Source organism: Kamptonema formosum PCC 10802 (assembly GCF_000332335.1).
In the GTDB taxonomy this organism is placed as follows: domain Bacteria; phylum Cyanobacteriota; class Cyanobacteriia; order Cyanobacteriales; family Oscillatoriaceae; genus Oscillatoria.
Genome location: NZ_KB235949.1, coordinates 304,209 through 361,879, shown reverse-complemented (window position 1 = coordinate 361,879; position 57,671 = coordinate 304,209). Strand labels below are relative to the sequence as shown.

32 protein-coding genes and 2 pseudogenes (1 of these 34 only partly in view) are annotated in these 57,671 nt (G+C 55.1%); 18 read left to right on the top strand and 16 right to left on the bottom strand.

Going from position 1 to position 57,671, the window contains the following annotated elements:
• The first annotated feature begins 121 nt into the window (after positions 1 to 121).
• The 4 genes from OSC10802_RS51770 to OSC10802_RS51765 all read left to right on the top strand — a co-directional run bounded on the left by OSC10802_RS51770 (position 122) and on the right by OSC10802_RS51765 (position 3,504).
• The gene (locus OSC10802_RS51770) at positions 122 to 262 is read left to right on the top strand and encodes a hypothetical protein (RefSeq protein WP_155968977.1); all 141 of its coding nucleotides are present in this window, start codon (positions 122 to 124) and stop codon (positions 260 to 262) included.
• A 31-nt stretch (positions 263 to 293) separates the two neighbouring features.
• Positions 294 to 1,004, top strand: coding sequence for a response regulator transcription factor (locus OSC10802_RS0132080; protein WP_017720864.1), 711 nt, complete (start codon positions 294 to 296; stop codon positions 1,002 to 1,004).
• A 202-nt stretch (positions 1,005 to 1,206) separates the two neighbouring features.
• Positions 1,207 to 2,934, top strand: coding sequence for a putative bifunctional diguanylate cyclase/phosphodiesterase (locus tag OSC10802_RS0132070; RefSeq protein ID WP_017720862.1), 1,728 nt, complete (start codon positions 1,207 to 1,209; stop codon positions 2,932 to 2,934).
• A gap of 261 nt (positions 2,935 to 3,195) precedes the next feature.
• The gene (locus OSC10802_RS51765; protein ID WP_155968974.1) at positions 3,196 to 3,504 is read left to right on the top strand and encodes a hypothetical protein; all 309 of its coding nucleotides are present in this window, start codon (positions 3,196 to 3,198) and stop codon (positions 3,502 to 3,504) included.
• 229 nt (positions 3,505 to 3,733) lie between these two features.
• On the opposite strand, the gene OSC10802_RS55990 is transcribed toward OSC10802_RS51765, so the two are convergent.
• Positions 3,734 to 3,859 (bottom strand): hypothetical protein, encoded by a 126-nt coding sequence (locus OSC10802_RS55990; protein ID WP_017720861.1) that lies wholly within the window; start codon positions 3,857 to 3,859, stop codon positions 3,734 to 3,736.
• Positions 3,860 to 4,095: 236 nt separating this feature from the next.
• On the opposite strand from OSC10802_RS55990, the gene OSC10802_RS56225 reads away from it, so the two are divergent.
• From OSC10802_RS56225 to OSC10802_RS0131995, 11 genes are all read left to right on the top strand, one after another.
• Positions 4,096 to 8,631, top strand: a complete 4,536-nt coding sequence (locus OSC10802_RS56225) for a PAS domain S-box protein (RefSeq protein WP_304412236.1) — start codon at positions 4,096 to 4,098, stop codon at positions 8,629 to 8,631.
• Positions 8,632 to 8,642: 11 nt separating this feature from the next.
• A complete protein-coding gene (locus OSC10802_RS0132055) occupies positions 8,643 to 9,767 on the top strand; it encodes a hybrid sensor histidine kinase/response regulator (protein WP_017720859.1) in 1,125 nt (374 codons plus the stop codon).
• Positions 9,768 to 9,923: 156 nt separating this feature from the next.
• Positions 9,924 to 11,960 (top strand): PAS domain-containing sensor histidine kinase, encoded by a 2,037-nt coding sequence (locus OSC10802_RS45050; protein ID WP_155968972.1) that lies wholly within the window; start codon positions 9,924 to 9,926, stop codon positions 11,958 to 11,960.
• Positions 11,961 to 12,085: 125 nt separating this feature from the next.
• Positions 12,086 to 12,532: a response regulator gene (locus OSC10802_RS0132045; RefSeq protein WP_026098998.1), complete on the top strand. Its 447-nt coding sequence runs from the start codon at positions 12,086 to 12,088 to the stop codon at positions 12,530 to 12,532.
• Between the two features lie 300 nt (positions 12,533 to 12,832).
• Positions 12,833 to 14,530 carry a putative bifunctional diguanylate cyclase/phosphodiesterase gene (locus OSC10802_RS0132040; RefSeq protein ID WP_017720856.1) on the top strand — a complete coding sequence of 566 codons (1,698 nt, stop codon included), beginning with the start codon at positions 12,833 to 12,835 and terminating at the stop codon, positions 14,528 to 14,530.
• Between the two features lie 442 nt (positions 14,531 to 14,972).
• Positions 14,973 to 16,526, top strand: coding sequence for a hybrid sensor histidine kinase/response regulator (locus OSC10802_RS0132030; RefSeq protein WP_017720854.1), 1,554 nt, complete (start codon positions 14,973 to 14,975; stop codon positions 16,524 to 16,526).
• A 38-nt stretch (positions 16,527 to 16,564) separates the two neighbouring features.
• The gene (locus tag OSC10802_RS0132025) at positions 16,565 to 17,287 is read left to right on the top strand and encodes an ATP-binding response regulator (protein WP_017720853.1); all 723 of its coding nucleotides are present in this window, start codon (positions 16,565 to 16,567) and stop codon (positions 17,285 to 17,287) included.
• Entirely contained in the window at positions 17,265 to 19,010 is a 1,746-nt protein-coding gene (locus OSC10802_RS0132020) for a putative bifunctional diguanylate cyclase/phosphodiesterase (protein WP_017720852.1), read from the top strand. Before OSC10802_RS0132025 ends, OSC10802_RS0132020 begins: the two co-directional genes overlap by 23 nt.
• Before the next feature lie 293 nt (positions 19,011 to 19,303).
• Positions 19,304 to 20,392 carry a hybrid sensor histidine kinase/response regulator gene (locus OSC10802_RS0132015; RefSeq protein ID WP_017720851.1) on the top strand — a complete coding sequence of 363 codons (1,089 nt, stop codon included), beginning with the start codon at positions 19,304 to 19,306 and terminating at the stop codon, positions 20,390 to 20,392.
• A gap of 482 nt (positions 20,393 to 20,874) precedes the next feature.
• Positions 20,875 to 27,306, top strand: coding sequence for a PAS domain S-box protein (locus OSC10802_RS42800; RefSeq protein ID WP_017720849.1), 6,432 nt, complete (start codon positions 20,875 to 20,877; stop codon positions 27,304 to 27,306).
• Between the two features lie 289 nt (positions 27,307 to 27,595).
• Positions 27,596 to 28,720: a hybrid sensor histidine kinase/response regulator gene (locus OSC10802_RS0131995; RefSeq protein ID WP_017720848.1), complete on the top strand. Its 1,125-nt coding sequence runs from the start codon at positions 27,596 to 27,598 to the stop codon at positions 28,718 to 28,720.
• Positions 28,721 to 29,159: 439 nt separating this feature from the next.
• Here the strand turns inward: OSC10802_RS0131995 and OSC10802_RS51755 are convergent, their stop codons facing one another.
• A complete protein-coding gene (locus OSC10802_RS51755) occupies positions 29,160 to 29,447 on the bottom strand; it encodes a hypothetical protein (RefSeq protein ID WP_155968968.1) in 288 nt (95 codons plus the stop codon).
• Here OSC10802_RS51755 and OSC10802_RS45045 point away from each other — a divergent pair.
• The 3 genes from OSC10802_RS45045 to OSC10802_RS0131970 all read left to right on the top strand — a co-directional run bounded on the left by OSC10802_RS45045 (position 29,446) and on the right by OSC10802_RS0131970 (position 36,509).
• Entirely contained in the window at positions 29,446 to 34,317 is a 4,872-nt protein-coding gene (locus OSC10802_RS45045; RefSeq protein WP_017720845.1) for a PAS domain S-box protein, read from the top strand. The genes OSC10802_RS51755 and OSC10802_RS45045 overlap by 2 nt on opposite strands.
• A gap of 332 nt (positions 34,318 to 34,649) precedes the next feature.
• A complete protein-coding gene (locus tag OSC10802_RS0131975; protein ID WP_017720844.1) occupies positions 34,650 to 35,558 on the top strand; it encodes a carbohydrate ABC transporter permease in 909 nt (302 codons plus the stop codon).
• A gap of 186 nt (positions 35,559 to 35,744) precedes the next feature.
• Positions 35,745 to 36,509, top strand: a complete 765-nt coding sequence (locus tag OSC10802_RS0131970) for a glucose 1-dehydrogenase (RefSeq protein WP_026098997.1) — start codon at positions 35,745 to 35,747, stop codon at positions 36,507 to 36,509.
• A gap of 115 nt (positions 36,510 to 36,624) precedes the next feature.
• Here the strand turns inward: OSC10802_RS0131970 and OSC10802_RS42790 are convergent, their stop codons facing one another.
• The 14 genes and pseudogenes from OSC10802_RS42790 to OSC10802_RS0131885 form a co-directional block, all read right to left on the bottom strand.
• Positions 36,625 to 37,884, bottom strand: a complete 1,260-nt coding sequence (locus tag OSC10802_RS42790) for a glycoside hydrolase family 3 N-terminal domain-containing protein (RefSeq protein ID WP_232731863.1) — start codon at positions 37,882 to 37,884, stop codon at positions 36,625 to 36,627.
• Positions 37,885 to 38,131: 247 nt separating this feature from the next.
• Positions 38,132 to 38,584: a nitrate reductase associated protein gene (locus OSC10802_RS0131960; protein ID WP_017720841.1), complete on the bottom strand. Its 453-nt coding sequence runs from the start codon at positions 38,582 to 38,584 to the stop codon at positions 38,132 to 38,134.
• A gap of 265 nt (positions 38,585 to 38,849) precedes the next feature.
• A complete protein-coding gene (locus OSC10802_RS0131955; RefSeq protein WP_017720840.1) occupies positions 38,850 to 41,048 on the bottom strand; it encodes a molybdopterin oxidoreductase family protein in 2,199 nt (732 codons plus the stop codon).
• Positions 41,049 to 41,266: 218 nt separating this feature from the next.
• On the bottom strand, positions 41,267 to 42,853 hold the full coding sequence (locus tag OSC10802_RS42785; RefSeq protein ID WP_082218444.1) for a NarK family nitrate/nitrite MFS transporter: 1,587 nt from the start codon (positions 42,851 to 42,853) through the stop codon (positions 41,267 to 41,269).
• A 1,582-nt stretch (positions 42,854 to 44,435) separates the two neighbouring features.
• A pseudogene (locus OSC10802_RS55085) lies at positions 44,436 to 45,290 on the bottom strand (ABC transporter ATP-binding protein); the annotation flags it as partial.
• Between the two features lie 84 nt (positions 45,291 to 45,374).
• The gene (locus OSC10802_RS0131940; RefSeq protein ID WP_017720837.1) at positions 45,375 to 47,387 is read right to left on the bottom strand and encodes a nitrate ABC transporter ATP-binding protein; all 2,013 of its coding nucleotides are present in this window, start codon (positions 47,385 to 47,387) and stop codon (positions 45,375 to 45,377) included.
• Positions 47,388 to 47,523: 136 nt separating this feature from the next.
• Positions 47,524 to 48,360 carry a nitrate ABC transporter permease gene (ntrB, locus tag OSC10802_RS0131935; protein WP_017720836.1) on the bottom strand — a complete coding sequence of 279 codons (837 nt, stop codon included), beginning with the start codon at positions 48,358 to 48,360 and terminating at the stop codon, positions 47,524 to 47,526.
• 92 nt (positions 48,361 to 48,452) lie between these two features.
• Positions 48,453 to 49,781 carry a CmpA/NrtA family ABC transporter substrate-binding protein gene (locus OSC10802_RS0131930; RefSeq protein WP_017720835.1) on the bottom strand — a complete coding sequence of 443 codons (1,329 nt, stop codon included), beginning with the start codon at positions 49,779 to 49,781 and terminating at the stop codon, positions 48,453 to 48,455.
• A 293-nt stretch (positions 49,782 to 50,074) separates the two neighbouring features.
• On the bottom strand, positions 50,075 to 51,964 hold the full coding sequence (locus OSC10802_RS0131925) for a ferredoxin--nitrite reductase (RefSeq protein ID WP_017720834.1): 1,890 nt from the start codon (positions 51,962 to 51,964) through the stop codon (positions 50,075 to 50,077).
• Positions 51,965 to 52,725: 761 nt separating this feature from the next.
• Positions 52,726 to 52,881 (bottom strand): annotated as a pseudogene (locus tag OSC10802_RS53500) (RNA-guided endonuclease TnpB family protein); the annotation flags it as partial.
• Positions 52,882 to 53,509: 628 nt separating this feature from the next.
• On the bottom strand, positions 53,510 to 54,028 hold the full coding sequence (locus tag OSC10802_RS0131905) for a hypothetical protein (protein ID WP_017720830.1): 519 nt from the start codon (positions 54,026 to 54,028) through the stop codon (positions 53,510 to 53,512).
• Between the two features lie 410 nt (positions 54,029 to 54,438).
• The gene (locus tag OSC10802_RS0131895) at positions 54,439 to 55,968 is read right to left on the bottom strand and encodes an ABC transporter ATP-binding protein (RefSeq protein WP_017720828.1); all 1,530 of its coding nucleotides are present in this window, start codon (positions 55,966 to 55,968) and stop codon (positions 54,439 to 54,441) included.
• Positions 55,969 to 56,017: 49 nt separating this feature from the next.
• A complete protein-coding gene (locus OSC10802_RS0131890) occupies positions 56,018 to 56,947 on the bottom strand; it encodes an ABC transporter permease (protein ID WP_017720827.1) in 930 nt (309 codons plus the stop codon).
• 63 nt (positions 56,948 to 57,010) lie between these two features.
• Positions 57,011 to 57,671: the 3' portion of an ABC transporter permease gene (locus OSC10802_RS0131885; protein ID WP_017720826.1), read on the bottom strand. 518 nt of this gene lie beyond the right edge of the window; 661 of the gene's 1,179 nt are visible here — the last part of the coding sequence; its start codon lies off the right edge, out of view; the stop codon is at positions 57,011 to 57,013.

Sequence of the window (57,671 nt, the reverse complement as noted above, 5' to 3'; positions counted from 1 at the left end):
GGACATGGGCATTGCGGCGGGCCAGGGGCAGTGGGCGATGGGGCAAAAGCTGTGAGTCTTCCCCATGCGCTATGCCCCATGCGCTATGCCCCATGCGCATGCTATTAATGTCCTCATCTAAGTGAATACTGCTAGATGTGTTCAGACGCGCTTGCGCAGGCGGGACAGCTTGGCCCCAACGCCCGATGCCGGATGCCCGGTGCCTCACACCAGCGCAGAACGGTTGCCCGCCGATCCAGAAGGCACCTATCCTGAGATATAGTAGGGGCATTCTGGGGGATTTGACAAAAGTAATGATGCACAAGATTCTGGTGATTGAGGACGAGAAACCAGTTTTAACCAATATCCTAGAAATTCTCACCTCTGGTGGGTTCAGCGCCATTGGCGCTGAAAACGGCACGAGCGGGGTGCAGCTGGCCTTGGAACACCTCCCCGACTTGATTGTCTGCGACGTGATGATGCCAGAACTTGACGGTTACGGGGTGCTGACTCAGCTGAGAAGTGAGCCGGCGACCGCTACGATTCCGTTCATTTTTCTGACGGCCAAGGCGGACAAGAACGATCTGCGGCAAGGGATGACCTTGGGGGCAGACGACTACCTCACCAAACCCTTTCGGCGCAAAGAGTTGCTGGAAGCGATTAGCGCCCGACTCGCCAAACATCAAGCGGTGATCCAGCAATACATGGCTGAGCGCCAGCGGGCTGAAGCCCTGCAACAAAAAATGCAGGAACTCCAGCACATAAACGAAACCCAGAAAGGGCTGCTGAAAAAGCTGATTTCAGATTTGTCCAATCCCCTGTCCAATATCAATATGGCGATCCGGCTGCTGAAAAATCCGCCGCCGGGAGGCAACAGCGAGCGCTATTTGGAGATTTTGCAGCAAGAGTTTGACCGGGAAATAGCCCTGCTCAATCAAGTGTCTGAGTTGCAAAATCTGCTGACGCCGGATAACATCCGGCTGCTGCGGCAATTTAACCTGCTGAACTCAAAAATCGAGCGCTGACCGCTGCGGGGGAATCCGTTTGATTGCTGCCGCCCGGGCTCGCCCGCCCCGAAAAGGGATGGAACTGTGCCACGAGAGGGATTTTCCATAAGAGCTATTATTTAAAATTTCAAAGCGCCTGTGCTGCTGCACCTACTAATATTGGGAAAAAGCTTTTATGCAGTTTTCAAATTTACCGCAATCTCCGCACTCTCAAAGTCTAATGCCAAAGATTCTAGTTATCGAAGATGAGGCTCTTGTGCGAGCCAACATTCTGGAAATCCTTGACTCTAGTGGGGATTTCGACGCCCTGGGCGCAGAAAACGGTTTGGTCGGGGTGCGGCTGGCTCGGGAACACCGGCCCGATTTGATTGTGTGCGACATTATGATGCCGGAACTCGACGGGTACGGCGTCCTGGAGGCCCTGAGAGCTGACCCCGCTACCGCCGCGATTCCTTTCATTTTTCTCACCGCTAAGGCGGACCAAGGCGACCTGCGCTTTGGCATGAACTTGGGTGCTGACGATTATCTTACCAAACCCTTTCGGCGCACTGAGCTGCTGGTGGCGATCTCCACTCGTCTGCAAAAACAAACCGCCGTGGCGAACCGGTACAGTATCGAACTCAAGCAGGCAGAAGAACGGCTCAATTACCTGCTGCACTACGACAGCCTCACCCATCTCCCCAACCTGCAGCTGCTGCGAAACCGCCTGCGAGAGCTGATGGCCAAAGCAACCCGCCACCAGCAAAGCCTGCCGGTGCTGTCTCTGGATCTGGACCGCTTCAACCGGCTCAACCAGACCCTAGGCTATGAGGTGGGCGACGGGCTGCTCAAAGCTGTGGCTCACCGGCTCGGGGTTTGTGTCGCTCTTGGGGATACGGTGGCTCGCCTGAGAGCCGACCAGTTTGCCATTGTCCTGGCGGGTGGCGAACACAGCCGGGATGCTGCCGAGACTTGCGCCACTATCCTCAATGCCTTCTGCGAACCCTTCCTCCTCAACGGTCATGAAGTCTTTGTCACGGCAAGCATCGGCATCTCCCTTTACCCGCACGATGGCTCCGACACAGACACCCTGCTCCAGAATGCTGACTTGGCCCTGTCCCACGCCCGGCAGCTTGGCGGCAATCAGTACCAGTTCTACACCCCCCAGATGAATGGCATCGTCTCCCGGATGCTCGCGCTGGAGGCCAGCCTGCGCTACGCTTTGGAGCTAGGCCAATTTCAGGTCTACTACCAGCCCCAAGTTCACCTCCAGTCTGGGGAAATTGTCGGTGCGGAAGCTCTGTTGCGCTGGCAGCATCCGGAATGGGGGTTCGTCTCGCCGGCAGAATTTATCCCCCTCGCCGAACAGACCGGCCTGATTTTGCTCATCGATCACTGGGTCTTGGAAACCGCCTGCGCCCAGATCGTCGCCTGGAATCGCGCTGGTCTGCCGCCTGTCAGAATCGCCGTGAACCTGTCGGGCCGCCAGTTCCAGCAGCCCAATTTTAGCGAAAGAGTCCTCGAAATCTTGCTGGGTGCCGGCGCTGACTCTCACTATCTAGAACTAGAGCTTACAGAAAGAATCATCATCCAAACCGTTCAAAAAAATGTCGAAATTTTAAAAGCTTTAAAAGGCCACGGTATTCAAATAGCTGTTGACGATTTTGGCACAGGATACTCTTCTTTAAATTATCTCAAAACATTTCCCTTTGATATCATAAAAATAGACGGTTGCTTTGTCCGGCATATCGACCGCGATTCCAAAAACGCCGCCATTACTAGCGCTATTATTCAAATGGCCCACAGCCTGAATCTCAAAGTGATTGCAGAGGGCGTGGAAACGGAAGCGGAACTCGCTGTCTTGCGCCAATACGGGTGTGATGCCATGCAGGGCTATCTGTTCAGCCGGCCCGTCCCAGCCGCAGAGTTTGAGCGGATGCTGCAGTCTGGCAAACGCTTGCCGGTTTAGGGAAGATTTTGGATTTGGGATTTGGGATTTTGGATGGGGCATGGGGCATGGGGCATGGGGCATGGGGCATGGGGCCAATTATCGCTGCTCTCCTGAAACCTATTTTTTTCCGCATGACTAAACCCCCTTGATGCGCGGGTTTTTAATCCAAAATTCACAATCTATAGCAGTATGCACTTAGGGCGCGGACATTAGATCAAGAGGGCAGGCGAGACGCCTGCCCTACGCCTTTTTCCCTAGGTCACTGATGTCCTAACCAATATGACTGCTGCTATAAAATCCAAAATTGGTATAAGTTCGGCATCTTTACGAACCCCTCACCGGCTCGCCATCCGCAATATTACAGATGGCCGGTGCGCCGGAATCGGGAAGCGGGGAGCGGGGAGGCTCTCGGAGAGAGTCGCCGGTGCCTTCGCCTGCTCTCTGGAGCCTTTTTCTCCGCCACAGCTCCTCCCCCGCCTCCGCAATTTCGGGCAAGATGTCGGGCGGCTTCTTGTGGAAAATACGGAGAACCCGCCCGCTGCCATTTACTTATCAATACAGATGTCAGTGGGGAGGTGCCTCGATTAATCTTAAGAAAAGCAGCAAAGCAAGGCTTCTTCAATCAGCAAAAAAACGCTGTGACGCGGCTGAGGGAGGCCCCATCTAGCTGTGCGTTGCAATTAGAAGTAAACCTTTGGAAGGCAACTGTAACTTTAAAAGAGGAGTGAAAAATTTATGCCGGTGGGGCGCACATCCTGATTGCTGACCCTGATATCACAGCGGTCCCCAAGCTTCAAAAGCGCCCGCACGCAAGGGGCTACAGTATGGTGCGCCCCGCATCTTCTGGAGAGGGGCCATTCAACCGGCAGCGCCCGCCCAGCCAGTTTTGCTGCTGCTGGATATCAGGAAAACCGGCTTTTTTGACGGCACCGGCATCGCTCAACAGATCCGCCCCCGGTTTAATCTTCCAGCGGTGTGCGCTCTTGGGGTGTGCCGGTGGGCAAACTTTACGGGGGGCAAACCTTAGGGCAACTTTCCATTGCTCTTCTCATCCAAAGTGAGGTACCCAGAAACCCGGTTTCTTAAAGAAACCGGGTTTCTGAAGCGCAGTTCATCCAACTGAGAAACGCTCTAGAAATGGATCTCTGCCGGCACAGGAGGGAGCAAAGAAAGGCAGGAATGGCTAGCGACGTTCAGGGAGGTGTGCCGGCGATGCGGCGATGGCCACGCATAAAAATGGGGCCATTTATGAATCCGGTTAACGACCGGGACGCTGCTAGCATCACCGGCTTGCTTGACAAAAATAGAATTATGCGATATAAAAAATTGTCAGCTGAAAGAATGTTGAAATGTAAGCCAAAAAACAAAACCGGCAAAAGAGCGCTGGAGTTGGTTCACCCAGAAGAGGGGGCCAGGATTGTGAGTGCCTTGAATGACTTCATGGAAAATTCAGGTGGGACAGCACCGGCAGAGTGCCGGTTCCGGCATCACGACGGCTCGTGGCGCTCTCTTGGGCCCACCGGCAGCAATCTTGTGGCTGAACCGTGTTTTGCGCAGAGCGCCGCCAGATCCTCGGAGCCGGCAGCAGGCAAGCCCTGGCAAGAAACACGCTTGTCTTGCCAGAGAAAATTCCGCGCGGTTTTCAACAGCACATTCCAGCTGACTTGGCTGCTGGCACCGGATGGCGCTGTGCTGGAAGCCAACCAAACGGCGCTGGAGTTTGCTGGACTTGAGGCGGGGGATGTGACTGGGCGTTTGTTTTGGGAGACGGGGTGGTGGAGTGTGTCGCCAGAGACTGAGCAGGAGTTGAGAGAGGCGATCTCCCGGGCAAAAGCCGGTGAGGCAGTCCGTTATGCGGTGGGGGTGTTCGGGAAGGGGGATGAGGCGCTGACGCTGGACTTTTCCCTCAAGCCGGTGCTCGACCCCATCGGCAGTGTGGCGCTGCTGGTGGCAGAAGGCCGGGACATCACCGAACTCAAGCGGGCTCACAAGGAGCGCCAGCGCTTTTTCAAAAATTCCCTCGATTTGATAGCGGTTGCCGATTTCAGGGGCTATCTCACCTCAGTCAACCCAGCGTGGGAAAAAACCCTGGGCTACCGCCAAGAGGAATTAGAAGGCAAACACTACACCGAATTCCTTCACCCTGACGACTGGGAAGCCACAAACGCTGCATTTGAGAGGGAAATTGAAAGCAAACAGCCTGCGATCGCCTGCGAGACTCGCTGGCGCTGCAAGGATGGTTCCTACAGGTGGCTGTCTTGGAACCGCGCTCCGTTTCCGGAAGAAGGCTTGAGCTATGGGTTCGCCCGCGACATCACCCAGCGGGTAAAGGCAGAAAAAACGCTGCAAAAGCTTAACCAAGAGCTAGAAGTGAGAGTGGAGGAGCGCACAAATACCTTGAGGGCGCTAAACCGGCACCTGCTGTCCGAAATTGTGGGGCGCAAACGCGCCGAGCGAGCCCTGGGCGAAAGTGAGGAGCGGTTCCGCAACTTGGTGGAAACGAGCAGCGACTGGGTGTGGGAAACAGATGAAAATGCCGCCTGCACTTATGCCAGCCCCAAAGCGCGCGACATCCTGGGCTGCGAGCCAGAAGAAGTGCTGGGCAAGACTCCTTTTGACTTCATGCCGGTGCTAGAGGCGCAGCGCGCTGCCGGCATTTTTACTCCCATCGGTCGGGCGCAACAGCCATTCAGCTGTCTGGAGAGCACAAGCACTCACGCTGACGGGCATCTGGTTGTTCTGGAAACCAGTGGGACTCCCATCTTCGACTTAGAGGGCAAATTTCTCGGCTATCGCGGGATGACTCGCGACATTACGGAGCGCAAACGGGCGGAAGCGGCGCTGCGAGAGAGCGAGGAGCGCTATCGGCTGATGGCAGAAACCGCCACCGACATGATCAGCCGGCACACCCCGGAGGGAGTTTACCTGTACGCCTCGCCGGCCAGCCGCACTCTGCTGGGATACGACCCGGAAGAACTGGTGGGTCGCTCAGCTTATGCGTTTTTTCACCCAGAAGATTTGGCCCCCATTGAAAAATCTCACGCAACCATCCTAGAGGTGCTGGACATTTCCACCGTATCCTACCGCATCCGCCGCAAAGATGGCAGGTATATTTGGTTTGAAACAACGAGCCGGAGTTTGCGCGACCCAGACTCGGGGAAGGTGGTGGAGCTGATGGCCGTTTCCCGGGACATCACAGAGCGCAAGCGGGTGGAAGAAGCCTTGCGGGAGAGCGAGGAAAAATTCCGCCGAGTTTTTCAGGACGCGCCGATTGGGATGACCCTCAACGACCTGAGCGGCAAAGGGCTGCAAGTGAATCCGGTCTTCTGCGAGATATTGGGATATACTGAGTCGGAACTGAAGGAGCTGACGTTTTATGAGTACACGCCTCCGGAAGATATTGACAGAGAAACGCCCTATATTGAGGGGTGTTTCCGAGGGGAATTCTCCCGGTATCAAATCGAGAAGCGTTACCTCAAGAAGAGCGGCGAAACGGTCTGGGTGAACCTGACTGCCGGCATAATTCGGGACAGGTACGGGAACCCGCGCTACGGACTGGGCATGGTGGAGGACATCACCGAGCGCGTAGAGGTGGAAGAGAGATTGAGATTGCGAGACAGGGCGATGGCGGCCAGCAGCAATGGGATAATTATCTCTGATGCCAGACAGCCCGATCTGCCCCTGATTTATGTGAATTCTGCCTTTGAGCGGATTACGGGGTACTCGGCAGCGGAAGTGATTGGACAAAACAGCCGGTTTCTGCAAGGAGATGAGAGAAATCAGCCGGACTTGGACAAACTGCGGGCTGCTATTCGAGAGGGGAGAGACTGCACGGTTGTGCTGCGCAACTACAGAAAGGATGGCAGCCTGTTTTGGAACGAGTTGAGCGTTTCGCCGATTTACGATGCCAGCGGGAATCTCACTCATTTTATAGGCATTATAACAGATATTACGGAGCGCAAGCGAGCGGAAGAGGCGCTGCAGCAGGCAAAGGCTCAGTTGCAGGCGGTTTTGGATGCTGTGCCCGGACTGGTTTCTTGGATTGGTTCCGATTTGCGCTACATTGGGGTGAACCGGCATCTGGGCGCAACGTTCAACCTCCCCCCAGAGGCGTTTGTCGGTCAAGATATTGGCTTTCTGGAGCGCCGCCCCTATTTTGTGGAATTAATGCGCCAGTTTTTTGCCGGTGCGGACAGTCAAATCTCCCGAGAAGTGACTGTAGAGGTGGGGGGCGAGTCTCGCAGCTATTTGATCGTGGCGCAAAAGTACGATGGGGGACGCGCGGCGGCGTCGGTGGGGATTGACATTACCGACCGCAAACGGATGGAAGAAGAATTGCGAGCCACAACATCGAGGCTGACGGCACTGATTCAAAATCTGCAAGCCGGCGTGCTGGTTGAAAATGAGTGCCGGCACATTGCGGTGGTCAATCAAGAATTTTGCGGGATTTTCGGCATTCCGGCACCGCCGGAAGCTCTCGTTGGGATGGATTGCGCCGGTGCGGCTGAAGGGTCTAAGACTCTGTTTGCTGAGCCGGAACAATTTGTGCGGCGCATCTCGGAAATATTGCAGGACCAGCAAATTGTTACCAAGGAAGAGCTGGTGCTGGCAGACGGGCGGACATTTGAGCGGGATTACGTGCCGATTTTTGTGGAAAACAATTACAGCGGGCACTTGTGGATGTATCGCGACATCAGCCAGCGCAAGCAGGCGGAAGCCGCCCTGCAGCTGGCAAAAGACCAACTGCAAGCTGTCTTGGATGCGGTGCCGGGGTTTGTTTCCTGGATCGGTGCGGACCTGCGCTACCTTGGCGTTAACCGGCATCTGGCTAATGCCTCTGAACTCACCCCAGAAGAGTTTGCCGGTCAGCAACTCGGCTTTCGCAAGAACAGCCCGCAGTTTACGGAATTTATGCGCCAGTTTATGGCGAGTCCGGAAGAGTCGGCCAGCCAGGTTATTGACATCCAAATCAGCGGCTCTACCCGCAATTACTTGATGGTGATTCAGAAGTACCAGCAAGGCACTGCAGCGGTTTCCGTGGGGATTGACATCACAGAGCGCAAACAAACCGAGGTGCAGCTGCGCTCCTCGCTCAAAGAAAAAGAGGTGCTGCTCAAGGAAATTCACCACCGGGTGAAAAATAACTTGCAGGTGATTTCCAGCTTGCTCAAGCTCCAGTCGGGATATATCAAGGACTCCGAAGCGCTGGCGCTGTTCACCGACAGCTACAACCGCGTCCGCTCGATGGCCCTCATCCATGAGAAGCTCTACCAATCCCAAAACCTGGCCCAAATTGATGCGGCTGACTATATCCCCAACCTGGTTTCTAATTTGTTCCGCTCTTATAGCGTCTCGTCTCAGGATATAAACTTGAAAATAGAGGTGGAAAGTATCTGGCTGGATGTTGACACGGCCATTCCTTGTGGGCTGATGATGAATGAGCTGGTGTCCAACGCGCTCAAATACGCTTTTCCCTGTGGCGGAGCTGGGGAAATTTTGGTAAAATTTTTTAGAACCGGGGAGGGTCAGTGCTGTATGATAGTCAGGGATGATGGGGCCGGCATGCCGGCGGACTTTGACCTTGAGGAGGCGGAATCACTGGGATTGCAGCTGGTCTGGAATTTAACCGGACAGCTGGGGGGTGAAATCGAAGTGTCCTCACCGGCGGACGGCGGCACATTTTTTAAAATTACGTTTCCGGCGAAAATAAATTAGGTAGCGCGTCAATGAATGTAAAAATTTTGGTAGTCGAAGATGAAGTCATCATCGGCATGGATATCAGGAAAACTTTAAAAAAATTAGGGTATGAGGTTCCTTCGGTTGTTTCCGCCGGCGACAAGGCCATTGAGGGAGCGGCAGAAATGCAGCCCGATTTAGTGCTGATGGATATTATGTTGAGAGGCAAGATCGACGGGATAGAAGCTGCGGAGCAAATCCGCCGCCGGTTTAATATCCCGGTCGTGTTTCTGACGGCTCATACAGATTTAAGTACCTTGGAGCGAGCCAAGAAAGCGGAGCCTTTTGGCTATATTGTCAAACCTTTTGAAGAGAGAGAGCTGCACACAACGGTTGAGATCGCAATGGCGCGGCACAGATCCGAATCAGAAGTCCGCAAAGCGTTGCAAAAAGAAAAAGAACTCAACGAGCTAAAATCCCGGTTTGTCTCGATGGTCTCTCACGAGTTCCGCACGCCGCTGTCCACGATCTTATTTTCTGCCGGCTTGCTGGAAACTTATGGCCCCAAATGGCCAGAAGAAAAAAAAGTCACTCACTTGCACCGCATTCAAACCGCTGTCAGACAAATGACGGGGCTGCTAGAGGATATCCTGGTGATCGGGAAAGCCGAAGCGGGAAAGCTGGAGTTTAACCCGGCTCCCCTCGATTTGGAACAGTTCTGCCGCGAAATCGCGGAAGAAATCCAAATCACAGATGTCAACAAGCACTGCATCAACTTTGTCAGTCAAGGGAGGCTAAACGATGCTATAATGGATGATAAAATGCTGCGGCATATCCTCAGCAATTTGCTCTCGAATGCCATCAAGTATTCTCCGGAAGGCAGCACGGTTGACTTTGAACTGACTGCTCTCGAACATAGGGGAGAAGAGCAATCGCCGGCGGTGGTGTTCCGCATCCAAGATCGGGGAATCGGAATTCCCCCAGAAGACGTGGACCGGCTCTTTGAAACCTTCTACCGCGCCACTAACGTCGGCACAATTCAAGGGACTGGACTGGGGCTGGCCATTGTCAAAAGAGCTGTGGACTTGCACGGGGGTGAGATTGACGTAAAGTCGGAAGTGGGTGCCGGCACTAGGTTTACTGTGACTTTGCCCTATACGAATTTTGGATTTTAGATTTTGGATTTTGGATTGACCCCCCGGATATCAAGGATTTTTCGTCCGGCGACAAAAATACTATCTATCTCAAGTGGGTGCTGCAGCCGGTGGGGGCGGGTTAGAGAAATTAGTTAGGGCAATTTAGGGGTGACTCAGTTTTTTTCGGGTTTGATTATGCTATACTTATTCAATAACCTTTTGGTTTCGGGTAAGTTTATCCGGCCAAGTAGCTCCTACTTGGATCTAGCCTTTATCCCTGACGGGACATGCAGCCGGTGGAAGTCAGATATAGCAGTGATGCAGGCTGTTTCCGACTTTTTGACTGTTGTTGTTTCCTACACAATTGCGCTCTGGGTGTTTGACTTGGCCCGCCGGCGAAAAAATTTGCCATTTCGCGGGATGTTCTGGCTGTTAGGAGGTTTCATAATCGCCTGCGGCACTACCCACTTAATAGAGGTTTGGACGCTCTGGAATCGAAGCAATGTGGCCGGAGTTATGAACTTTATTTCTGTGGCCATTGCCGTTGTCATCGCCAGGCGGTTGATGCCCTTAATTCCGCAAGCGTTGGCGGTTGCAAACCTAGCTCAAATAGAAGCGGCTAACCGAGATTTGCAAAAGGAAATAGCCATTCGGCGGGAGGCGGAAGCGGAACTGAACCGCATCTTTAACCTCTCGGCTGACATGCTGTGCGTAGCGGGGGCAGACGGCTATTTAAAGCGCGTGAATCCAGCCGTAGAAACGCTTCTCGGCTACACTCCAGAGGAATTTACAGCCCTACCGTTTCTCAATTTTGTCCATCCCGAAGACAGGGACGCCACCCTTAATGTTGCGCAGAAACAGATAGAGCGCGGCGAGACTGTTTTCTATTTCCGGAACCGCTATCGCTGCAAAGATGGGTCTTATAAATGGCTGTCGTGGTCATCTGTGCCGGTGGTGGCAGAGGGGCTGATATATGCCGCAGCCCGCGACATCACTCCCCTCAAACAAGCCGAAGAGGCGCTGCACCGGCGCTCAGCAGCGATAGAAGCCGCTACAGACGGGATCGCCATTCTCAATAAAAACGGGGAGTACACCTACATGAATCAGGCTCACGCTCGCGTCTATGGCTACGACAGCCCAGCGGAACTTATCGGCAAAACCTGGAAACTTCTCTACAGCAGCAGCGAACTAAAAAGGTTTGAAGAAGAAATTATGCCAGAGTTCTTTATCAAAGGTTCGTGGCGGGGCGAAGGGTTCGGCAAAAAGCGCGATGGCAGCACCTACGCCCAGGAAGTCTCGCTGACAGCGCTGGAAGACGGGGGCTTGATTTGTATTGTGCGAGATATCACCGAGCGCAAGCAAGCCGAAGCGGAAATTAAACAGCTCAATGAGAGTCTCGAACGCAAAGTGCGAGAGCGCACGGCTCAGCTGTCAGCTTCCAACGCCCAGCTGCTGAGTGAAGTTGTCGAGCGCAAAGAGGCACAGCGGCAATTGCAAGAACTGACAGAAAATCTCAAGCGCTCCAACTTGGAACTGGAGCAGTTTGCCTATGTGGCATCCCACGACTTGCAAGAGCCCCTGCGAGCGGTTACGAGCTACACTCAACTGCTGTCCCAGCGCTATCAAGGCCAGCTGGATGCCAAGGCGGACAAGTGGGTCGCCTACATTGTGGATGGCGCGACTCGCATGCAGCAGCTGATTCATGACTTGCTGGCTTATTCGCGAGTGGGGACAAAAGGCAAGGAGTTTCAGCTCACAGACTGCAACGCTGTGTTCAAGCAAACGCTCACAAATCTGCAAGTGGCAATTGCCGAAAAAAATGCCGCAGTGACTTGCGACCCCCTGCCAACTATAATGGCAGATGGGGGGCAGCTCGTGCAGCTGCTGCAAAATCTCATCGGCAACGCTATCAAATTCAGCAGCTCAGATGTGCCGGAAGTTCACATTTCTGCCGTCTTGAAAAACGCTGAGTGGGTGTTTGCCGTCCGCGATAGCGGCATTGGCATCGCTCCCGAGTACGCTGAGCGAATTTTCCTCATTTTCCAGCGCCTGCACTCGCGCCGGGAATATGCCGGCACCGGCATTGGACTGGCAATCTGCAAGCGGATTGTCGAGCGCCACGGCGGGCGCATCTGGGTTGAGTCCCAGGTGGGAGAAGGAGCGACGTTTTATTTTACAATCCCCGCAATCGGACAGTCCACTAAGATCGTGTCCGGTGGATTAACCCCATAAATGCCCCCTCTTCCCCCCCATCCCCATAGGGGGCCCCGAGCCCCCCAACCCCCTCTCCCCTTGTGGGAGAAGGGGAGTAAGAAAACTACTAGATTTTTTGCGATCTCAATTGAACGGACAGTCCTGTGAGTGATATAAGAATGGTCAAGCCCATCGAAATTCTGCTCGTCGAAGATTCCCCCAGCGATGCTGACCTGGCGGTGGAAACCCTGGGCGAGAGCAAGGTTCTCAACAACCTCCACGTCGTAGAGGATGGGGTGGAAGCGCTGGCGTTTCTCAGGCGGGAGGGTGCCCACGCGAAGGCACCCCGTCCGGACGTGATTTTGCTCGACCTCAACCTGCCCAAAAAAAGCGGTCTGGAAGTCCTGACAGAAATTAAGTCTGACCCGCAATTCATGAGGATTCCGGTGGTGATTCTCACCACTTCAGCCGCCGAGGAGGATATTCTCAAGTCTTACTCGCTGCACGCGAATTGCTATATCACTAAGCCGGTGGATTTCGATCAGTTCACCAAGGTGGTAAAGTTAATTGAGGATTTCTGGCTGGCTGTGGTAAAACTGCCGGTGGAGTGAGCGGGCATTTTGGATTGGGCATGGGGCATGGGGCATGGGGCATGGGGCACCGGCTTTTCCCCTAACTCCTAACCCCTAACCCCTAACAGCTAAATAGGGCAGAATATAAGAAGCGAGTAAGCTGTTAGGCTTTTAACCTGCTTTTCCGTTGAAAGGAGGCAGAGCCTCCAGATTGCGTTCCCAAAGGAGGCAGAGCCTCCAGATTGCGTTCCCAAAGGAGGCAGAGCCTCCAGATTGCGTTCCCAGCCTGAGGCTGGGAACGAGAGATAGCTTAAAAATTAAGAAGGAGAAAAAAGGCTGATGACTCAAATCCTGGTAATCGAAGATACCGCAGATATTCGGAACAGCATACTGGATTTGCTGGAAGCAGAAGATTTCGAGGCGATGGGAGCGAAAAATGGCCGTGAGGGCGTCAGGCTAGCCCGGAGCCACGACTTTGACCTGATTGTTTGCGATGTGATGATGCCCGAACTGGACGGTTATGGCGTCTTGGAAGAATTGCGCCAAGACCCAGCAACAGCGAAGATTCCCTTCATTTTCTTGACGGCAAAAGGTGAGCGAACTGACTTGCGTCAGGGGATGAATCTGGGAGCGGATGACTATCTTGTCAAGCCTTGCACCAACGCTGAGCTGCTGGAGGCAATCCGGGCGAGACTGAACAGAGTGGCACAGCAGAATCAAACACTCAGACAAATGTCTGACCGGCTGGAGCGCCTAGAAAATTTTGACCCGCTCACCGGCTTGCCCAACCCGTCGGCTCTCGCAGGAGAGGCGGGGTATTTGCAGCAGGCAATTGCCAAAACTGACAGGAACAGCCGCCTGGTTCCTTTCCTGCTTGTGGGCGCAGACCGGCTGGGGCGAATTAATGATGCTATTGGCTATTCTAATGGCAACCTGATTTTGCAAAAACTCGCTGAGCGGCTAGCTGATTTTACTGGTAAAATTGAGGGGGCCGGTGTTGCCAGACTTGGCGGCGACGAGTTCGCCATCGTCCTGCCGCCGGCGAGCGACCAGGAGCTGGCTGTAGCAACGGCCAGAGAGCTACTCAAGGCTATCGCTCAGCCTTTTGCGATTGCCGGCAAATCGATTCCGCTGACGGCAACTATTGGCATCGCGTTTCACCCGCTCGCCCCCAGTCTCGAAGAACTGCGCCGGCAAGCCGGTGTGGCGATGGGGGAAGCCAAGCGAGAGGGAGGCAATCGCTGCAAAATCTACAGCCGGCCCATGTTTGGACTGGAGACTTCTCAAGATTTACAGCTCGCCGCCGACTTGTACGCCGGCTGGCAGAGAAAATCCCTGCAGGTATTTTACCAGCCACGAGTCGATCTTCGCAAAAATCAAATTGCCGGTGTGGGAGCTGCTGTCCGCTGGAACCATCCTGTGATAGGCTGGATATCATCCGCTAAAGTCCAGTCCCTGGCTGAAGAGTCTGGCTTCAGGCCAGAACTGGACGAGTGGGCGCTGCGGACGGCTTGCCAGCAAGCAAAAATCTGGCAAGCTTCTGGGATATACTTGCGGGTGTCTTGCCAAATGTCTGCCAAAATGTTTGAGTCCGAGAATCTTTACAGGACTGTCGCGGAGATATTAAAGCTGGTCGGGCTTGAGAGCCAGTTTTTAGAGCTAGAGATAGCGGCTGATACGGTAGCGACAGCGAAAAATGCCAATGTGACCGCCTCAAAGTTTCTGGCCTTGAAGCGCTTGGGAGTTAAAACCACAATCAGCCAGTTTGGTTTGGGGCACACAACCTTGAGCTATCTGGATCAGCTGGGGCTTGACAGTTTAAAGATTGAGGGCAGCCTGGTGGCGAATATCTCGCAAAATGCGCCGGCCATCAGTGCCATCATTCAAATGGCCCACGGCCTGAAACTCAGGGCGGTAGCGGACGGGATTTCTGGGGAAGCGCAGGTAGATGTTTTGAGAAAACTGAACTGCGACGAATTCCAGAAGGAAGCGTTTTGGTCTGAGGGGCAAATTAAAAGTATGATGGGAAAAAAGTAGGGCATGAGCGCTCGCAGTCAGGGGCCTTTTTTTAGCCAGGTCGTTCAGGGAATTGGCTCGGTTATTGAGGTCAAGTCTTCTTCTGAAGCGGTAAGAAACCGGGGGCATTCCGTTTTTGCAAAGACTGTCACCCTCACCCCCCTAACCCCCCTCTCCCGCCCTGGGAGAGGGGGGGAAATCAAGAATTCTCCCCTCTCCCCTTGTGGGAGAGGGGTTGGGGGTGAGGGGGATTACAAAAATGGGATGCTCCCTAAGAAACCGGGGGCAGGCACGGGGGCCTGTCCCTACCCTCCTAAGAAACCCGGTTTATGGTATGAAGGCTATTGCTGGGCTAAAGCCCAACTACAAACGTGGGCTAAAGCCCAACTACAAACGTGGGCTAAAGCCCAACTACAAACGGGTGCCAATCTAAAATATAAAATCTACGGTCTAAAATCAAACCATGCCGATTAAAATACTGCTGGTAGAAGATAACCCCGCCGACGCTGATTTCCTGCAAGAACTCCTGGAAGCATCTGCGGGTGTGGAGTGGGAGGTGGTGCCGGTGGAACTGCGGCGGGAAGCGCAAGATCAGCTGAGAGCCGGCAGCTTTGACATCGTTTTGCTAGACCTCTCCCTCCCCGACAGTCACGGATTGGAAACTCTGACGCGCCTGCGGGAAGTCGCACCCGACACGCCGATGGTGGTGATGACGGGTTTGAATGATGAGGCGGCGGCGCTGGAGGCGGTGCGGATGGGGGCGCAGGACTATCTCGTCAAGGGTCAGATCACCGCTCAATTGCTAGTGCGAGCCATTCGCTATGCCATCGAGCGCTCGCAAACCTTGCAGATGCTGCAGGAAAGCGAGCGGCGCTTTCGCGCTATTTTTGACCAAACCTTTCAATTAACTGCACTGCTGGCTCCTGATGGCACTGTGCTGGAAATGAACCAGACGGCGCTCAAGGAAGCCGGTGTCCGCGAAGAAGACGTGATGGGGCGTCCTTTTTGGGAAACGCAAAGTTGGCAGCTCTCACCGGCGCGCGAGCAGCTGCAACAAGCGATTTTGGCAGCGGCGAAAGGCGAGTTTGTCCGCTACGAGGTCGAGCTGCGCGGTGCCGGAGATGCCGTGGCGACTGTTGACTTTTCCCTCAAGCCGGTGTTTGACGAGACGGGGAAAGTGCTGCTGCTGATTGCGGAAGGGCGGGACATTAGCGAGCGCAAGCAAGCCGAGTCAAAAATTATCGAGGCGCTGGAAAAAGAAAAGGAGCTCTCCGCCCTCAGGGCCAGATTTGTCTCGATGGTCTCCCACGAGTTTCGCACCCCGCTCAGCACCATCCTGCTGTCGGCGGGATTGCTGGAAAGTTACAGCTACAAATGGGCGGAAGACAAAAAACAAACCCATTTCCAGCGGATTCAAGCTGCTGTCAAGCGGATGACCGAGTTGCTAGAAGACATCCTGGTCATCGGGAAAGTAGATGCCGGCAAACTGGAGTTTAACCCCACCCCTCTCGATTTAGAAAAGTTCTGTTACGACCTGGTCGAAGAGTTGCGCCGGTCGGACTCCAACCAGCACCCCCTCACCTTTTCTTGTCAGGGCAACTGCGCCGGTGCTAACATGGATGACAAACTGCTGCGGTACATTCTCACTCACCTGCTCTCCAATGCGATTAAGTATTCCCCTCAAGACAGCCCCATTCGTATAGAATTGACCTGTCACCCCGCAGGCGCTGAGTGGGAGAATGGTAGAGATCCCACTCCCGCAATCCCAGAGCCAAACGGCCAAATGCGGGTGGCCGTCTTCCGGATTCAAGACCGGGGGATTGGCATCCCCCCAGAAGACCTCCATCAAATATTTGACGCTTTCCAGCGGGCCACAAACGCCGGCACGATTTCCGGGACGGGACTGGGGCTCGCCATTGTCAAACGGTCTGTCGAATTGCACGGGGGCCAAATTTCCGTGGAGTCGGAAGTGGGTGCCGGCACGACTTTTACCGTAACCCTGCCAATGTCAGTTTAAGGAGCCAGGACTCACTCGGGCTAGGAAAAATTGTTGTGATGACCAAGATTTTAGTGATTGAAGACGAAGCGCCGATCCGCTATAACATTCTCGAACTCCTCAAAGCTGAGAATTTCGATTGCCTAGAGGCGAGCTGCGGTCAAGCCGGCATCCTGCTGGCCAAACAGGAGCTGCCGGATTTGATTGTTTGCGACATTATGATGCCCGACCTCGACGGCTATAGCGTCCTGACAGAATTGCGCTCCGAGCCGAAGACGGCGACCATACCATTTATCTTTCTCACTGCCAAGACCGAAAGGGATGATTTCCGCCTGGGAATGGAACTGGGAGCGGACGACTATCTCACCAAACCTTGCACCCCAGCGGAACTGCTGGCGGCGATCTCCGCCCGACTGAAAAAACATGCCGCCTACACCCAGCAGTCCAGGGCGGAGCGCGAGCGGGCCAAAGGGCTGCAAAAAAGAGTGCGAGAGCTACAGCAGCTGAGCGACACCAAAGAAGACCTGCTGCAAAGACTGTCTCGAGATTTGCGAGATCCCCTGTCGAATATTACGATGGCGATTCAGCTGCTGAAGATGGCCCCTTCCGAGGCAGCCCGCCAGCGCTATCTGGAAATTTTGCAAGAAGAGTGCGCCCGGGAAATTGCCCTGCTCAATCAACTGTCAAACTTGCAAGAGTTGCTGAGTCCAGAAAATGCCAAGATCCTCCAGCGATTTAATCTATTTAGAGAGCAAACCGATGAAAAAGATTCTAGTCATTGAAGACGAAGATACTATTCGAGAAAATATTTTAGATCTGCTAGAGGCAGAAAATTTTGAAGGCTTTGGGGCGGACAATGGCTTGGCCGGCGTCAAGCTAGCCAGAGAGCGCCAGCCGGATTTAATCCTGTGCGACTTAATGATGCCTGTCATCGATGGTTACAGAGTCCTCACCCTGCTGCGCGCCGAGCCGGCCACGGCGAGCATCCCCTTCATTTTCCTCACCGCCTTAGGGGACAGAGCCCACATGCGCACCGGCATGGAACTGGGGGCAGACGACTATCTTACCAAACCGTGCAGGCCCGACGAACTGCTGCGGGCGATCCAGACTCGCCTGGAAAAACAGGAAGCAATGCAGCAGCACTACATGGCTGAAATCCAGCGGGCGTCAGACAAACTCAATGACTTGCTTTACTGTGACAGCTTGACGCAGCTGCCAAACCGGCTCTCACTCGCAGAGCGGTTCAGCCAGATTCTCAACAGCTGCGCCCCCACAGACACAGGCAAACTCATACCCGTCCTGTGCGTTGGTTTAGACCGGTTCAACCGCATCAACGACACCTTCGGACACGAGAGAGGCGACTTGTTGCTCAAAGACTTTGCCCAGCGCTTAACAGCGTCCCTGGACACCGGAGCAACCGCCGCTCGCCTGAACGGCGACCAATTTGCCATCCTTCTCCCACCCGCAGACAAAAAACAAGATGCTGCCAGTGTCGCCCAAACCATCCAAGACAGCCTGTCTCAACCCTTTCTTTCAGACAGTCAAGAAGTTTTCCTCACCGCCAGCACCGGCATCGCACTCCACCCTCGCGACGGCACCTCCCTGGAAAAATTGCTCCAGCACGCCAGCCAAGGGATGCACCTTGCCAAACAGCACGGCGGCAACCAGTATCAATTTTACACCGCTGCTTTCCTGAGCGCCACCCCTGACGATCTGACCCTGGAAACCGATCTGCGCTATGCCTTGGAGCGGGATGAATTCCAGGTGTATTACCAGCCCCAAGTCAGCCTGGAAACCGGTGAGATCGCCGGTGCCGAAGCCCTCTTGCGCTGGCATCACCCAAAGCGGGGGTTAATTTCCCCCGCCAGATTTATTCCCCTCGCTGAGGCCACCGGCTTGATTGTGCCTCTCGGAGAGCGGGTTTTGAGCGCCGCGTGCCGGCAGGCGCAAGGCTGGCACCAAGCCGGTTTTTCCGGTTTGCGAGTCGCCGTCAACCTCTCTAGCCGCCAGTTCAGCCAACTCAACATGCGCCAGCGCTTAACCGATATATTAATAGAAACCGGTTTCAGCCCCACCTATCTGGACTTAGAGCTTACCGAAAGCGTCCTCCTGGAAAATTCCCAAGCCGCCATCCGGCGCTTGAGTGCCTTAAAAGCCCTGGGACTGCAAATTGCCATTGATGATTTTGGCACCGGCTACTCTTCCTTACGCTATTTGCAACAATTCCCCTTTGATATTTTAAAAATTGACCGCACCTTTGTCAGCAATCTCAGCGCCGACCTGAAAAACACGGCCATCACAGCGGCTGCGATCGACCTGGCCCACCACCTGAATCTCAAAGTGACTGCTGAGGGAGTGGAGACAGAAGCAGAGCTGGCCTTTTTGCGGCTGCAACAGTGCGATAAAATACAGGGCTATTTATTTAGCCGCCCCCTGCCGGCAGCCGAGTTTGAAAAGTTACTCCTGGCCGGAAAAACGTTGCCATTTCAGCCGGGCTCGAAATAAAAGAGTCTTGGAAAATAAAACCTGAAAGATATAGAAAACAGGTTGAGGGGAACCGGAAATCATTACATATCAGCTTCCCCAGCAAAACTAACCCTCTGTCTTGCAAAAAGTTTGCCAAACCAGACGGGAGTGAGTTAATCTGTGGGAAGAATTTCAACACCCGCCTGTCACCTCGCCCTTCCCCCTCCTGGGGAAGGCGACGGTAGCTCAGGTCATCAGTCACCAACAGATGAGCGCGGGACGGATTCGCTACTATCGAAACAAAACCCAAACCTAAAACTGACAGGAAATAGATGACAAAGATTTTGGTAATTGAGGACGAGCAAGCCATCCGAGAAAACATTTTAGAACTGCTGGATGCCGAGGAATTTGAAGCCGTTGGGGCAGAAAATGGCAAAATCGGCATCCAACTGGCTGCCCAAACCTTACCGGATTTGATCCTGTGCGACGTGATGATGCCCGAAATAGACGGTCACGGAGTCCTGACGCAGTTGCGCCAGAATCCCGCGACAGAGACGATTCCGTTCATTTTCCTCACCGCCCTCGCCGACAAGACGGACACCCGCAAGGGCATGGAACTGGGAGCGGATGACTATCTCACCAAACCCTGCACCCCTGGCGAACTGCTCACAGCGATCCAGACTCGGCTGGAAAAACAAGCCGCTGTTGACCGGCAGGCGAAGCAAAAGCTCGAGGATCTGCGCAGCAACATCACCTGGTCACTCCCCCACGAACTGCGGACACCCCTGAATGGAATTCTGGGTTTTTCACAACTTCTCCTCCAGGAACCCGAGTCGCTCGAGCCATCCGAAATCCGGGAGATGGCAGAACAAATCCACCGTTCTGGCCAGCGCCTGTACCACCTGATCCAGAACTTCTTGCTCTATGCCGAGCTGGAACTGATCGCCACCGATCCTCAGCGAGTCGGGGCGCTGCGGAGCGCCCAGATTAACACGGTCCAGAGCCTCATTGAAGCCACAGCCAGCGAACAGGCCAAACAAGCCGACCGGCTTGGCGATTTGCAATTAAAACTGGAAGAGAGCCGCGTCAAGATATCAGAAAACCATATGGCAAAACTCCTCAAAGAACTGATCGAGAACGCCTTCAAATTTTCCACTGCCGGCACGCCAGTCACCGTCACCGGCAAAGCTGACGGCAATCGCTATATCCTGTCTGTGACCGACAGGGGACGGGGGATGACGGCGGAGCAGATTGCGGACGTTGGCGCTTACCGGCAATTTGAGCGCAAACTCTACGAACAGCAAGGCTCGGGATTGGGGCTGGCCATTGCCAAACGCCTTGCTGAACTGTACGGCGGTCAATTAAAAATCCAGAGCGCACCCCAGCAAGAAACAGCAGTGGGAGTCACCCTGCCCTGCTGATTTACACTCCCTCCCGGGCTCACTTGAGCCAGCCTAAAAATCAGCACTTTCATTAAGAAAACATCAAGAAACCAGGTTTCTTAAAGCAACCTGGTTTCTGGCAGATCGCACCCGCATGGGGCATGGCGCGCCGGATATGGCCCACCCAGGAAAAAAAATAAATCCAAAATCCAAAATCCAAAATCCAAAATCCAAAATCCAAAATCCAAAATCCAAAATCCAAAATCCAAAATCCACAGTTCCCTATTGCCCCTTGCCCCACCCTCAGAGCTATGATAGGGAGCGAGCGAATTTGCTATAAAACTCCTCCCCCCTCCTTTTCCCGGCATCCGCAAACTCACGGAAATAACGATCCGGTAAATTGCCCATGACAGCCGGGATAGTTTTAAGCTTTCCTTAAGACAGCAGCCGGCACGCTGCCACTGACCGGCCAAACGGGCCCCCAGGCCGCGCCGGCCTGAACTCTCCACCCCAGCACAGCCATGCAGCCTCACGACTTCCCTCTCAGCCCGCCATCCCTAGAGCTTGCCACTGACCGGCACCCGCTCACCGTCGCCCCTGAGACCCCGGTCACAGAGGTATTGGCCCTGCTGAGCCAAAGGCGCGGCTACATCTGCCCCCTGAGAGACAGGACTCTCCCGCCCCCGGATGGCAAAGCCGGCCCGCCTTCGTCGGCTAGCTGTGTCTTGGTTGTGGGGGGGCGGCAACCCGTCGGAATATTCACCCAGCGGGATATTGTCAAACTAGCAGCGAAGGGTGGCAACCTGGAGGGCATTGCGGTGGCTGATGTGATGGCATCGCCGGTGATTGCCCTCAGACAAGCTCCTGACCAGAATATTTTCGCCGCCCTCTCCCTGTTGCGCCAGCACCGCATCCGCCACTTGCCGGTGGTGGGCGACGGTGGCGCGCTGGTGGGGCTGGTGACCTCGGAAACGATTTGCGCCAGCCTCGAGCCGGTGAATCTCCTGAAGCTGCGGCAGGTGGCAGAGGTCATGGCAACCGTTGTCGTCACCGCACCGCCCACCGCTTCCCTGCAGCAGGTCGCCGGGCTGATTGCTGAGCGACAAGTCAGCTGCGTGGCGATCGTACAGAGAAGCTCAGGTGAGAGCCCGGACTTGACCCTGCCCTTAGGGATTGTCACCGAAGGGGACATCGTGCAGTTTCAGGCGCTGCAGCTGCCTTTGGCCGAGATTCAGGCGCAGCAGGTGATGAGTGCGCCGGTGTTTTGCATCAGCCCCTTTGATTCCCTGTGGAAGGCGCAGCAGGAGATGCAGCGCCGCGATGTGGGGAGGCTGGCAGTCACCGGCTCGCGGGGGGAACTGCTGGGCGTCATCACCCGCACCCGCTTGCTGGCCCTAGGCGAGCCGGTGCAAATGTACAGCATCGCCCACACCTTGCAGCAGCAGGTTTCCCAGCTGAAAGCAGAAAAATTTCAATTGCTGCGCAACCGCAATGCTGAGTTGGAGCTACAGGTGCGAGCCCGCACCGCCGAGCTGCAGCAGCAGGCGGAGCGAGAGCGCCTGTTGGCCCAAGTCGCCTCTCGGATTCGCCAATCGCTCAACTTGCAGGAGATTCTCAACGCCACCGTCACCGAAGTGCGGCAGCTATTGCAGTGCGATCGGGTGGTAGTTTACCAGCTCGATGGCAGCAGCGACGGCACCATCGTTGCCGAATCGGTCGCCCCGGGCTGGCCGGTGGCGCTGGACAGCCACATCCAAGAAACCTGTTTCCGTCTGGGGACAGTCGCAGAAGAATACCGCAAAGGACGCAAGCGAGCGATTGCCGATGTCCGCACAGCCGGCTTAACCGACTGCCACTTGCAGATGTTAGAGCGCTTTCAGGTGCGAGCGAAGCTGGTTGCGCCCATTTTGATAGAAGAAGCCCGGCAGCAGCCAGATCCCTCCCCCACCCAACAGGCGGCACCCAACAGGGAAAATTCTCTGTGGGGGTTGCTGATTGCCCACCAGTGCGGCGATCCCCGCCAGTGGCAAGCGCCAGAGCTGGAGTTGCTAGACCGGCTGAGCGTGCAGATCGCCATCGCCATCCAGCAAGCGCAGCTTTTTGAGCGCATTCGCTCGGAACAAGAAGCGCTGCAAAACCTGGTCGCCGGAACAGCCGGCGTCACCGGAGAGGACTTCTTCCCCGCCCTGGCCCGCCATCTGGCCCTCGCCCTAGGGGTCCGCCACGCCACAGTCGCAGAAAAAGCCGGCGCGCAATTGCAGGGCAAGGCGTTCTGGTCGAATAACCAAATGCAGCCCGCCCTCACATATCAGATCGCCGGCACGCCCTGCGAACTTGCCCTCGCCCGGGGAATCTACGCCTGTCGGGAGCGGGTGCAGCAGCACTTCCCCAACGCCCCAGCCTTGGCCGTCATTAACGCCGAGAGCTACCTGGGGGTGGCGCTGACCGACAGTGCCGGCCTGCCTATTGGCCTGATTTGCATTCTCGACAGCCAGCCGCTCCCCGACCGGTCGCGAGCGGAGGCCATCCTCAGGGTGTTTGCGGCGCGGGCGGCGGCGGAACTGGAACGGCAGCGCTCGACGCGAGCCCTGCAGCAGCTCAATCAAGAGCTAGAAATCCGAGTTCAAGAGCGGACGGCTGAATTAGCCCGAGTCATAGACCAATTGCAGCAGGAAATTGCCGAGCGCGAACAGGCGCAAAAAGAAGCCCTAGCAGTTAAAGAGCGATTGCAATATTTGCTCTCCACCAGCCCCACCGCCATTTATAGCTGCAAGCCAGGAGAGGATTTCGCGGCCTCGTTCATCAGCTCCAACATTCGCGCCCTGCTGGGATACGACGCCCAAGACTTCCTGGAAGATAGCAGTTTCTGGAGCAACCGCGTCCACCCCGAAGACCTGCCGGGACTCTTTGCCGGACTGCCCTCCCTGTTCCAAAATGGGACTCACACAAATGAATCCCGCTTTTCGCACGCCGACGGCACCTATCGCTGGCTGCAGAATGACATGAAGCTAGTGCTCGACAGCGCCGGCACCCCTCTGGAGATTGTGGGCAGCTTAACAGACATCACCCACCGCGTACAGGCAGAAGAGCAGCTGCAAAAGGCCCTCAAAGAGCTGGAATTTCAAACAGTTGCTCTCGATCGGGCGGCGATTGTCGCCATCACCGACAGACAGGGCGTCATTACTTATGTCAACGACAAATTCTGCAAAATTTCCCAGTATTCCCGAGAGGAACTGCTCGGGAACACTCACCGATGCCTGAGATCTGGCTATCACTCAAAAGAGTTTTTCCGGGAGATGTGGGCGACGATTTCCAGCGGTCAAGTCTGGAAGGGAGAAATTAGAAATCGGGCAAAAGATGGCAGCTTTTATTGGATGGACAGCACAATCGTACCCTTTCTGGACAGCCAAGGAAACCCTTACCAGTATCTCGCGCTCCGCTTTGATATCACGCAGCGAAAGCAGGCGGAAGCTCAACTCCTGGAAGTCAGCCAATTGCAGCACGCTATCCTGGACGGGGCCAGCTATATGATTACTTCCACCCGCGCGGATACCACCATCCAAACCTTCAATGCTGCCGCCGCGCGGCTGTTAGGATACGCTCCAGAAGAAGTGATAGGCAAAGCCACTCTCGCACTCTTTCACGATCCAGAAGAATTGGAGCGGCGGGCAGCGATTTTCGCCGACTTGGGCCGGGGAATCCCCAATGAGAGCGAGTGGACGTATATCCGCAAAGATGGTTCGCGCTTCCCCGTGCTGCTGTCGCTGGGCGCTTTGCGAGACGAGAAGGGCAATATCACCGGCTTTTTTGGCATGGCCAGCGACATCACAGAGCGGGTCGAAGCAGCCAAAAGGGAAGCCCAGGCGCAGGAAGCGCTGCGGGAGAGCGAAGAGCGGCTGAGGTTGGCGCTGCAAGCTGCCGGCACGGTTTCCTGGGAGTGGAATATTTTAACCGGCCAGCTGATCTATTCCGAACAAGTGGAGCCCGCTTTTGGCTTTGCTGCCGGCACTTATCCAGGAACCCTGCCAGCTTTTCTCGAAATTGTTCATCCGGAAGATCGCGAGAAGTTCCTTCGGTCGGGGTTGCGCAGCATGCAGCAGAAAAGGGATTGCGAGCAGGAATTTCGCATCGCCGCACCAGACGGCACCGTGCGGTGGGTGGAGAATAAAGGCAAAGTCTACTTGGACGCCACCGGCAGGCCGGTGCGGATGCTGGGCGTAGCCATGAACATCACCAACCGCAAACGCTCCGAAGAGCAATTGTTGCAGAAAACCTCCGAGCTGGAAGCAATTTTTGCCGCCTCTCCGGATCTGTATTTCCGTCTGAGCGGCGAGGCCACGATTCTCGATTGCAAAGGCGGGAATATCCCGGACTTGTGCGCGGTGCCGGCAGCTCTCCCTGGCCAGCCGGTGCGGGCGGCTTTGCCCGCCGGTGCCGGGGAGATCCTGCACAGCGCCACCGAGCGGGTGCTGCTGGAGAAGAAGCCGGTCAGCACAGAGTTCTCCCTCACCTTTTCCGGGGGAGAGCAGCACTATGAAGCCAGACTGATGCCATTCCTCCAGGGTCAGGCGATTGCCATTGTTCGCAACATTACAGATCGCAAACAAGCTGAAGCCGTGCTGCGCTCCACCCAAGATCGCCTGCAATCCTTGCTCGCCTCCAGCCCAACTTCCATCTATAGCTGCAGCGCGGAGGGAGACTTCGGCGCTACCTTTATGAGCGACAATTCTGCCGGCATCACCGGCTACACACCGGAGGAATTTCTCAGCTATTCAGGATTCTGGGCTGACCGCATCCATCCAGAAGATAAAGCTCGCGTTTTTGCTGAATTGCCCCAGTTATTTGAGCGCGGGCATCACACCCACGAATACCGCTTCCTGCACAAAAACGGCACCTATCTCTGGATGCGGGACGAGCTGAGGTTGGTGTGCGATGCGGCAGGCAAGCCGGTGGAGATTGTTGGCTCCTGGACAGACATTACGGAGCGCAAGCAGGCAGACGAGGCACTCCAGCGGAGCAACCAACTGTTGCGGGTGATTAGCGCCGCTCAATCTCAATTCATCGCCAGCGCCGACCCCCGGATTTTATTTGATGGGCTGCTTGACAGTCTCCTCTCCCTGACCGGCAGCGAATATGGCTTTATCGGCGAGATCCTCTACGCCGCTGATGGCACGCCCTATGTAGAGTCAGCCCACATGAAGATGCGCGGCAGGCCCTACCTGAAGATCCATGCCATTACCAATATTGCCTGGAATGAGGAAATCCAAAAATTGTATGAGGGGAATGCCGGTGGGGGGATGGAATTCCACAACCTGAAAACTCTGTTTGGGGCTGTGATCGCCACCGGCGCACCCGTGATCGCCAACACCCCTGACACCGACCCCCGCCGGGGAGGGCTGCCAGAGGGCCACCCTCCCATCAGGACATTTTTGGGCTTGCCGCTCTATATGGATAAGCAATTGATCGGTATGGTGGGCGTCGCGAACCGGCCAAGCGGCTACGACTGGCACCTGGTTGAGTACCTCCAGCCATTTCTGTCAACCTGCGCCAATATCAGAGAAGCCCACCGCAACGACCAACGACGCCAGATCGCAGAGCAGGGGCTGAAGCAGCAGCTGGCCGCAATGGAAGCCGCCAGCGACGGCATTGCCATCCTCAATCAGGACAGTGAATTTATCTACCTGAACACGGCTCACCTGCACCTGTTTGGCTACCAGCATCTCGGCGGGCTGGTGGGCAAGACGTGGCGCGAGCTGTATTGCCCGGACGAAATCGAGCGCATTGAGCGGGACATCTTTCCCCTGATCCAACAAAATGGCCACTGGCGGGGAGAAGCGACGGCCAAGAGATGCGATGGCAGCACCTTTGCTGAGGAACTTTCCCTCACCTTTATTGAAGGCGTGGGGCTGGTGTGTGTCTGCCAGGACATCACGGAGCGCAAGCTGGCCGAGGCCCAGCTCAAAGCGGCCAAAGAGCAGCTGGAAGCAGTTTTGGATGCGGTGCCCGGATTTGTGTCTTGGGTGAGCTCCGACTTGCGATACCTCGGCGCGAACCGCCACCTGGCGGCCACCTTTAACCTCTCCCCAGAGGACTTTGCCGGCAAAAAACTCGGCTTCCTGGAAAACAGCCCGGATTTTGCTGACTCGATGCGCCAGTTTTTTGCCGGTGACTCCACCGCCACCAGCCAAGTCTTTGACGTGGAAATCGGGGGAGCCACCCGAAATTACCTGATTGTGGCCCAGAAGTACCAGAAAGGCACTGCCGCTGTTTCCGTCGGCATTGACATTACTGAGCGCCAGCAAGCCGAGGAGCAGCTGAAAGCCTCTTTGCAGGAAAAAGAACTCCTCCTCAAAGAAGTTCACCACCGGGTGAAAAACAACTTGCAGGTAATTTGCAGTATTTTTTCACTACAATCGCAGTACATTAAAGACACACAAATCCTCTCTGTGCTGGAAGACAGCCAGAATCGCATTCGCTCGATGGCCCTGATACATGAAAAACTTTACCAGTCCGACACGCTGGCAAAAATTGACTTTGGCGAGTATGTCAGAAGTCTTGCCAACAGCCTTTTGTCATCTTATAATGTGAGCACTCACCTAATTCGCACCAGGGTGCGCGTTGACAGTGTGTCCCTGACTCTGGATACGGCCATTCCCTGCGGCTTAATCATCAATGAACTGGTGTCAAACTCCCTCAAGCACGCTTTTCCCAACGGCATGGCCGGTGAAATCAGCATTGATTTATCTGTAGAGTCTGAGGGGGAAATGGGCCTGACAGTGCGAGATAATGGAGTGGGGCTGCCAGAAGGCTTTGATTTCAAGAAAAACAATTCTCTGGGCCTGCGGCTTGTCCGGGCCCTGACCCGCCAAATCCAGGGAAACTTAAACGCAACCAGTGCCGGGGGAGCCTGTTTTGAAATCACTTTCCCCATCTGGAATAAGGCAGTCTGTTAAAAGTTGGTGAGGTGCGTTCCGCCAGAGTGCGATTTTCGCACTCCCAGTCAGGTTATCTGGCGCGGAACCCACCCTACAGTCGGTGCGGTGCGTTCCGCAAGTTGGCAGGGTGCGTTCCGCCAAGCGCGATTTCTGCACTCGCCATCAGGTTATCTCACGCAGAACGCACCCTACAGTTGGTACGGTGCGTTCTGCCCGAGTGCGATTTTAGCACTCCCAGTCAGATTATCTGGCACGGAACCCACCCTACAGTCCTCTAAACTGTCAATTTTTACTCTACAGTTCTGTAATGTCAACTGTAAAAATTCTCGTTGTTGAAGACGAAGCTATTATTGCCGAAGACATCGCCAGCCGCCTGGAAAAAATGGGCTATTCCGTAGTGGATATCGTCGCTACAGGATCTGACGCCATTAGCGCAGCGACCGCCAATCAACCCAACTTGGTGCTGATGGATATCATGCTGCAAGGCAAGATGGACGGCATAGAAGCCGCCGATCGCATTCGCACCCTCCTTGGGATTCCGGTGGTTTACCTGACGGCAAATGCGGACGAAACGACACTGCAACGGGCTAAAATTACCGGCCCATTTGGCTACATCCTCAAACCTTTTAAAGAGAAAGAGCTGCGGGCGACGATTGAAATCGCCCTCTCGCGGCACCAGGTAGAGCTGGAGATGCAGGAAGCGCTCGCTAGCGCCGAAGCGATCCGCAAAGAAGCCCAGCAACTCAGCCAGCGGAAATCTCAATATGTCTCGATGGCGTCTCACGAGTTCCGCACTCCTCTCTCGGTGATAAAATTTTCTGCAGCGCTGCTGCGAGATTACGGTTCCAAGTGGAGTGAGGAAAAAAAAGAAAAGCATCTCCTGCGCATCCAAGCGGCTGCGGACAGCATGAACCAGTTGCTAGAAGAGGTGTTAACTCTGGGGCGGGCTGAGTCTGGGAGACTCGAATTTAACCCCGCGCCTCTGGATGCTGTCAGTTTTTGCCAGGAGTTGGTAGAAGCGCTGCAAATAACTGCCGGCGATCAGCACACCCTGACTTTTACCGCTGAGGGGAATTGCACTCCCGCCTGCCTGGATGATAAGCTGCTGTGGCATATTTTCAACAACCTTCTTTCCAATGCAATTAAGTATTCTCCCCAAGGCAGCACGGTATTTTTTACTCTCTCCTGTGAGGAAAGCCGGCTTTGTTTCCAAGTGAGAGACGAGGGAATTGGCATTTCAAAAGAAGACCAGCAACGCCTGTTTGAACCGTTTAATCGCGCCTCCAATGTGGGGGATATTCCGGGCACCGGCCTGGGTTTGGCTATTGTTAAAAAGGCGGTGGAATTGCATGGCGGCCAGATTGAAGTTGAGAGTGAAATCGGCAGGGGAACCGCGTTTACTGTCACCCTGCCTCTGGCAGCGAGCGCTTAATTTCTCTAGTGTTTAGGAAAACTGTCAGGTGGCGGGACCCATTTCCCAGAATTGTGTCTCCCCCTAACACCTCTCGAACGAAGCGAAGCATCTGCGATCCTGAAGACCACCGTATTATTACCGGCAAAATCGCCGGACTCGATCTCTGGGAATGGCTGTAGCGGTTCTAAATGATTTGTGTTACCTGTCAGTGGCCAGAAACCCGGTTTCTTTGAGAAACCGGGTTTCTAGTGTATATACCGGCACAGCATAAAATGGTCGCGCCGGTGGCGCGGCGCGCGCCGCTTGATGTGCCTCTTCCCCAGAAACTGGCACCCTCTCCCCCCCCACTGTTTCTTGGGGGAAATCAACCCAACGGGAGCTAACCAGCTTTCTAGCACCCCGCCCAATTGTGCCCATTCAACCCCACTTGATAGAGTGCCAGTCTTCATGAAAAATTTTACATGACTGTGGCGTTGCCAGGAGGGGAAATATGTATATAATCATAAATATTTCCATAGCAAAACGCTACAGATCCTGCTCTGTGAGAAACAAGGAGAGTTTTAGGCCCGAAATGGCCCACATATCGGTAAATTCCCGGATATGATATTCCAGTAAATATCCCATGACCGGCTCTTAATTTGTAAGTTTTGCTAAAAATAGCACCGGCACGATCGTACAGCCACCGGCAGTCTACAACCGCCGCGCTGATCGGGCCGGCAATTACGCCTCGATCCAGCAGCGCCATGCAACCTTACGATTGTCTCACCAGCCCGCCATCCCTGGATCTCGCCACTGACCGGCACCCGCTCACCGTCACCCCAGACACGCCAGTAACAGAAGTCGTGGCGCTGCTCAGCCACAGGCGGGGCCAAAGCTGCCCCCTGTCCGGCACTCATCCCTCGCCAAATGGCCAAACCGGCCAGCCCTGCGCCAGCTGCGTGCTGGTGATGCGGGGCTCCCACCTCACCGGTATTTTCACGGAGCGGGATCTGGTCAAGCTGGCGGCGCAGGGTGGCAACCTGAGGGGAATTGCGGTAGGGGAGGTGATGGCATCGCCCGTGATTTCCCTGAAACAAAGGCCTGACGGGGATATTTTCGCCGCCCTGTCCCTGTTGCGCCAGCACCGCATCCGCCACCTGCCGGTGGTGGGCGAGGGGGGCAGGCTTGTAGGGCTGGTCACCTCAGAAACCATTCGCACCTGCCTCCAGCCGGTGAATCTCCTGAGGGTGCGGCAGGTGGCGGAGGTGATGGCCACCCAGGTCGTCACCGCACCGCCCACTGCTTCCCTGCAGTGGGTCGCCTCCCTGATGGCCCAACATCAGGTCAGCTGCGTGGCAATCGTAGAGGGGTGGGGCGAAAAGAGCCTGAGCCTGCCCTCGGGCATGATCACCGAAGGCGATATCGTGCAGTTTCAGGGGCTGCAGATCCCTTTGGCGGAGATTCAGGCGCAACAGGTGATGAGCGCGCCGGTGTTTTGCGTCAGCCCGGAGGACTCCCTGTGGGTGGCGCAACAGCAGATGCAGCGCCGGTATGTGGGCCGGTTGGCCGTCACCGGCAGCCAGGGAGAGCTGCTGGGCATCGTCACCCGCACCAGCTTGCTGCGCTCCCTCGAGCCGGTGGAAATCTACGGCATCGCCCACGCCTTGCAGCAACAAGTCTCCCAGCTGCAAGCGGAAAAAGTGGAGCTGCTCGCCAATCGCAATGCGGATCTGGAGCAGCGCGTCAGAGAGCGCACCAGCGAGCTGCAGCAGCAGGCTGAGCGAGAGCGGATTTTGGCAGCGGTTGCGTCTCGCATTCGCCAGTCCCTCAACCTGCAAGACACGCTCAACACCACCGTCACCGAAGTACGGCTGCTGTTACAGTGCGACCGAGTGCTCGTGTACCAGCTAAATGAGAGAACCGAGGGCACGATCGTTGCGGAATCGGTCGCCCCGGGCTGGATAGTGGCCCTGGGCAGCCAGATCCAAGAAACCTGTTTGAGTATAGGGGAAATAGCAGAAGAGTACCGCAAGGGACGCAAGCGAGCGATTTCCGATATCTACACCGCAGGAATCTCTGAGTGCCACTTGCAGCTACTAGAGCACTTTCAGGTGCGAGCCAATCTGATTGCGCCCATTTTAATACAAGAAGCCCGGCAGGAGCAATCTCTCTCCCCCGAAAAGCCCCTCGCGCCGGGAGCGGACAGTGTTCTGTGGGGATTGCTGATTGCCCACCAGTGCGACCGGCCCCGGCAGTGGCAAGCCTCAGAGCTGGATTTGCTCGACCGGCTGAGCGTGCAGATCGCCATCGCCATCCAGCAGGGGCAGCTGTTTGAGCGAACCCGAGCGGAACTCGCCAGCCGGCTGAGGGCAGAAGCGGCATTGCGGAAATCCGAAGAGCAGTACCGGCTGCTGTTTGAGAGCAACCCCCATCCTATGTGGGTCTATGAGATCGAAACGCTGGCGTTTCTAGCCGTGAATCAAGCCGCCATCTCTCATTACGGCTATTCGCGAGAAGAGTTTCTGGCGATGAGCGTTGCTGAGATCCGCCCTGCCGAAGAGGTTGCTAAATTTCGGGAGGCGGTCTCAAAACCGCCAAACAACCTGTACAAGCCCGGTGTCTGGAAGCACAAAAAGAAAGATGGGACGATTATTGAGGTTGAGATTACTCGCCATCCCATCACCTGGTCAGGAAGGCCAGCCAGACTGATTTTGGCCAACGATATTACCGAGCGCCAGCGGGCAGAAGAGGCGCTGCGCCAGAGCGAGCGCCGGTATGCCACCCTGGCAGAAGCAGCGCCGGTGGGGATTTTCCGCACCAACGCCCGGGGCAAGTGCGTCTACGTCAACGAGCGCTGGTACGAAATTGCCGGCATCACTGCACAGGAGTCCTTGGGAACCGGCTGGTTGAGGAGTTTGCACCCCGAGGACAAAAAGCGCGTCTGGAGCGAATGGTATCAAGCGGTGCGCGAACTAAGGCCCTTTCGTTCCGAGTACCGGTTCGTAGGTCCGGATGGGTCCGTGGTCTGGGTATTTGGCCAAGCCATCCCCGAAAAAGGCAGCAGCTCAGAAATAACCGGCTACATCGGCACCGTCACCGACATTACTCAGCGCAAGCTGGGAGAAGAAGCGCTGCACAATCTGGTGGCGGGAACCGCAGCCGTCACGGGAGAAGACTTCTTCCCGGCGCTGGCGCGCCATCTCGCCCTAGCCCTGGGCGTGCGTCACGCCCATGTGACAGAAAAGGCCGGCGAGCGATTGCAAACCCTTGCCTTCTGGTCGAATGGCCAGTTGCAGTCCGGTTACACCTTTGCGATCAGCGGCACTCCCTGCGAAGTTACCCTGGCGCAGGGAATCTACAGCTGTCCGGAGGGGGTGCGGCAGCAGTTCCCCGACGCGCGAGTTTTGGCCCTTCTTGCGGCGGAGAGCTACTTGGGAGTGGCCCTCACCGACAGTGCCGGCCTGCCCATTGGAGTTCTTTGCATTCTGGACAGCCACAAACTCCCCGATCTGCAGCGAGCTTCTGCAATTGTCAGGGTTTTTGGGGCGCGGGCGGCGGCGGAGCTGGAGCGGAAGCGAGCCTCCCGGGCGCTGCAACAGCTGGCGGATCACCTGGAACTCCGAGTCACAGAGCGGACAGCTGAATTAGCGGATGCCATCAGGCGGCTGCAGCAGGAGATTGCCGAGCGCGAACAGGCGCAAAGGGAGAGCCTTGCAGTCAAGGAGCGATTGCAATATTTGCTCTCCACCGGCTCCACCGTGATTTACAGCTGCAACCCTGAGGGGGATTTCGGGGCCACTTTCATCAGCGACAGCTGTGCGGCGCTGCTGGGATACGAAGCCAGAGAATTTTTAGAAGAATCCAGTTTTTGGCTCAATCACGTCCATCCCGAAGACGCGGCCAGGTTGCAGGCCGAAATGCCATCCCTGTTTGAGCGCGGGCACCACACTTACGAATACCGGTTCGCACACGGGGACGGAGCCTATCGCTGGATACGGGATGAATTCCAGCAGGTCCGGGATGCGGCTGGCAATATCCTGGAGATAGTCGGTTCGATGACAGACATCACCGACCGCGTGCTGGCCGAGCAGGCCGTGCGGCAGCAATTGGAGCGGGAGCGGCTGGTGGTGGGGATTGCCCAGCGCATCCGGGAGTCTCTCGATTTGGACGAGATTCTCAACACCACTGTCGCCGAAGTGCGGCAGGTGCTGGCAGCAGACCGGGTTTTGGTCTACCGGGTTTGGCCCAATGGCACCGGCAGCGCCATCGCCGAAGCCGTCGCTCCGGGCCCGGCTCCAGTTTTAAACATTATTTTCCCGGAAGAAGTTTTTCCGGCGGAAAGCCAGGAGCAATATGTTTCCGGACGGGTTTGCGCCTTCGCCGACCGGAACAGCGCCGAACTGTTGCCCTGTATGGTGGAGCTGATGGAACAGCTGCAAGTAAAGGCTAAGCTGGTTGTGCCCATCCTCCAGCAGGGCGTTCTTTGGGGATTGCTGATTGCCCACCAGTGCTCTCATGCCAGGGAGTGGCAGCCCTGGGAAATTGAGCTGCTCCAGCAGCTGGCCACCCAACTGGCAATCGCTATCGGGCAATCGGAACTCTACAACCAGTTACAAGCAGAGCTCGGCGAGCGCAAGCTGGCAGAGGCGCAGCTCAAAACGGCCAAGGAGCAACTGCAAGCGGTTCTGGATGCCGTGCCTGGGTTTGTGTCTTGGGTGAGCTCCGACTTGCGATACCTTGGGGTTAACCAGCACATGGCGGCTACCCTGAACCTCACCCCAGAAGACTTTGCCGGCCAGCAGGTGGGCTTCCTGGAAACCCGCCCCAATTTGGCTGAGTGGATGCGCCAGTTTTTTGCCGGTCAGGCGAGCGCCACCAGCCAGGTCTTTGACGTGCAAATCCAGGACAGCACCCAAAATTACCTGATTGTGGCGCAGAAGTACCGCCCGGGCACCGCCGCTGTTTTTGTCGGAATTGACATTACTGAGCGCACACAAGCCGAGGAGCAGCTGAAAGGCTCGTTGCGGGAAAAAGAGCTCCTGCTCAAGGAAGTTCACCACCGGGTGAAAAACAACTTGCAGGTGATCTCCAGCATTTTCTCGCTGCAGTCCCAGTATATTGAAGCCCCGCAGATTCTCTCCATCTTGGAAGACAGCCAGAACCGCATTGCCTCCATGGCCCTGATCCATGAAAAACTTTACCAGTCGGACACTCTGGCACAAATTGACTTTGCGGATTACATCCAGCATCTTGCCAGCAACCTGTTTTTGTCGTATAATGTAAATCCGGAAAAAATTCGCACTCAAGTTCGGGTTGAGCATCTGTGCCTGTCGCTGGATACTGCTATTCCCTGCGGCTTGCTGCTCAACGAACTGGTGACCAACTCGCTGAAACACGCCTTTCCTGGGAGCAGATCGGGAGAAATCGCCATTGAACTCTCTGCCGTTTCGGGCGACCAACTGCGTTTGGTTGTGCGGGATAGTGGCATCGGATTCCCTGAAAGCTTTGACTTGCAGAAAACGAACACTCTGGGTCTGCGCCTGATCCGCGTCCTGACTCGCCAGTTGCGCGGTAAAATAGAAATCTACAGCAGGGATGGGGCGGTTTGCGAGCTGACTTTTCCCCTGCCAAAGTAGCGGCGCTGCACAATTGCGGAATGAACCCGGCACCCCAACCTATGCCCCTTATCCCCATGAGAGGCGGTTTTCCATGATTAGGGTGTAGGGTGCGTTCCCTAAGAGGGAACGCACCCTACGAGTTACTTCCCCTGTCTATTGCTATATAGCAGCAGTCATATTGATTAGGACGTAGGACAGGCGTCTCGCCTGTCCCAGAGACCTTGAGGGCAGGCGAGACGCCTGCCCTACGTCTATACTTCGTATCCCAATGTCCTAAACTGACTGTCTACTGCTATACTGTACAACGCCAAAGTAGTGCCTTGAATTGTTCACTGTGAAGCCGACCGGCAATGAATCCAAACTCGAAACTCCCAATTCCACGATTGCAGCAACTCACTCCGTACTTGTTTTTGCTCCCCGCCGGCGCTGTTTTGGCGCTGACGGTTTTTTGGCCGGCACTGCAAGCGTTTTTCCTCAGCTTTACGCGCTACGAGTACGATCTCACCCAAGCGCCGCAGTGGGTGGGTTTGGAGAACTTCCGCAAACTGTTTGCCGATCCGGTGTTTTGGCAAACGCTGCGCAATACTTTGCTCTATCTTGCCGGTGTGGTGCCGGTTTTGGTCGTCGCACCCCTGGGGCTGGCTATTTTAGTTAATCAGAAATTGCGCGGAATTAGCTGGTTTCGGGCAGCTTACTACACGCCGGTGGTGATTTCAATGGTGGTTGCCGGTATTGCCTGGAAGTGGCTTTATGCAGAAACCGGCTTTTTCAACCAGGTTTTGATGATGTTCGGCACTGTTCCCAAAGGCGAGGGAATTCCCTGGCTCACCAGCCCGCAGATGGCCATTTTTAGCGTCATGGCGGTGACGGTGTGGAAGGGGCTGGGCTACTATATGGTAATATACTTGGCAGGCTTGCAAGCCATTCCCGCTGATTTGTATGAAGCAGCTGCTATTGATGGCTCCGATGGCATCCGCAAACACTGGGACATAACAGTACCGCTGATGAAACCGTATCTATTTCTAGTAGCAGTGATTTCCTCGATTTCCGCCACTAAGGTGTTTGAAGAAGTGTACATTATGACCCAAGGGGGGCCGAGAAATAGTTCTAAAACTATTGTATACTATCTGTATGAGAAAGCCTTTCGCGAATTGGAGATGAGCTACGCTTGCACCATCGGACTGGTGCTGTTTTTGCTGATTTTTGGGCTGTCGGTTTTGAACCTGAAGCTGTCGGATATGCGGGGGCGCATCAGCTAGCAGCTTTTGGGCATCATCGCATCCCCTCGTTCCCAGGCAGAGCCTGGGAACGCCACTTTGGAGGCTCTGCCTCCTTTCTAAGGAAAAGCCGATTAAAAGCGTAACAGCTTAGCTGTAGCGTTCCTACGGAACGCTACTAATTTTTCAATCCAAAATTCAATACAAAATACAAAATACAAAATAAGTATGGGACGTGTTGAAGGAAAAGTTGCCCTAGTAACGGGTGGGGCTTCGGGAATTGGCAAGGCGACAGCTAGAATGCTAGCGCGTGAGGGAGCTCGCGCTGTTATTACAGATATCAGTGAGAGTGCCGGCACAGCTGCGGCGTCGGAAATTGCCGGTGCGATTTTTCTCAAGCACGATGTCAGCAGCGAACAGCAGTGGCAAGAGGTTATTGCGCAAACCATTGCAGAATTTGGCAAGCTGGATATTCTCGTAAACTGCGCCGGCATCACTGGTAGCAATGCCCCACAAAATCCAGAAACTGTCACACTAGACGCATGGCGTCAGGTGATGAGCGTCAACATGGAAGGTGTCGTACTCGGATGCAAATACGCCATTCCCGCGATGAGAGACAGCGGCGGTGCGATTGTGAACATTTCCTCTCTTGCCGGTGAGATTGGCACCGCTATGGCGGTTGCCTATGGCGCGAGCAAAGCGAGTCTCACCCAGTTTTCCAAATCGGTTGCGCTATATTGCGCCCAGAAAGGCTATAAAATTCGCTGCAATTCCATCTTGCCTGGGGCGATTCTGACGCCTTTATGGGATGCCTTGCTGGGAAGTGGCACAGAACGAGAGCAGCGCCTGAATGAATTTCGTGAGACAATTCCTTTGAAAGTGTGGGGTGAGCCTGATGATGTCGCATTTGCGGTTGTTTATCTCGCCTCAGATGAATCGAAATTTGTCACCGGCACTGAAATTGTCATCGATGGCGGACAGTCTGCCGGTTAACGGCTAAGAAACCTGGTTTCTGAATAAATCTTTCGCTCAGGAGGCAAAGTTTGTCGCAGAAACCCGGTTTCTGGCGGAGGGGGTAAGAAACCGGGTTTCTGAATCAATCTTTCGCTCAGGAGGCAAAGTTTGTCGCAGAAACCCGGTTTCTGAGGAGGCGAAGGGATCTTTTATCCAGTCTTTTCCCGCTCTTTTCTAGCATTTCGCCATCCAACTTGCCCTGTTCTTCAGCCTTTAGCAAGGCGCGCATGGCTTTGTAATACAAATCCTTGTCGTATGAAATCAGAATCAAATCCACACCGGCATTCACCGCCAGAACAGCAGCATTCTCCACCCCATCCTCACTTCCATAGACCGCGTGCATGCTAAAATCGTCTGTAATCAGAATACCATCTTGCTGCCAGCTGTTTCTAATAATTCCTGTGACTGCCGGTTTGGAAAACGAGACTGGACGCTTGGCATCAACCGCCGTCAGTTTAGCGTGTCCCAGCATAGTAAACGCCTGAGAGTTGCGCATCACCTCCCGAAATGGCACCCAGTCCTCCCGCATTAATTCCTCTACTGGCGCGCGCAATTCGGCGCTGTCGATATGCGTATCTGTCTCCACCCTTCCCAGTCCGGGAAAATGTTTAATGGTACACCTAACCCCAGATTCTTCCAAAGTTTGGCAGTACCACAGCGCCACCTTTGCCACCACGTCCTTATCCGCAGATATTGCTCGCCGGTAAATCTGAGAAAATTTGTCACTGGGATTGACAATTCCCTTGTTTAAGTCTACCACCGGCGCAAAATTCAGATTCACTCCCAGCTCAGCCAACTCCCTCCCCTGCTGTCTGGCATACTGAATGACCTCCTTCTTTTTGCGCTCTACTTGCGTCTCTCCCTCAACAATCTTTGATAGGGGAGGCAATTGACTCAGCGGTGGGGAGAGTCGGGAGACGATGCCGCCTTCTTGGTCCGTGGCAACCCACAAAGGGGGCAAACCCTGACTGCGGCGAATATCTTGCAGCGCTTTGATTTCTTGCTGGATTTCTTGCCGGCTTTTATTGCTGACATTTTTGGCGGTGACAAACACCCCACCAACGGCTTTCTTGGAAACCAATTGTTTGATTTCGTCGAAATTGCTGTAACCGGCAACAAAGTGCCGGCCTAACTTTTCCAGCCGGTAGGGATTTGCATTTAAAACGCTCTGTTTCGCCAGCGCAAAATTGATTTCTCCCGCCACAGCGGCGAACAGTCCCAAACAAGCGACCGCCACAACCGCCTTACTGAGAGCGGCTTTCTGGTTGGGTTTCTCTTTTGTTAGCCCTAGGAGTTCAGAAAAGATTAATCCCAAACAGAAGACGGCAATCGCCCCCAAGAGCTCAAATCTCACACTCGCCAAAAGAGGCGACCTCACATAGAAAGCGACCGGCAAAATTGCTGCCGCTATAAAGAGTTTAAGGAGAGAAATTAGCACAGGATTTATAAAGCAATTGTTAAGTACCTCGTAGCGTTCCCTATCCCACCGGCACAGATGGAGGTGCATTCCCGCGCGAGGGAATGCACCCTACCCCTGAGAAACCCGGTTTCTTTAAGAAACCGGGTTTCTGGGGCCTACTTCACAGGGTTTGCCTAGCCGCTCAAACCACACCAAATTCCTTGAGCGCCGGCAAGAAATTGCTGTTTTCGTGTTCCGACCGGCTGAGTTTAATCAAAGCGAAGCGGCGCAGGGGAGCGAGAGTTGCCCACTGTGCCGGTGTCAGCGCCACCCCAACTTCCTCCGCCTTTTTCCGCACGCTGTCGGGGACAGTTGCTTCATCCATCCAAGCGGGATGAGCATCGGCAGGCAAATCAGCAGGAAGCTTGCCGGTGTGTTCCAAAACGAGCCGGTGCAGCAACTCCCGGTAAGCTTTTGCCTCCTCAGAGGTACTTGCCGGCATATCCACCAGCGCCTGCTTTTCTTCCTGGCTGAACCGGTTCCACTCAGCCAATTTCAGCTTAACCCCACAAGTATCTAAATTCAAGCGCACCTGCATGGGAATGCAGCGCAGGGAATCCACAAAATCAGCTTCAAACTGAAATAACTCACTCATATCAATTTTAGATTTATCCCTCTAGGCCCCCTGCGGTAAGACTGCGGCTACCGCGTGGGAACGAGTATAACATTAGAGACAAGGTCATGCCCTTATCTCTCCCGAAGCCAAGGTTCCTGATCAGTGCGTTCCCAGGTAGAACCTGGGAAACAAAATAACGAGTAAATAATTCTTGGCGCTCTACTCTGCGGGAAGCCGAGAAAGCGCGTCTATGGTGTCTTGGCGGTAAAAAAAAAACAACCCCCACAAACAGCCCAACTCAATTCTACACCGGCACACCCGCCTCAAAAACCCCCAGTTCAGAAACCGCAACCCCACCAACACCAACCGGCACCAACTGCACCGCACAAGCTTTTAACTCCGGCTGTTTGGAATCCGGACAGCATTCTGGGTGAGTCAGGGCGTTCGCCTCAGCGTTTTCAGCCCACAGCGCGCCCCAGTGCATCGGCACAAAAACCGCCCCCGGAGAAATTGCCTTCGTCACCTTAGCCGGAAATCGAGCTTTGCCGCGCCTAGAGAGCACCTCAACGCAGTCGCCCTCAGCAATCCCCAGTTTTTCCGCATCGCGGGGGTGAATCTCAATAAACGGATTCGGGTGCATCTGGCGGATTTTCTCAATCCGACCGGTGCGACTTTGCGTGTGCCAGTGACCGTAGAGCCTGCCGGTAGTCAGCACAAAAGGATAGTTCAAATCGGGAGGTTCCGCCAACCCATTAGAGTGATACGCGCCAAACCGCGCCCGCCCATCCGGCGTATGGAAGCGCAAATCCGTGTACAGGCGGGATGAGTCGCGTTTTTCGCCACTCGTCATGTCGGGAAAAGGCCACTGAATAGGGCCTAATTGCTTCAACTTCTCGTGGCTCAAACCCGTCATATCGCAAGGACGCCCCCCTGTCAGCCGCACGAATTCGGCATACACCTCAGCTGAGTTTTGGAAAGAAAACTTGTCAGCAAAACCCAATCTTCGACCCACTTCCGCAAAGATTTCCCAGTCGGGGCGGGCAATGCCCTTGGGGGAGCGAAACGCCTCGCACAGCGTCACGCGGCGTTCCGAATTCGTCATCACGCCGGTTTTCTCGCCCCACTGCGCTGCTGGCAGCAAAACGTGGGCGTAAGCTGCAGTTTCCGTCGGGTAATAGGCATCTTGATAAACCGTAAACGGAGACTTGAGCAGGGCAGCTTTGGTGCGTTCCAGATCCGGCATGCTCACCACCGGATTTGTCGCCGCCACCCACAGGAAACCAACCTCGCCGGTTTCCAAACCCGTTATCATCTCCCAGGCGGTGCGGCCAATATTCGGCGAGATTTGACCGGCTTTCAGCCCCCAGAATTGCTCAACTTCCGCACGGTGTTGGGGGTTTTTCACCAAACGGTAGCCCGGCAGCAGGTTCGCCAAACCGCCCGCTTCCCGCCCGCCCATCGCATTGGGCTGGCCGGTGAGGGAAAATGGGCCAGCACCAGGCTTGCCAATTTGGCCGGTCATCAGGTGCAGGTTGATGATGCTGCGCACCTTAGCGGTTCCTTCGGAAGACTGGTTGACGCCCATCGACCACAAGGACAGGACGCGCTTGGACTCGCCCCAGTAGCGGGCGGCAGTTTCCAGCTCATCGAGGCGGATGCCGCAGGTTCTCGCCACCAGTTCCGGCGGATAGGAGCGAATCACTTCAGCGAAGTCGGGGAAGTTCGCCGTGCATTCGTCAATGAATGCCGTATCGAGATAGCCCCTGCGCATCAGCAGGTGAGCGATGCCGTTGAGCAAGTCAATATCCGTGCCCGGTCGAATGGCTAGGTGCAAATCGGCGTCTTCAGCGGTGGTTGTGCGGCGCGGATCTACCACAATCATTTTAACATGTTTGTTCTTTTTGTGGTATTTCCGCAGCCGGTTGTAGATAATCGGGTGGCACTCAGCGGTGTTGGTGCCAATCAAAAAGGCGCAGTCGGTAAGCTCTAAATCGTCGTAGCAGCAGGGAGGTCCGTCGGAACCGAAGCTTTGAATATAGCCGGCCACTGCGCTCGACATGCACAAGCGGGAGTTGGCGTCAAAATTATTCGTGCCCAAACAGCCTTTCATCAGTTTTTGGGCGATATAGTAGTCCTCAGTTTGAAGTTGCCCGGAACCGTACATGCAAATAGCGTCCGGTCCTTGCGTAAAGCGAACGGTTTGGATGCGATTGACGATTGCGTCTAAAGCGTCATCCCAGCTGACTCGCCGGAACTCTTCATCCAGGGAATTGCGCATCATGGGATGCAGGAGCCGGCTTTTGTCAATCGCCTCGGCAATCGTCGCGCCTTTGACGCAAACCAATCCCTGCGAGGAGGGATGCTCGCGATCTCCTCTTACTTTCCAAATCGGAGTTCCTTCAGCGTCTCGGTTGGTTGGCTTGCCCAGTTGGGCGGGGGGCGACACTTCTAAACCGCAGCCGACGCCACAGTATGGACAAAGGGTTTTCGTTGAGTCAGCCATAATTTCCGTCCTCAGTTCTCTGCGGTCGATATCCTTGTATAAAGTCCGGTTTATTACTCGCCATTAACTCTGATAATAGTCTCTGTTATCCCTGCCTACCATACCAATTGCTTATCTTCAGTTAAGTAAAATTTATCTCCCAGCTGTCCCGATTGGGGTGCTATCCCCCTCACCTATTTCTCGAAACCAGTGAGGTGGGATAGCAGGCACGCGGAACGCTACACTTGGCTGCGTTTGTCTCTGAGCACCGGCAGGGTTTCGGGTGCCGGCTCGCCTGCCGGTGCGGGTGCCGGTGCGGGTGCCGGTGCGGGTGCCGGTGCGGGTGCCGGTGCGCCGGCTCCCTCTTCATATTTAGCGGCAAAGGAGCCTTTCGGTTCTTTCAGGAAGAAGGCGCACAAACTGGCGCAGATGAGAGCGGCGACGCCCATTGTGGCAAATAGGGTTTGGGGAGCTGTGTCAGCCGGCGCTAAGCTGTAAATCGTCAGGTAAACCACGCCGCCAAAGTTACCGTAAGCCCCTACAATGCCGGCAATTTGTCCGGTACTTTCTTTTTTAATCAGCGGTGCCATTGCAAAGGTTGCGCCGCAACCGGCTTGCGCGAAGTAGGCGCAGAACATAGTGACGCCAACTGCCAGCCAAATCGGCCAGCTAGAGTTGATGCCGCTGGCGAGCAGGTAACCAATGCCGATGCCGGCGCTGACGACAGTCATCGTCCACTTGCGACTGCCCAGCTTATCAGAAATTAAGCCGCCGCTGGGACGGGAAACAAGGTTGAGGAAGGGATAGGTGGCAGCTATCATCCCCGCCATCACATGTTCGAGAGAGAAGGTGTGCTCGAAAAATGCCGGCAGCATGGAAACGGCGGCTAATTCGCTGCCAAAGTTGGTCACATAAGTGAACCCGAGCAAGGCAACTTGGCGAAACTGGTAGCGCTCAGCTGGGGAGTAAATTTTTGTGCCTTCCAGCAGTTCCCGGTTCACTTTCCACGCTTTGTAGGTTTGGTAGCCAAACAGCCACCCCAACAGCAGCCAGACGACAAGCATTTGGTCTGTCGTCAGGAAGTGAATCTTCGGCTGAGCCAGACGCCACGCCAGCAATCCCAGGGCAAAAATTAAGCCAAAATTCATCGCCAGCATCGCATAATAGCTGGGCGCACTGGTCACTTCCATTGCCCCACTGCGCTTGGGGCGCTGGTAAGTTTTGCCGGGAGGGGTGTCTGTGACGCTGCGGAAATAAATCGTGCCATAGACGGCTGAAATAATGCCGGTGAGCGCTATTGCTAAGCGCCAGTTGGTGGCTCCTCCCGCCAGAAATGCTGTGGCGACAGCAACCGAGGGCAGGGCAAATTCCGCCCCAAACGCACCGAAGTTCCCCCAGCCGCCATAAATCCCTTGCGCGATGCCAATTTCTTTCGGGGGGAACCACTCGGCTACCATGCGGATTCCCACTACAAACCCGGCTCCTACAACGCCCATCAGCAATCGGGCTAGAACCAGGTGGTGAAAGTTCTGGGAAGCAGCTGTGGCAAAACAGGGAACTATCGCAAACACCAGCAGCGATGAGAAGGTGATTCGCGGTCCGAAGCGGTCCAGCAGCATGCCAATGATGATGCGTGCCGGGATCGTCAGCGCTAGGTTGCAAATTCCTAAGGTCTTGATTTGCTCTGGTGCTAGATGGAATTCTTTCCCAATCGTTGTGGCGAATGGCGCAAAGTTAAACCAGTCCACAAAGGTGAGAAAAAACGCCAGCCAACTCAGGTGGAGGATGCGATAGCGTCCCCGTAATGACCACATCTCTTGTAGCATGCAAAACCTTCCTAAATGAATTGGGTTTAAGGACTAAAAGCCAGTTGAAGTCTGAAGTCTAAACCCTGAACTGTAAACCCTCACCCTTCCCACTCACGCTCGTACAGCTAAGTGCCCTAGCCCCACATCCGGGTAAACTTGTATAAAATATACTTATATTGTCTGGGGCAATTTTTCCAGATTTAGCCTCGTTTCATTTTGCATCTGGCGTGAAGGCACCCCCACCTGAGGAGCCGTTGTTTCCGGACTATACAGCTAATGCTTTCGGTTTGACTTCATGGCTTTATCCCTCAGTCTTGGTGAATTGCTTCTTCTAAGTTAAAGGTAGGCGGGTTGCCAGGGGAGATTCGTATCTTTCATTACAAAATCTCACCCGCCATGACTTTCCCGCATGATATGAATGCCGTTTTTACATGGCACCCGCTTGAGCGCGATTGACGGGTTCAACCGGCAAGCTGAAGCCGGCCCTCCAACCTGTCCCGATTTCTAACGCTCCCTACTTCCGCTTAAATAGTTTAATTACCACCGAGCGCCTCTTTGATGCCAACCTTTGCTTATAGCAGCAGTCATATTGGTTAGGACGTAGGACAGGCGTCTCGCCTGTCCCGGATATAAAGCGCAGGACAGGCGTTCTCTCCAACGAGCCTGTCCTAATCTAAGTGGCTACAGCTATCCCCCCAAAATGTATAAATAACTAATCAAAAGTAAAAAATTGAAAATTACGGGCTGTGCGGACAGCGCAGCCCGTCAGGCCAGAGAAATTCGTTGCGGTTATTAACCGACGTTGCTATAAATATAAAATTTTTATTATTTTTACGGACAGCCAAAAATATTCCTTATCTAAGCGCCGGCGTGCGGCAGTGGACAGGCGAGACGCCTGTCCTACGTCTTATTGAGGGGGACCGGCGGGATATGTCCCATACCCTTCCTAGGGGTTGACCTCTAGCACGCCGGTGGGGGCAAACACCACCTGGAATTGGGCCACCGGCTGCTCAGCCGCATCACCGGCATTATTGCCGGCTCGCTCGCTCAGCACCGGCAAAGGCGTTTCCCCAACGTAATCCTTAGCAGCTGGACTGACCGGCTCGTAACCAACAATCGCCCCATCTGCCTTAACCCTAACCCGGTACACCAAATCCTCCCCAAAAGTCGGGACAGTTCGCCAACTGGCGTCAATTTCGTCGAAAAGCTTCCATTTCAGCTGTTCTAGCACAGCAGGGTCAGTAATTGCCGGCGCTGCAGTTGCGCTGGAATCGGATAACTTGCCGGTTGAGTCAGACACCGTGGCGGTTGCGCCGGAAGAGGGAAGGGCGGAGTTGGACACCGGTGCGGTTGCGCCGGAAGAGGGAAGGGCGGAGTTGGACACAGGTGCGGTTGCGCCGGAAGAGGTGCCGGTTGATTCGGACACAGGTGCGCTCGACTGGATAACCGCAGTTTGTGCCGGCGTCTGGGAAGCAATCTTAACCGAACGACTCAAACCAATCCCCGCCGCCGCAACCGCCGCCAGCGCCAGCGCCGCACCGGCTTTAAGGGCCAAACCCCGCCCTCTCGGTGAGGGAGCCGCATCCTCTGCCGAACTCAGATCTTCACTGTGGGCGAACCGGTGGAACAAGAAGTCCAAAGCATAGTTGCGCAATTCCCGGTATCGCGGATCTTCCATCACCTGCGAGCGCACCCGAGGTCTTTTGAAAGGAATTTCCAGCACCTCACCAATCTTAGCGGAAGGGCCATTAGTCATCATCACCAGCCGGTCGGCCAAAAACAGCGCCTCATCAATATCGTGAGTGATCATCAGCACCGTCACCCGGTGCTCCCTCCAGATTTGCAGCAATTCTTCTTGCAGCTCTTCCTTAGTGATCGCGTCGAGCGCCCCGAAAGGCTCATCCAGAATCAACACTTGGGGGCGAATCGCCAAAGCGCGGGCAATTGCCACCCGCTGCTTCATCCCGCCCGACAGTTGACCGGGACGCTTGTTTGCCGCTTCCGCCAGTCCCACCATTGCCAGGTGTTCCTCAACAATTGCCACTTTTTCAGCGTGGGATTTTTCGGGATAAGCGGATTTAACCGCCAGGTAGACATTCTCAAACGCCGTTTTCCAAGGCAAAAGGCAATAGTTCTGGAACACCATCATCCGGTCTGGTCCGGGTTTGCTGATGCGCCGGTTTTGCAGGCGCACCTCGCCGCCGGTGGGCGTGCTGAAACCGGCAACCATATTGAGCAATGTAGATTTGCCGCAGCCAGAGTGACCGATAATGCAAATAAACTCGCCCTCAGCGACATTCAGGCTGACATCGTTAAGTACGGTATAGGGGCCGGTGGGAGTGGGATAGACCTTGGAAACGCTCTCGATCTCCAAAAACGGTTCGCGCCGGGAGTTCGATGCTTCCAGTTTTGAGTTTTTAGTTTTTTGAGTTAAAGAGGCGCTTGTTAATTGCATCTTCAGGCACTAGGGGATAAGGGATTGGGAATTGGGGTCAGAAACCCGGTTTCTTTAAGAAACCGGGTTTCTCAGCTTTCACTATCAAGCAGCTTGTTTGGTTGGGGAATCGATGAGGATTTCTTCGATGCGGAGTTCGCGCCGGATGGTGAACCGCTGGAGATAGCCGGTGGGATCGTCTGGGTTGAAAACCACGCCGTCAAACAGTTCAAAAGGCTTGCGATCGGGCTCGGCATCTGGCCATCCCAGCTGTCGGGCGGCTTCGCCGTACAGGTCCACGCGGCGGACTCGTTCGAGGATTTCGATCCAGTTTTTGGGGAAGGGGGTTAAGCCCCAGCGAGCCATCTGGGTCAAAATCCACAGCCCCTCGGCTCGTCCGGGACAGTTGGTATTTTCGATGTGGAACTGGTGGTAGCGCCGCAGCAGCAAAGGCGGTTCGCCGGTGCCGCAGTCGTAGGGAGCGATGAAACCCGGGCGGGTGTGTTCTGGGGCGGAACCGACATACTCGGGCCGGCACAGCAATGGCAGGATTTCTTGCCGGTGCTGCGGATTGTCGCAATATTCGCACGCTTCCAGGAGAGCTTTGAGCAGGGCGATGTGGGTTTCGGGATATGTGTTGGCCCAGTCTTCGCGGACGCCGAGGACTTTTTCAGGATTTCCGGGCCAAATATCGAGGTCGGTAGCGATGACAAAGCCCAACCCTTCCCTGACGGCTTGAGCGTTCCAGGGTGCGCCGGCGCAGTAGCCGTCAATTTTCCCCGCTTTGAGGCTGGCAGCCATTTGGGATGGGGGGAGCACGACTAAATTGATATCTCGGTCGGGATCGATGCCCCCACTGGCCAGCCAGTAACGCAGCATCAGGTTGTGCATTGAGGAGGGATGCACGACGCCGAGGTTGAAAACTCTATCTGGGCTTTGGGCGATTGCGGCTTTCAGGTCATTGAGGGTGCGCACCCCTTGCTGGTAAAACTGCTGGCTCAAGGTAATGGCGTTGCCATTGCGGCTGAGGACCAGGGCGGTGACCGCCGGCACCGGCGCAAAGCCACCCATGCCCAGTGTCAGCCCCAGGGGCATGCCGGCCACCATCTGGGCGGCGTCCAGGCGTCCGGCGCTGACGCCTTCTGCGATTGCTTTCCAGCTGGTTTCGCGGCAGAGGGTGACGTTTTCCAAACCGTGCTTCTGGAAAAAGCCTTGTTCTTTTGCCACCACCAGCGGCGCGCAGTCTGTCAGGGGGAGGAAGCCAATTTGCAAATTGACTTTTTCCACACCGGCACTCTTGCGCCCGGCGGCAGCCGGCTGTTTGGCCTTGCGTTTCTTGTCCCGCTTCTGCTGGTTGAGGAAGTTAATCATCTGATTCCGCAAGTCGTAGTAGCTGGGGTGGTTGACCACTTCCATGCGGTGGCGGGGGCGGGGGATGGGAACCTCCAGAATCTGGCCAATGTGAGATTCTGGGCCATTGGTGAGCATGACGATGCGGTCAGACAGCAGCAGCGCCTCATCGACATCGTGAGTCACCATGATGGCGGTGACGTGGCTTTCTTCGCAGATTTCCATCAATTTTTCTTGCAAACCACCCCTGGTGAGGGCGTCCAGCGCGCCAAAGGGTTCGTCCAGCAGCAGCACCTTGGGGCGGATGGCCAGGGCGCGGGCGATGGCGACGCGCTGTTTCATCCCGCCGGACAGTTCGCCCGGTCGCTTATTGGCGGCGTGTCGCAGCCCCACCATCTCAATGTGGTGTTCGATGATGCTGCGGCGCTCTCCGCTGGGTTTGTCTTTGAGGACTCGGTTGACGGCGAGGGCGATGTTCTGGCGCACGGTGAGCCAGGGCAAGAGGGAATAGTTCTGGAAAACGACCATGCGGTCTGGGCCAGGGCCTTTGATTTGCCGGCCTTCTAGAATCGCGCCCCCGTGCGTCGGTTTGTCCAAACCGGCCACCATATTCAGCAAGGTGGATTTGCCGCAGCCCGAGTGCCCGATTAAGGAGATGAATTCTCCTCTGTTGATTTTCAGTTCGATATTTTTGAGGGCGACGTAGCTGTTGCCGTTGGGCAGGGGGAAGACTTTATCAATATGATCGATTTCTAGGAAGGCTGACATGGATTTGGGGAATTTATGAGGAGTTAGTGGGGCCGGGATTGGGGGATTTGGGGATTTTTTTTCGGTGTTCTCTCGTTCCCAGGCTCTGCCTGGGAACGCCTATCCAGAGGCTCTGCCTCCTTTCTCGTGAGGGGGGTTATTTCTGTTCTTTGGGGACAGCGATTGAGGCGATGTAGGCGACGAGCCGGTCTAGCAGGAGTCCCACAATTCCGACGTAAATTAGGGCGATGATAATCTGGCTGAGGAGGGAGTTGTTGTAGGCGTCCCAGATAAAGAAGCCGATCCCCACACCGCCCACGAGCATTTCTGCGGCGACAATGGCCAGCCAAGACAGCCCTATGCCGATTCTCAAGCCGGTGAATATATAGGGAACTGTGGCGGGAAATAAGATACTTACAAAGTATTCAGCCCCAGAAAGCTGCAAAACTTTGGCCACGTTCCTGTAATCTTGTGGCAGCTGCTGCACCCCTACGGTGGTGTTAATAATTATAGGCCAAATTGAGGTGATGAATATGACGAATATCGCTGAGGGGTTGCTTTGCTGAAATGCCGCCAGGGAAATGGGCAGCCAAGCCAGGGGGGGAATGGTGCGCAGGACCTGGAAGATCGGGTCTAGGGCTTCATAGAGGGATTTGTTGACGCCAATCAGGATGCCCAGCGCTATGCCAACTATGGCTGACAGGGAGAAGCCAATGGCCACTCGCTGCAAGCTGGCAAAAATTTGCAAGGCCAAGCCTTTATCTGTGCCGCCGTTGTCAAAAAATGGATTGATGATATAGGGGTCCCAGGTGTCCGCCAGCACTTGCATTGGTCCAGGCAACCCTTTTGAGCCGGGCGGGCACAATATTTGCCATATTACCATAATAATGGCGAGGGCAATCAGGGGCTTGATTATTTTTTGGGAGTTTTTTTGCAGGTATGAAAGCATTAAATTCGGCTGGACGTTAGCGGTTCTGGTCAGATTGGCGGTCATTCTGTTTCCTGTGCTGGGTTCTGGGGGTTGGGCCAGGATTTGGGGATTTGGGGATTTGGCTGTTCGCTTTTTCCCCTCAACTCCCTTGTCTGCTACGCTTTCTTGATGGCTAGGCTTTTTAAGTATTCTTCTGGTTTCTCTGGATCGAATTTTATCCCATCAAAGAAGGTCTCTACGCCGCGAGAGGTGCTGGCGGGAATTTGGGCGGCTGGTACGCCTAGGGTTTTGGCGGCTTCTCTCCACAGGTCTTCCCGGTTCACTCTGTCAACGATTTCCTTGGTTTTGGTGTCAGCGGGAAGGTAGCCCCAGCGAATGTTTTCGGTGAGGAACCACAGGTCGTGGCTTTTGTAAGGATAGGAGGCGCTATCTGACCAGAATTTCATCAGCAGTGGGCTGTTCTGAACGGGGGGGCGACCGTCGCCGTAGTCAATGTTGCCTTTGGCGCGTTCGATGATGTCTTTCGCCGGCACTTTGAACCACTTCGCCTGGGAGACGATTTGGCACATTTCTTCTTTGTTTTCCAGTTTGTCGCACCACTGCTGGGCTTCCAGCACTGCCATTAATATAGCTTTGGCGGCTTTGGGGTGTTTGTCAACCCAGTCAGCCCGCATGGCAAAGGCTTTTTCGGGATGGTCTTTCCAGAGTTCGCCGGTGAGTAGGGCGGTGTAGCCCTGTCCTTGGTTGACGAGTTGCGCGTTCCAGGGTTCGCCGACGCAGAAGGCTTCCATGTTGCCGGTTTTCATGTTGGCAACCATCTGGGGCGGCGGGATGGGGACGACGGAAATATCTTGGTCGGGAATTATCCCGCCGGCGGCTAGCCAGTAGCGCATCCACATGTCGTGGGTTCCGCCAGGAAAGGTAATGGCGGCTTTGAGTTCGGTTTTGCCGGCACTTTTGGCTTGGGCGAAGGCGTCTTTGAGTCCTTTGCTCTCTAAGCCTACTTTGAACTCTTTGTAGGAATTGGCTATGGAAATAGCCTGACCGTTGGTGTTCAGCCGCGCCAGGAGGTACATGGGCACCGGCTGCTTGTTTTTGGTTTGACCCAAGGACATCAGGTAAGGCATGGGGCTCAAGATGTGGGCCCCGTCAATCCCGCCGCCGGCTGAGCCGATTTCTAAGTTGTCCCGCGTTACCGGCCAAGAGGCTTGTTTGACAACTTCGACATCTTTCATGCCGTATTTGTCAAACAAGCCTTTTTCTTTGGCCACAATCAGGGGGGCGGAATCGGTGAGGGCGATGAATCCCAGTTTGGCAGCGGTGACTTCGGGTGCGTCGGCGGGGTTGATGTTGGCTGCCGGTGCGGCGCTGGAGGTCTGCTTCGCTGTGTTTGTGGGGCCTGAACTGCAGCCGTGAGCCAGCAGGGTGCCGGCGGTGGCAGCCCCTGCAGTTAAGATGAATTTGCGTCGGGAAAAATTCGTCATCAAAGTAGTGTGTTGATTTGCAAGTTGTGGCTTATCTTTACCCACAGAATGTAGTTGAACTGCCTCCAGAACGAGGCCCCACACTACAGGATATCTCGAAATCGGCGATCGAACAGTATTGTATTTAGCAAAAACAGGCGGTTTTGGCAATTTGTTCTGGCTGCTCGGTGGCGGTTAGGGGTGAGGGGTTAGGGGTTAGGGATTAGGGAAATGGTTTTAGGAAAAAAGTTGATACTTAACCCCATGCCCCATGCCCCATGCCCCATGCCCCATGCCCCATGCCCCATGCCTGATTAAGCGTCAATCACGACTCGTCCCACAGGTTGGGCGCTGCAGGCCAAGATATACCCTCCCTCGCGGTCGCTGTCGTCGAGCGCTTGCGGATCTTGGGTGTAGTTGACTTCTCCTTTGAGGAGTTTTTGCTTGCAGGTGCCGCAGTTTCCTGACCGGCAGCTGGAAGGAAGCTCAATGCCTTCTCGTTCTGCCGCCTCCAGGATGGTTTCATCTCCCTCACAGGCGATTTTTTTCTTGGATTTAGACAGGACGACGACAGCCGGCTGGGAAGAGGGCTTGGATTCGGCGGGCACTTCTATAACGGGGGCAGCTGCGGCGCTATGTCCGTTGCCGTTCAGTGCCGGTTCGAGGGCAAATTCGACCTTGGGTTGAGCGCCGAACTGCTCGATCAGCAAACTGCGCAGCACCGGCTTGAGGTCTTCGCAAGGAATGCCCTTGGTGACACAGGTGCCGAGATGGGCGTCTTTGCCCACTTTGCCGCCCATATAGATGTCAGCACCTTCCACAGTTTTGCCATTTTTGCGGGTTTTTGTCCCCATCAAACCGATATCGGCGACTTGGGGCTGGCCGCAGGAATTGGGGCAGCCTGTCCAGTGAATCCGCACCGGCTTGGTCAGGGACAGTTCGGCTTCCAGTTCTTTAATCATCGCCAGGGCGCGATTTTTGGTTTCAATGAGGGCGAAGTTGCAGAACTGCGCGCCGGTGCAGGAAACCAGCGCCCGCGTCAGGGGGTCTGGATTGATGGAGAAGCGCTCTAGGAGCGGTTCTTTCAAGAAGGTTTCCAGGCGGGAGTCGGGGATGTTGGGGAGGATGGCGTTTTGCTCGACGGTGAGGCGGATTTCACCACTGCCGTAAACGTCCGCCATGCGAGCCAAATCAAACATGTCCGGAGCGTACAGGCGACCAATGGGGATGTGCAATCCTGCATAGTTCAAGCCCGGTTGCTTTTGCCGGTAAACGCCGATGTGGTCGCGCTTTTCCCAGTCGATTTCATCTTTGGGTGCGGCGGTTGCCAGCTCTCGCCCCAACTGCTTTTCGACTTGCGCCCGGAATTTTTCTACGCCCCACTCGTCTATCAGCCACATCAGCCGAGCTTTTTGCCGGTTGGCTCGCAGACCGCTGTCGCGATATACTGTCAGAATGGCAAGGCTCAAGTCAACGACCTCGCTGTTGGGTTTCACCCAGACATTCAGAGGAATGGCTGCTTCGCAGCGCTTGGCGGAGAAAAAGCCGCCGACGATAACGTTGAAGCCCAACTCGCCATTTTTATACGCCGGCACGAAGGCAATGTCGTTGATTTCTGCGTGGACTGAGTTATCGCGACCGCCTTCAATGGCAATGTTGAATTTTCTGGGCAAGTTGGTAAATTCTGGGTTGCCCTCACCGTTGTTGGTGATCGCGTCTTGAAGTTGGCGCACCAGCCCTCGGGTGTCAATCAATTCGCCGGCGTCGAGATCGGCCACCGGCGAGCCGGTGATGTTGCGCACGTTGTCCATGCCAGACTGGACGCTGGTCAGACCGACGGCTTTCAGGCGTCTGAAGATATCTGGAATGTCCTGAATTCGGATTCCCCGCAGCTGGAGATTTTGCCGGGTGGTGATGTCGGCATTGCCGTCGTCGCCGTAGCGCTGGACAATCTCGGCGAGCACTCGCATTTGAGTGCTGGTGAGAATGCCGTTGGGGATGCGCATCCGCATCATAAATTTGCCGGGAGTGACGGGGCGGAAGAAGACGCCTAGCCACTTTAGCCGGTAGTCCCGGTCGGTTTCGTCCATCGCTTCCCAGCCAATCTCGGCAAAGCGATCCAGTTCAGCCTTTACGGCAAGCCCGTCTTTTTCGGCTTTGATTTTTTCAAATTTGTTGAGGCTGCTGGTGGCTGCCACTGTCATCGGTTTACTCTCCTTGAATCTTTAATATGTGAGTTGTGCTGTTTCTGAAGTTGCTCTGCTGTTGCGCGCGCCCGCCTAAACTCTGTTTGTCTCAGCTTATGTATGAGATTTGAAAAACTTATTTGTATTTTTGGCAACAGAATGATAAGCGGTTCTGTCACGATGCCCTGTCAGGGATTGTGCGGACCGGCGCGTTCCCGGCATGGCGTTCAATTCAATAGTGGGCGTACTTCTCAAAAAGCCGGTTGCTTCATCCGTTAGCTGTTGGTTAAGGGTGGTTTGTAGATACCTTAAATCCAGCAAACAGGGGTAAATCGTATACTTTGTTACAGAATATTACAGGAAATGCGATTAATGCAATTATATGATGCAGTTTTTACATCATTGACATCGAGTCGAGCGGATTCACCGCAACTAGCAGTTTGGGACACTGGGCACTGGGTGCGAGCCACTGGGTGCGGGCCACTGGGCACTGGGCATTTTGGATTTTGGATTGATTGTTTTCCTCAATGCCCCACGCCCCATGCCCCATGCCCCCCAAGCCGCTGCCCCCATGCCCTATGCCCAGATATCAGACAGGACTGGCCACGACGCACGGCCATCAGACGGCTGCCCAAGGCAACCTATAGAAATAGGATTTCCCACCGTCACTGTTTCCGGCTGTGGGGAGGGGAGGTCTTCTATTGCTAGATGCAAATCTTGGATGGTGAACTTATCTGTTTTCATGGCTAGCTGAGGGTAAGATGCCATCCCTGATACATTTACGCGACATCGTTCCGGACATTACCGGACATGCAACGATAGCACTATCGCCGTCAAAGACGATAGAGGCGGTATCCCGCAAAGCTTTTAGGAAAATCCCACGCATCGCTATTCCAGTCCCGTGGGAGCATAAACCCGCAATTGGGACAGTGGAAAGTGAGCCTCATCTATTAAGTCTCGAATTTTAGTCCGCATCCTTTGAGCAGCGAGCCTCATGCTGTGCCGCCGCTTCTTTGGGTTTGACATATTTTGTCAATAGGACTGTCCTCGAACTCTGCGTCTATTATATCACGCTATTCGGCTTTGCCCAGAACCTTTGCGATTAAATTTTACTCTCCAACGCAGCCACAATCTGCAGCCTGCGGTTGCCAAAATGCCCTAACGTTTTGTGCCCCCAGACAAAAAGACCCGCCTCAAACGAGCTGGCGGGATTGAAAACCATATTGGTACCGGCTTTGAAAGAAGTATTTATACCAGTCTAAGATACTGGATTCCCGGCGGCTGCGCATCTACCCAGAGGAAGATGTGAGCCCCGCTGAAATCAGCCTTCTGGAAGAAAAGACTCCGTTCCGGAAAATAATCGACCGTGCCGGCACTCAAGTGGGCCACAGGACAGACCCTGGAAATGGCGCATGGGGCATAAGGCATAGCGTATAGGGCATAGGGCATAGGGCATAGGGCATAGGGCATAGGGCATAGGGCATTTAGAAAAACAATCAATCCCCAATCCAAAATCCGGGCATCCAAAATCCGGGCATCCAAAATCCGGGCATCCAAAATTCCCTAGAGCCTCAGCCAAGCTGTCGCGATGATTTGGGCCACTTCCCGAGTGGGCCCTGCTAAGCTATCGACCCCTCTCAAGCCTTTTTCTAGAGATTCAAGAGCCAGATCAATCAGGTCTTTATCCGGCTTGTCCTTTTTGAGTTCTTCCAGGACAACTTCCAGGGTTGATTCCAGATTTTTCTTTTGGTTGTTTTTCAAAATAGAAGTTCGGACTATTCCTTTTTTTATCAGGCGCAACAAGTCGAGAGCCTCTTGAATCTCTGTGGTGCGAGCTTCAGCGCTACTTCCCTCTAAGTTTGTCGCTGCTTCTGCTGAAACTTGACCGCCGGCAAAAGCATTCCCCTCTCTCACCCTAATGCTGCCGGTGAATGGAGACGGCTGGGTTTTTTTCTGGAAGCGGGAAGCCGGTGCGCCGGCTCCATCCAAAACCGCCGGCAGCTGCTCTTGCAGCTGGGCTTTTTCTTCTGGAGTGAGATTTTTTAGGATGTCCAGAATTTCGTCTAAACTGTATTTGGGCATTAGGGTTTACCAGAGGTGCGGTTTCCTGACAGGAGCAGTAGGGTGAGTTCCGCGAGCTTAACACCCTACCACATCAAGAAACCAGATTTATTGCCGCCGCCCTGTTAGGGTTAATTATGCCGGCTTTTTCAGACATTCCAACTCAAGTCGCTGCTGTCCGGATTCTTTGGCCGGCAGTTTGGCAAAAACGAAATTAGGGCGCTCAGCAGTGGGCGGGGGTGCATTGGGCATGGCTATAGCGGGTTCCAGTTGAGTGAAGTGCGCATGAGAACCCCGGTTTCTTAAAGAAACCGGGGTTCTCACCACCTCACTAATATGAAAACCGCTCTATAGAGCTTTTCTCTTGCGTAAAAGGCTTGACTGGCGGGTTTTCAATCCCCAATCCAAAATCCAAAATCCAAAATTGTTAGTCAGTGCCCTGCCATGCGGTGACCAATCTCAACTAAATCGGCTGTGGCAACTTCGCTCTCCAACACAAATGCCCCACCGGCCATCACCACAAGCCGGTCCGCCAGCGCTAGCAATTCATCTAAATCCTCACTTACCAGCAGCACGGCGACTCCCCGATTCCTCGCCGCAACCAGCTGGGAGTGTATCCACTCAACCGCCGCCACATCTAACCCAAAACAGGGATTCGCTGCGATTAGCAATCTAGCACTTTCTGATGACAGCTCTCGCGCCAGAACAGTGCGCTGCTGGTTCCCGCCAGAAAGCAGGCTCACCGGCATATCCACAGAGGTCGCTCTCACAGAAAACCGCTCAACCAAAGCCTGCGCGACGCGGCGCATCGCTTGCCGGTCGAGAAACCCACCCTTCTTGGCGATGGGAGGCCGGTCGAAGCTGCGCAGAGCGATATTTTCCGCAACACTCATGTGAGGGACACACGCATTTCGCAGCGGTTCTTCTGGCAAGCAAAAAATCTGGTGCCTCACCATTTCTGCCCGCGTTGCTGTGTAGACTTCCCCATTTACCAAAATTTTCCCTGCCGTGGCGCGGCGCTGTCCTGCTAGCACTTCTACCAGCTCCCGCTGACCGTTTCCAGAAACACCGGCAATCCCGACAATCTCGCCGGCACGCACGCTTAAATTCACTCCCGCGACAGCCTCCAAACCATTATCCCTATCAGCGCGAATCCCCTGAAGAACCAGCACCGGCTCTCCAGGCGACTGGCTTGTTTTCGACCGGGGAACAAAGGAGCGCTCCTCACCCAGCATCATCTCAGCCAAGTCTGCGGTTGAGAAATCCTCAACAGCGCCGCCCCCCGCAACCTGACCGCGCCGCAGCACCGTAACTTCACCAGCAAACGCCATCACTTCCCGAAATTTGTGAGTGATGAGCAAAACGCTTAACTTTCCCGCCTTTACGGCGTCGCGGAGCAACCCCAAAACCTCATTCGCCTCATCAGGAGTCAGCGCAGAAGTCGGCTCATCGAGAATCAAGACCCGATTTTTAAGGTACAGCTGTTTGAGGATTTCTACTTTTTGCTTTTCCCCAGCCGCCAGTTGCTCGACCGGCGCGTGAAGGCTGACTTGAAAAGGAGCAGTTTCCAGAAACGCATTTAACCGCTGGTATTCCGACTTCCAGTCGATAAACTTAGGAGTGTCAGGGCGAGCCAGCACGAGATTTTCTGCCACAGTCATTGCGGGGATGAGGGTGAAGTGCTGGTAAACCATGCCAATGCCATACTTGCAGGCGTCGTAGGGGCTGGCGACGGTTCTGGGAATCCCGTTAATGAGGATTGTACCGGCATCCGCAGTGTGGTAGCCGGTGACGCATTTTACCAGCGTACTTTTCCCCGCGCCATTTTCTCCCAGCAGGGCGTGAAACGTAGCCGGTTTGAGTTTCAGGGAAACGCCACCCACTGCTGTCATGGAGCCGAATCGCTTGACGATATTCACCAGTTCGATTTCGGGGGGGCTGTCTGGCAATTTTGGATGCATGGATTGTAGATTTTGGATTTATTGCGCACCGGCTTTTTAAGGCTTGGAATTAATCATTGTTTTTCCCTAGCGCTCCTGGGGAGCCGGCGGATGTGCGAGCCGGCGAACAGGTAAAAATCATCACCGCGAGTGTCAAAATATAGGGAGCGGCATTAAACAGGTGGTAGTAGGAACCGACGCCGGCGGACTGCAAGGCTGGGCCAAGCGCCTGCGCCCCGCCGAACAGCAAGGCGGCGTACAGGCACCGCAGGGGATTCCAGCGGGCGAAGATGACTAATGCCACCGCCACCAGCCCCTGTCCGCTGGAGATGCGCTCATTCCAACTCCCTGGATAGTACAGGGATAAGTAAGCGCCCCCAATGCCGGCAAGAAAACTCCCCGCTACGATGCACAGTGTGCGGACTCGCTTGACGGGGACGCCCATCGCTCTGGCGGCTTCTGGGCTCTCGCCGGCGGCGCGGATGAAAAGCCCCGGGCGGGTGGAGCGGAAAAACCACTGCATCAAGGGGGCGAGCGCGGCACCGATTAAAAACAGGGGGCTGACTTTCAGCGCCGCCCGGATTTGCGGCATTTCGCTCCAGTTGCCGAATTCAAGGGCGGGTAACTGGGGAGCCGCCGGCTGAATAAACGGCTTTCCCAGGAAGAAAGCCAAACCGCTGCCAAAAATAATCATGGCGATGCCAACGGCGACATCGCTGACTCCCGGGCGCTGCGCCAAAAAGGCGTGAATCGCCCCCAACGCCATGCCGGCGCACCCTGCGGCGAGCACGCCCAGCCAGGGGGAGCCGGTGAGGTAGGATATGGCATAGGCGCTCATCGCCCCCATGAGCAGGGTGCCTTCTAGACCGAGATTGATTTTGCCGCTTTTTTCTGTCAGGCACTCGCCTAAGCTGACGAACAGGAAGGGAGCGCTGCCCCGCAAGGTGCCGGCGGCTATCGCTAGGGGCACTCCCCACCAGCCCAGAGATTCTGCTGTCACTGTTTTTTGTTTGTTGTGTTTGCAGGAAGGGTTTTAACCGCCAAGACGCCAGGGACACTAAGATTATCTCTTTGTTGGCAAGCCTTGCGGGTGTCTGAAAGGAGAAAAAATTGGAAGTTTTCCGTATAGAGACTCGCTGAATAGGACGGTGAGGAAGACGATTCCCTGGAAGACGAGAACGGTGGCGTCGGGGAGTTGGTGGGCTCGCTGGAGAATGCCGCCGCTGGCGAGAATGCCGCCAAGGAGGATGGCGCAGAGGATGGCGGCGAGGGGATTGTGGCGGGCGGCAAAGGCCACTAGGATGCCGGTGTAGCCATAGTTGGCGTTCAGGGACTCGTTGGCTCGCCCGTGGACGGCGGCGACTTCGACAGTGCCGGCCAGTCCCGCACAGGAGCCGGCTAGAAAACAAATAGCTAAGGTTAGTTTGCCCACCGGCAGTCCCGCCATGCGAGCCGCCCGCAAATTGCCGCCGGCGGTGCGGGCGGCAAAGCCAAAGGTGGTGCGCCGAATCAGGATATAGGCGATTGCGCAGGCAATCAGGCCGAAGGCGAGGCCGTAATGAACGCGGGTGCCGGGGAGAGTCCCGAGCATATTGGCCTCTGGGATGGCGTAGGTGGAAGGCTTGTTGAGGCTGCTGGGGTCGCGCATTGGCCCTTCTACGAGGTGGTTCATCAGGGCGATGGCAATGTAGTTGAGCAGCAAGCTGCTGATGGTTTCATTGACG

Coding starts and splice junctions, on each gene's coding strand:
- OSC10802_RS0132080 (WP_017720864.1), top strand. CDS start 294: ATGATGCACAAGATTCTGGTGATTGAGGACGAGAAACCAGTTTTAACC.
- OSC10802_RS0132070 (WP_017720862.1), top strand. CDS start 1,207: ATGCCAAAGATTCTAGTTATCGAAGATGAGGCTCTTGTGCGAGCCAAC.
- OSC10802_RS51765 (WP_155968974.1), top strand. CDS start 3,196: ATGACTGCTGCTATAAAATCCAAAATTGGTATAAGTTCGGCATCTTTA.
- OSC10802_RS56225 (WP_304412236.1), top strand. CDS start 4,096: ATGGCTAGCGACGTTCAGGGAGGTGTGCCGGCGATGCGGCGATGGCCA.
- OSC10802_RS0132055 (WP_017720859.1), top strand. CDS start 8,643: ATGAATGTAAAAATTTTGGTAGTCGAAGATGAAGTCATCATCGGCATG.
- OSC10802_RS45050 (WP_155968972.1), top strand. CDS start 9,924: ATGCTATACTTATTCAATAACCTTTTGGTTTCGGGTAAGTTTATCCGG.
- OSC10802_RS0132040 (WP_017720856.1), top strand. CDS start 12,833: ATGACTCAAATCCTGGTAATCGAAGATACCGCAGATATTCGGAACAGC.
- OSC10802_RS0132030 (WP_017720854.1), top strand. CDS start 14,973: ATGCCGATTAAAATACTGCTGGTAGAAGATAACCCCGCCGACGCTGAT.
- OSC10802_RS0132025 (WP_017720853.1), top strand. CDS start 16,565: ATGACCAAGATTTTAGTGATTGAAGACGAAGCGCCGATCCGCTATAAC.
- OSC10802_RS0132020 (WP_017720852.1), top strand. CDS start 17,265: ATGAAAAAGATTCTAGTCATTGAAGACGAAGATACTATTCGAGAAAAT.
- OSC10802_RS0132015 (WP_017720851.1), top strand. CDS start 19,304: ATGACAAAGATTTTGGTAATTGAGGACGAGCAAGCCATCCGAGAAAAC.
- OSC10802_RS42800 (WP_017720849.1), top strand. CDS start 20,875: ATGCAGCCTCACGACTTCCCTCTCAGCCCGCCATCCCTAGAGCTTGCC.
- OSC10802_RS0131995 (WP_017720848.1), top strand. CDS start 27,596: ATGTCAACTGTAAAAATTCTCGTTGTTGAAGACGAAGCTATTATTGCC.
- OSC10802_RS45045 (WP_017720845.1), top strand. CDS start 29,446: ATGCAACCTTACGATTGTCTCACCAGCCCGCCATCCCTGGATCTCGCC.
- OSC10802_RS51755 (WP_155968968.1), bottom strand. CDS start 29,447: ATGGCGCTGCTGGATCGAGGCGTAATTGCCGGCCCGATCAGCGCGGCG.
- OSC10802_RS0131975 (WP_017720844.1), top strand. CDS start 34,650: ATGAATCCAAACTCGAAACTCCCAATTCCACGATTGCAGCAACTCACT.
- OSC10802_RS0131970 (WP_026098997.1), top strand. CDS start 35,745: ATGGGACGTGTTGAAGGAAAAGTTGCCCTAGTAACGGGTGGGGCTTCG.
- OSC10802_RS0131960 (WP_017720841.1), bottom strand. CDS start 38,584: ATGAGTGAGTTATTTCAGTTTGAAGCTGATTTTGTGGATTCCCTGCGC.
- OSC10802_RS0131955 (WP_017720840.1), bottom strand. CDS start 41,048: ATGGCTGACTCAACGAAAACCCTTTGTCCATACTGTGGCGTCGGCTGC.
- OSC10802_RS42785 (WP_082218444.1), bottom strand. CDS start 42,853: ATGCTACAAGAGATGTGGTCATTACGGGGACGCTATCGCATCCTCCAC.
- OSC10802_RS0131940 (WP_017720837.1), bottom strand. CDS start 47,387: ATGTCAGCCTTCCTAGAAATCGATCATATTGATAAAGTCTTCCCCCTG.
- ntrB (WP_017720836.1), bottom strand. CDS start 48,360: ATGACCGCCAATCTGACCAGAACCGCTAACGTCCAGCCGAATTTAATG.
- OSC10802_RS0131930 (WP_017720835.1), bottom strand. CDS start 49,781: ATGACGAATTTTTCCCGACGCAAATTCATCTTAACTGCAGGGGCTGCC.
- OSC10802_RS0131925 (WP_017720834.1), bottom strand. CDS start 51,964: ATGACAGTGGCAGCCACCAGCAGCCTCAACAAATTTGAAAAAATCAAA.
- OSC10802_RS0131905 (WP_017720830.1), bottom strand. CDS start 54,028: ATGCCCAAATACAGTTTAGACGAAATTCTGGACATCCTAAAAAATCTC.
- OSC10802_RS0131895 (WP_017720828.1), bottom strand. CDS start 55,968: ATGCATCCAAAATTGCCAGACAGCCCCCCCGAAATCGAACTGGTGAAT.